The sequence below is a fragment of the Pseudomonas sp. GW823-FHT02E01 genome (genome assembly GCF_058797535.1).
The window spans coordinates 1-57,671 of record NZ_JBXAJS010000001.1 but is presented as its reverse complement, the minus strand read 5'-3'; the positions used below and the strand labels follow the sequence as shown (position 1 = coordinate 57,671).

At 60.7% G+C, this 57,671-nt stretch carries 41 protein-coding genes and 2 pseudogenes (1 of these 43 running past the window's edge); 16 read left to right on the top strand and 27 right to left on the bottom strand.

The window, feature by feature from the left end:
* On the top strand, positions 1 to 816 hold the 3' portion of the coding sequence (locus AC1RDQ_RS00215; RefSeq protein WP_492585829.1) for a 3-hydroxybutyryl-CoA dehydrogenase. Its footprint begins 183 nt before the window's first position; 816 of the gene's 999 nt are visible here — the last part of the coding sequence; its start codon lies beyond the left edge, outside the window; the stop codon is at positions 814 to 816.
* Between the two features lie 50 nt (positions 817 to 866).
* Here AC1RDQ_RS00215 and AC1RDQ_RS00210 read toward each other — a convergent pair whose 3' ends face one another.
* Positions 867 to 1,568 carry an EthD domain-containing protein gene (locus AC1RDQ_RS00210; RefSeq protein ID WP_492585827.1) on the bottom strand — a complete coding sequence of 234 codons (702 nt, stop codon included), beginning with the start codon at positions 1,566 to 1,568 and terminating at the stop codon, positions 867 to 869.
* Between the two features lie 281 nt (positions 1,569 to 1,849).
* On the opposite strand from AC1RDQ_RS00210, the gene AC1RDQ_RS00205 reads away from it, so the two are divergent.
* Both AC1RDQ_RS00205 and AC1RDQ_RS00200 read left to right on the top strand, forming a co-directional pair.
* On the top strand, positions 1,850 to 3,007 hold the full coding sequence (locus AC1RDQ_RS00205; RefSeq protein ID WP_492585825.1) for an HD-GYP domain-containing protein: 1,158 nt from the start codon (positions 1,850 to 1,852) through the stop codon (positions 3,005 to 3,007).
* A 51-nt stretch (positions 3,008 to 3,058) separates the two neighbouring features.
* Complete coding sequence (locus AC1RDQ_RS00200) at positions 3,059 to 7,468, top strand: response regulator (RefSeq protein ID WP_492585823.1); 4,410 nt, start codon at positions 3,059 to 3,061, stop codon at positions 7,466 to 7,468.
* Between the two features lie 4 nt (positions 7,469 to 7,472).
* Here the strand turns inward: AC1RDQ_RS00200 and AC1RDQ_RS00195 are convergent, their stop codons facing one another.
* On the bottom strand, positions 7,473 to 8,108 hold the full coding sequence (locus tag AC1RDQ_RS00195) for a response regulator transcription factor (protein ID WP_102672425.1): 636 nt from the start codon (positions 8,106 to 8,108) through the stop codon (positions 7,473 to 7,475).
* Between the two features lie 10 nt (positions 8,109 to 8,118).
* The gene (locus AC1RDQ_RS00190) at positions 8,119 to 10,389 is read right to left on the bottom strand and encodes a PAS domain-containing sensor histidine kinase (protein WP_492585821.1); all 2,271 of its coding nucleotides are present in this window, start codon (positions 10,387 to 10,389) and stop codon (positions 8,119 to 8,121) included.
* A 230-nt stretch (positions 10,390 to 10,619) separates the two neighbouring features.
* Here AC1RDQ_RS00190 and AC1RDQ_RS00185 point away from each other — a divergent pair, with 230 nt between their 5' ends.
* The 4 genes from AC1RDQ_RS00185 to AC1RDQ_RS00170 all read left to right on the top strand — a co-directional run bounded on the left by AC1RDQ_RS00185 (position 10,620) and on the right by AC1RDQ_RS00170 (position 16,268).
* A complete protein-coding gene (locus AC1RDQ_RS00185) occupies positions 10,620 to 12,242 on the top strand; it encodes an acyl-CoA synthetase (protein WP_154908512.1) in 1,623 nt (540 codons plus the stop codon).
* Between the two features lie 118 nt (positions 12,243 to 12,360).
* Positions 12,361 to 14,133 carry an acyl-CoA dehydrogenase C-terminal domain-containing protein gene (locus AC1RDQ_RS00180; RefSeq protein ID WP_492585819.1) on the top strand — a complete coding sequence of 591 codons (1,773 nt, stop codon included), beginning with the start codon at positions 12,361 to 12,363 and terminating at the stop codon, positions 14,131 to 14,133.
* Positions 14,134 to 14,219: 86 nt separating this feature from the next.
* Positions 14,220 to 15,176, top strand: coding sequence for a LysR family transcriptional regulator (locus AC1RDQ_RS00175; protein WP_090456048.1), 957 nt, complete (start codon positions 14,220 to 14,222; stop codon positions 15,174 to 15,176).
* A gap of 54 nt (positions 15,177 to 15,230) precedes the next feature.
* The gene (locus tag AC1RDQ_RS00170; protein WP_492585817.1) at positions 15,231 to 16,268 is read left to right on the top strand and encodes an AraC family transcriptional regulator; all 1,038 of its coding nucleotides are present in this window, start codon (positions 15,231 to 15,233) and stop codon (positions 16,266 to 16,268) included.
* 67 nt (positions 16,269 to 16,335) lie between these two features.
* Here the strand turns inward: AC1RDQ_RS00170 and AC1RDQ_RS00165 are convergent, their stop codons facing one another.
* The 12 genes from AC1RDQ_RS00165 to AC1RDQ_RS00110 form a co-directional block, all read right to left on the bottom strand.
* Positions 16,336 to 17,259: a transporter gene (locus AC1RDQ_RS00165; protein ID WP_492585815.1), complete on the bottom strand. Its 924-nt coding sequence runs from the start codon at positions 17,257 to 17,259 to the stop codon at positions 16,336 to 16,338.
* Between the two features lie 107 nt (positions 17,260 to 17,366).
* Positions 17,367 to 18,551, bottom strand: a complete 1,185-nt coding sequence (acmB, locus tag AC1RDQ_RS00160) for a methyl acetate hydrolase AcmB (protein ID WP_492585813.1) — start codon at positions 18,549 to 18,551, stop codon at positions 17,367 to 17,369.
* A gap of 178 nt (positions 18,552 to 18,729) precedes the next feature.
* A complete protein-coding gene (locus AC1RDQ_RS00155; protein ID WP_492585811.1) occupies positions 18,730 to 19,410 on the bottom strand; it encodes a TetR/AcrR family transcriptional regulator in 681 nt (226 codons plus the stop codon).
* Positions 19,407 to 21,035 (bottom strand): methyl-accepting chemotaxis protein, encoded by a 1,629-nt coding sequence (locus tag AC1RDQ_RS00150; RefSeq protein ID WP_492585809.1) that lies wholly within the window; start codon positions 21,033 to 21,035, stop codon positions 19,407 to 19,409. Before AC1RDQ_RS00150 ends, AC1RDQ_RS00155 begins: the two co-directional genes overlap by 4 nt.
* Positions 21,036 to 21,101: 66 nt before the next feature.
* Positions 21,102 to 22,253, bottom strand: a complete 1,152-nt coding sequence (locus AC1RDQ_RS00145) for an acyl-CoA dehydrogenase family protein (RefSeq protein WP_492585807.1) — start codon at positions 22,251 to 22,253, stop codon at positions 21,102 to 21,104.
* A gap of 18 nt (positions 22,254 to 22,271) precedes the next feature.
* A complete protein-coding gene (locus AC1RDQ_RS00140; RefSeq protein WP_492585805.1) occupies positions 22,272 to 23,360 on the bottom strand; it encodes an enoyl-CoA hydratase/isomerase family protein in 1,089 nt (362 codons plus the stop codon).
* A 2-nt stretch (positions 23,361 to 23,362) separates the two neighbouring features.
* The gene (gene mmsB, locus AC1RDQ_RS00135; RefSeq protein WP_090456035.1) at positions 23,363 to 24,253 is read right to left on the bottom strand and encodes a 3-hydroxyisobutyrate dehydrogenase; all 891 of its coding nucleotides are present in this window, start codon (positions 24,251 to 24,253) and stop codon (positions 23,363 to 23,365) included.
* Positions 24,254 to 24,342: 89 nt separating this feature from the next.
* Complete coding sequence (locus AC1RDQ_RS00130) at positions 24,343 to 25,851, bottom strand: CoA-acylating methylmalonate-semialdehyde dehydrogenase (RefSeq protein ID WP_102672727.1); 1,509 nt, start codon at positions 25,849 to 25,851, stop codon at positions 24,343 to 24,345.
* Positions 25,852 to 25,952: 101 nt separating this feature from the next.
* Complete coding sequence (locus AC1RDQ_RS00125) at positions 25,953 to 27,656, bottom strand: AMP-binding protein (RefSeq protein WP_492585803.1); 1,704 nt, start codon at positions 27,654 to 27,656, stop codon at positions 25,953 to 25,955.
* Positions 27,657 to 27,944: 288 nt separating this feature from the next.
* On the bottom strand, positions 27,945 to 29,195 hold the full coding sequence (locus AC1RDQ_RS00120) for an OprD family porin (protein ID WP_492585801.1): 1,251 nt from the start codon (positions 29,193 to 29,195) through the stop codon (positions 27,945 to 27,947).
* Between the two features lie 173 nt (positions 29,196 to 29,368).
* On the bottom strand, positions 29,369 to 31,018 hold the full coding sequence (locus AC1RDQ_RS00115; RefSeq protein ID WP_102672730.1) for a cation acetate symporter: 1,650 nt from the start codon (positions 31,016 to 31,018) through the stop codon (positions 29,369 to 29,371).
* Positions 31,015 to 31,344, bottom strand: coding sequence for a DUF485 domain-containing protein (locus AC1RDQ_RS00110; RefSeq protein WP_090456027.1), 330 nt, complete (start codon positions 31,342 to 31,344; stop codon positions 31,015 to 31,017). Before AC1RDQ_RS00110 ends, AC1RDQ_RS00115 begins: the two co-directional genes overlap by 4 nt.
* 394 nt (positions 31,345 to 31,738) lie before the next feature.
* Here AC1RDQ_RS00110 and AC1RDQ_RS00105 point away from each other — a divergent pair, with 394 nt between their 5' ends.
* On the top strand, positions 31,739 to 32,716 hold the full coding sequence (locus AC1RDQ_RS00105; RefSeq protein ID WP_492586388.1) for a LysR family transcriptional regulator: 978 nt from the start codon (positions 31,739 to 31,741) through the stop codon (positions 32,714 to 32,716).
* Between the two features lie 152 nt (positions 32,717 to 32,868).
* Here the strand turns inward: AC1RDQ_RS00105 and AC1RDQ_RS00100 are convergent, their stop codons facing one another.
* The 6 genes from AC1RDQ_RS00100 to AC1RDQ_RS00075 all read right to left on the bottom strand — a co-directional run bounded on the left by AC1RDQ_RS00100 (position 32,869) and on the right by AC1RDQ_RS00075 (position 37,934).
* Positions 32,869 to 33,306, bottom strand: a complete 438-nt coding sequence (locus AC1RDQ_RS00100; RefSeq protein WP_407516412.1) for a DUF6130 family protein — start codon at positions 33,304 to 33,306, stop codon at positions 32,869 to 32,871.
* Between the two features lie 124 nt (positions 33,307 to 33,430).
* Entirely contained in the window at positions 33,431 to 34,324 is an 894-nt protein-coding gene (locus AC1RDQ_RS00095) for a LysR family transcriptional regulator (RefSeq protein WP_154861915.1), read from the bottom strand.
* An 80-nt stretch (positions 34,325 to 34,404) separates the two neighbouring features.
* Positions 34,405 to 35,460 (bottom strand): alpha/beta hydrolase, encoded by a 1,056-nt coding sequence (locus tag AC1RDQ_RS00090; RefSeq protein WP_090456020.1) that lies wholly within the window; start codon positions 35,458 to 35,460, stop codon positions 34,405 to 34,407.
* Positions 35,461 to 35,510: 50 nt separating this feature from the next.
* Positions 35,511 to 36,581, bottom strand: a complete 1,071-nt coding sequence (locus AC1RDQ_RS00085) for an alpha/beta hydrolase (protein ID WP_492585798.1) — start codon at positions 36,579 to 36,581, stop codon at positions 35,511 to 35,513.
* 2 nt (positions 36,582 to 36,583) lie between these two features.
* Positions 36,584 to 37,369 (bottom strand): carboxymuconolactone decarboxylase family protein, encoded by a 786-nt coding sequence (locus AC1RDQ_RS00080; RefSeq protein ID WP_492585796.1) that lies wholly within the window; start codon positions 37,367 to 37,369, stop codon positions 36,584 to 36,586.
* 73 nt (positions 37,370 to 37,442) lie between these two features.
* Positions 37,443 to 37,934, bottom strand: coding sequence for a (R)-mandelonitrile lyase (locus AC1RDQ_RS00075; RefSeq protein ID WP_492585794.1), 492 nt, complete (start codon positions 37,932 to 37,934; stop codon positions 37,443 to 37,445).
* Positions 37,935 to 38,586: 652 nt separating this feature from the next.
* Here AC1RDQ_RS00075 and AC1RDQ_RS00070 point away from each other — a divergent pair.
* Positions 38,587 to 38,931 carry a DUF6124 family protein gene (locus tag AC1RDQ_RS00070; protein WP_492585792.1) on the top strand — a complete coding sequence of 115 codons (345 nt, stop codon included), beginning with the start codon at positions 38,587 to 38,589 and terminating at the stop codon, positions 38,929 to 38,931.
* Positions 38,932 to 39,092: 161 nt separating this feature from the next.
* Here AC1RDQ_RS00070 and AC1RDQ_RS00065 read toward each other — a convergent pair whose 3' ends face one another.
* From AC1RDQ_RS00065 to AC1RDQ_RS00050, 4 genes are all read right to left on the bottom strand, one after another.
* Positions 39,093 to 40,832: a dipeptidase gene (locus AC1RDQ_RS00065; protein WP_492585790.1), complete on the bottom strand. Its 1,740-nt coding sequence runs from the start codon at positions 40,830 to 40,832 to the stop codon at positions 39,093 to 39,095.
* A 160-nt stretch (positions 40,833 to 40,992) separates the two neighbouring features.
* Positions 40,993 to 41,292, bottom strand: coding sequence for a DUF4189 domain-containing protein (locus tag AC1RDQ_RS00060; RefSeq protein WP_150813963.1), 300 nt, complete (start codon positions 41,290 to 41,292; stop codon positions 40,993 to 40,995).
* Between the two features lie 166 nt (positions 41,293 to 41,458).
* Complete coding sequence (gltS, locus tag AC1RDQ_RS00055; protein ID WP_492585788.1) at positions 41,459 to 42,673, bottom strand: sodium/glutamate symporter; 1,215 nt, start codon at positions 42,671 to 42,673, stop codon at positions 41,459 to 41,461.
* A gap of 223 nt (positions 42,674 to 42,896) precedes the next feature.
* Complete coding sequence (locus AC1RDQ_RS00050) at positions 42,897 to 43,457, bottom strand: lipid-binding SYLF domain-containing protein (protein ID WP_492585786.1); 561 nt, start codon at positions 43,455 to 43,457, stop codon at positions 42,897 to 42,899.
* Between the two features lie 941 nt (positions 43,458 to 44,398).
* On the opposite strand from AC1RDQ_RS00050, the gene nirB reads away from it, so the two are divergent.
* The 4 genes from nirB (at position 44,399) to AC1RDQ_RS00030 (ending at position 49,602) form a co-directional block, all read left to right on the top strand.
* Positions 44,399 to 46,960, top strand: coding sequence for a nitrite reductase large subunit NirB (nirB, locus tag AC1RDQ_RS00045; RefSeq protein WP_492585785.1), 2,562 nt, complete (start codon positions 44,399 to 44,401; stop codon positions 46,958 to 46,960).
* Positions 46,960 to 47,346: a nitrite reductase small subunit NirD gene (gene nirD / locus AC1RDQ_RS00040; protein WP_090456004.1), complete on the top strand. Its 387-nt coding sequence runs from the start codon at positions 46,960 to 46,962 to the stop codon at positions 47,344 to 47,346. The genes nirB and nirD overlap by 1 nt, the downstream gene beginning before the upstream one ends.
* 101 nt (positions 47,347 to 47,447) lie before the next feature.
* On the top strand, positions 47,448 to 47,888 hold the full coding sequence (locus tag AC1RDQ_RS00035; RefSeq protein ID WP_090456003.1) for a CBS domain-containing protein: 441 nt from the start codon (positions 47,448 to 47,450) through the stop codon (positions 47,886 to 47,888).
* Between the two features lie 94 nt (positions 47,889 to 47,982).
* Positions 47,983 to 49,602 carry a methyl-accepting chemotaxis protein gene (locus AC1RDQ_RS00030; RefSeq protein WP_492585783.1) on the top strand — a complete coding sequence of 540 codons (1,620 nt, stop codon included), beginning with the start codon at positions 47,983 to 47,985 and terminating at the stop codon, positions 49,600 to 49,602.
* Between the two features lie 66 nt (positions 49,603 to 49,668).
* Here AC1RDQ_RS00030 and AC1RDQ_RS00025 read toward each other — a convergent pair.
* A pseudogene (locus AC1RDQ_RS00025) lies at positions 49,669 to 53,055 on the bottom strand (Ig-like domain-containing protein).
* A gap of 233 nt (positions 53,056 to 53,288) precedes the next feature.
* Here AC1RDQ_RS00025 and AC1RDQ_RS00020 point away from each other — a divergent pair.
* Positions 53,289 to 53,537 (top strand): annotated as a pseudogene (locus AC1RDQ_RS00020) (hypothetical protein); the annotation flags it as partial.
* On the top strand, positions 53,456 to 53,932 hold the full coding sequence (locus AC1RDQ_RS00015; RefSeq protein ID WP_492586386.1) for a histidine phosphatase family protein: 477 nt from the start codon (positions 53,456 to 53,458) through the stop codon (positions 53,930 to 53,932). The pseudogene AC1RDQ_RS00020 and the gene AC1RDQ_RS00015, both read left to right, overlap by 82 nt.
* 93 nt (positions 53,933 to 54,025) lie before the next feature.
* On the opposite strand, the gene AC1RDQ_RS00010 is transcribed toward AC1RDQ_RS00015, so the two are convergent.
* Entirely contained in the window at positions 54,026 to 54,811 is a 786-nt protein-coding gene (locus tag AC1RDQ_RS00010; RefSeq protein ID WP_057716590.1) for a hypothetical protein, read from the bottom strand.
* Between the two features lie 524 nt (positions 54,812 to 55,335).
* Between AC1RDQ_RS00010 and AC1RDQ_RS00005 the strand changes: the two genes are divergently transcribed.
* Positions 55,336 to 56,994 carry an arylsulfatase gene (locus AC1RDQ_RS00005; RefSeq protein WP_057714255.1) on the top strand — a complete coding sequence of 553 codons (1,659 nt, stop codon included), beginning with the start codon at positions 55,336 to 55,338 and terminating at the stop codon, positions 56,992 to 56,994.
* Positions 56,995 to 57,671: the final 677 nt, after the last annotated feature.

Genomic DNA, 57,671 nt, shown 5'->3' with positions numbered 1-57,671 from the left:
CTGGTACGCCTCGGCATGCTCCGGCTGGAACAGGCCGACATCGCGATAGCCCGGTTGAGACTGCAAACCAGATCCCAGGCCGTAGAGGCATTGCGCAGGTGCGACCTGGTATTCGAAGCGGTGCCGGAAGTCATCGCGGTCAAGCAGGAGACCTTCGCCTGGGTCAGCGAGCATGTGCCGGCGTCGACCATCATCGCGTCGACCACCTCGACCTTCCTGGTCACCGAACTGAGCGAAATGGTCAGTACGCCTGCGCGCTTCGTGAACGCGCACTGGCTCAATCCCGCGTACCTGATGCCGCTGGTGGAAGTCAGCCGCAGCGAAGCGACCTGCCCGCAGGTGGTCGAACGGCTGCTGCAACTGCTCAAGCGCATCGGCAAGGTGCCCGTGGTGTGCAACCCGGTGGCTGGCTACATCGTGCCGCGCATTCAGGCATTGGCGATGAACGAAGCGGCACGGATGGTGGAAGAGGGCGTGGCCAGCGCAGAAGATATCGACACGGCGGTACGCGTCGGCTTTGGTTTGCGCTTCTCGGTGCTGGGCCTGCTTGAGTTCATCGACTGGGGCGGCGGCGACATTTTGTACTACGCCTCGCGTTACCTGAGTGGAGCGCTATCACCGCGTTTCGAGTCACCACAAGTGATCGCCGACAACATGCAAAACGGCCGCAATGGCTTGCGCGATGGCCAGGGTTTCTACGACTACCGTGACATGGACGTGGACGCCTACAAGCAGCAGCGTCTGGGCGACTTTGTCCGCAAGCTGGAGTTGTCGGGGCTGACGCCTGCGTTCGATGGCGCTTTGAAGCAGGCCTGAGCATCAGGGCCCGGTTGCCGGGCCCTGACACGCTTGACGATTTTCCGGTCCTACAGGCAGTACTGGCTGGTGGGCAGCACGTCGATCTTGTCGAAATCGATGAAGCGGCTGCAACTGTCCATCATCGCCGCCAGGTTGCGCTGGAATTTCCCTTCGTCGCCCGCCGCATCGAAAAAGGCCATGGGATCGGTCATGGCCGCTGGCGGGAAACATTCTTCGACGATGGCATCGATCCGTGGAGCGCCGTGGGTCAGTGCCGAGACCACCAGGTTTTGCACGTACTGGAAGTTGGCTTGGGTGTCCACGGCCACCGCCGTGTGATGGTTGCGCCAGATGTCCAGCCAGGCCTCGGGAGTCAGGCGTGGAGGGCGGGTCAGCAGGGCCAGTTGGGCAAACCCGTGGGTACGCTCATCGGGTGTTGCAGGGAAGCGGGTATTGGCGATGGCGACCGACTCGCAGACCAGGTAGGCGGCCAGGCGCGCCGTTGCCGCGCTGATCAGGTTATCGAAAGGGCGGCGAGCCGGCCCGTTGGCACTGTCCAGCCACAGCGACAGGCTGCCATCGGGCAATGGTCGGTTGTTTTCCTGGCGCAGGCCGGCGGCTGGTTGCACATCGGCATCGGCCAGGTTCAATTGCACACCACGGGCGCCGAGTGCCTGCAATTGCCCGGCGACCTCACTGCGCAGGCGATGGGCGAAGGTTTCAGGACTGTCTTGGGTATCACGCCACAGCAGATAGATGACTTTTTCCATAGCTATCAAGCTCCTCGTTGCGGTTGATGGATGGAGCGGCGGTCGTGCTGCCTGGTCCATCCGGATGACCGAAAATCCCTGGCGTCATAGTCAATCAAGGTCAGCGTTGGGTAATACCTCAAACAGACTATTGACCCACACTATGAGGGCAACGGCTGACGCTTCTGGTTCGGGCTCGGCGCCGGGCAGGTCCGCAGAACAGCAGCTAAGCTCTCTTGCGCTGGGGCGGCGCTGGAAGTGTTGCCTCGGGATGTCCATTTCCGGCAAGGGAGCCATCCGCCATGAGTGCCGAACAGAGTCATTACAGTCCGCCGACCCTGCTGGTGGTCGATGACACGCCCGACAACCTGATGCTGATGACGGATCTGCTCAAGGATCGCTACCGGGTCAAGGCTGCCAATAGCGGTGAAAAGGCGTTGCGCATACTACAGGGCGACGCACTCCCTGACCTGATCCTGCTGGACGTGATGATGCCCGGGCTGTCCGGCCATGAAGTGGCGCAGCAGCTCAAGCGCGACCCGCGTACCCGTGACATTCCCATCATCTTTCTGACGGCCATGGCCGACACCGAAGACGAGATCCATGGCCTGGAACTGGGGGCTGTCGACTACATCACCAAACCAATCAGAGCGGCGCTGGTCCTGGCGCGGGTGGATACCCAGCTCAAGCTCAAGGCGGCTGCAGACTTCCTGCGCGATCACAACGACTATCTGGAGAAGGAAGTGGCGCGTCGGACCCGCGAGGTGATTGCGATCCAGGATGTGGCCATCCAGGCCATGGCTTCACTGGCCGAGACTCGCGATAACGAAACGGGCAACCATATCCGGCGGACCCAGCATTACATCAAGGTGCTGGCCGAGCATCTGCGTGCTCATCCGCGCTTCAGTCACTTTCTCACCGAGGACACCATCGAATTATTGTTCAAGTCGGCACCGCTGCACGACATCGGCAAGATCGGCATCCCCGACCATATTCTCCTCAAGCCGGGACGCTATACCGAGGAAGAATTCGAGATCATGAAGACTCATACAACGCTGGGACGTGACGCCATCCAGCATGCCGAGGATCAGCTTGGCATTCGCGCCGAGTTCCTCAGCCTGGCCAAGGAGATTGCCTACAGTCACCAGGAAAAATGGGACGGAAGTGGGTATCCGCAAGGGCTGGCGGGTGACGACATCCCCGTCAGCGCCCGGTTGATGGCAGTGGCGGACGTCTATGACGCATTGATCAGTCGTCGGGTCTATAAAGCGGGGATGCCCCACGCGCAGGCCGTCGAGATTATTCGTCAGGGGCGAGGCACGCACTTCGACCCCGATATCTGCGATGCCTTCCTCGATTGCCTCGAACAGTTCCAGACCATTGCCGAGCGCTTCGCCGATACCGACCAGGATATGGCCGGCAAGCGGGCTGCCCTGGAGCGTATCGGCCAGACTCCGTGAACCCGCGATTGCCCCTTCGTCAGTGTTTTCATCAGGTCCACGAGGATAGTCATGGCCGGATTGCGTACCCTGCTTGAGCGCCTCGCGCTGCTTCACAAACTGATCCTGGGGTTCTCGGCGCTGCTGCTGTTGGTGCTGGTGCTCGGTGTGCAAAGCCTGCGCACCCAGCAATCGCTGAAGCAGGACATGCAGAACCTCTATCTGCAGGAACTGGTCGGCATGGAGCACTTGCAGGAAGCCCGTGTGCAATTGCCCCATATGATGCAAGCACTGCAGCGTGCGGTGGGCACCGACAGCGCGCAGATTCGCGTCGAATCCCTGCAGCAACTGCATGATATCCGCGAAGGCCTGCAGCAGGCCGTGGCCCGCGCCAAAGTGACCTTAAGGCGCGCGGACAATCTGGCGCGCCTCGCCGAGCTCGACCTGCTGCTGCAACAGTTGCAGCGTCATAGCGACCAGGCCTTTCTATCGATCGACCAGGGCCAGCAGAACAAGGCGTTGGTACTGCTCAATAGCAGTGAATTCCAGCAACTTGCCCGGCAGGCCGACGGCCTTTTGTACGCGATCGTCCAGATCAAGGAAGCCTCGATTCGCGACACGGCCAAGGACATTGCCGAGTTTGCCGAACACAGCACCAGGTTGACCTACGTACTGTTGTTCGGTGGTTTGTCGCTGGCGTTGCTGTTGTCCTGGGTCGTCAGCCAGTCGATCCGCAATCCACTGAACCGGGTGCGGGTGGCGGTAGACCAATTGGCCGCGGGGCAGCTCGATCAACCGATTCCCCACACTGACCTTAACAACGAAACCGGCGATCTGGCGCGGGCCATCGCCAAACTGCAGACCGAATCCCAACAACTTGAGCGTCAGCGCTGGATCAAGGCCCATACCGCCCAATTGCAGGTCGATCTGCAGCAGGCAGAAACCCCGGCCGAACTGGCGCACGTGTTCCTGCAATGCATGGCCAGCCTGCACGGAATCTGCCAGGGGGTGCTGTACAGCGCGCAGGAGGATTCCGGCACGCTGCTGTTGATGGGTCGTTATGCCACCGATTCCGAGCGGCCACCCGAGGCGCAAGTCATGTTCGGCGATGGCCTGTTGGGGCAGTGCGCGGTGGATCGCGTGCCGCGTCAGTTTCAGGCGATGCCGGAGCAATACTGGCGTTTGCGCTCGCCCCTTGGCGAGGTCCCGGCCCGTTGCCTGCTGCTGCAACCCATTGTCCGTGGCGAGCGGTTGCTGGGGGTGCTCGAACTGGCCGGGCTGGAGCCCCTGGGCGAGCGTGAACTGCTGCTGTTGCAGGAAGCCACCCCACGTTTGGCCGCAGCCATGGCGATTCTGGAGCGCAATCAGGCGGTCAAGACCCTGTTGGCGGAAACCCGTCGCCAGGCCAATGAAATGGCGGAACAGGCGCTGCAACTGGAGCAGCAGGCGCAGGCACTGGAAACCCAGCAATCGGCGTTGCGTGCCACCGAGGCCTGGTATCGCGGGATTATCGAAGCGGCGCCGGACGGCATGCTGGTGGTCGATGCCCAAGGACAGATCCTGCGCACCAATCGCCAACTGGATCAGCTGTTCGGCTATAGCGCCGGTGAGCTGCTCGGCAAGTCCATCGATCGTTTGGTGCCGTTGGCCAGCAGAGGGCGCCACGAGGCGCTGCGCAAGGGCTTTATGGCCCACGGCGCCACTCGCCAGATGGGGGCCAACCTGGACGACCTGCAAGGCGTGCGCAAAGACGGAAGTCTGTTCTCGGCAGAGATCAGCCTGTCGCATCTGCCGAGCCTGGAAGGGGACGGCGTATGCGTGTGCGCGTCGGTGCGCGACGTGAGTGAACGGCGTCATCTGCAGGCGGCACTCAAGACCAGCGAGGCACAGTTGCGCGCAGTCCTCGACAGCAGCCCGGTGGCCATGGTGATCAGGGACGTCGATGGCCGTCCGACCTACTGCAATCCGCAGTTCGACAGTCTGTTCGGGACTCGTCTGGCTGAACTCGAAGGTGCGGATCCGGCGCAGTTCTGGGTCGACCCGCAGGCACACCAGCGCTTTCTCGAAGCGGCAGCGCAAGGTGCAGTGCTGAACTTCGAGACCACCCTGCAGCGCGCTGGAGGCGAGCGCTTCGACGTACTGGTTTCGGCCGTCACGATGACGCTGGGGGAGCGGGGCATGGGGGCCAACTGGTACTTTGACATCACCGACCGCAAGACCGCCGAGGCCGAGGTGCAGCGCGCACGGGAGGCCGCAGAAGAGGCGACCCGGGCCAAGAGCAACTTCCTGGCCACCATGAGCCACGAGATCCGCACACCGATGAACGCCATCATCGGCATGAGCTACCTGGCATTGCGAACCGAGCTCGACCACCGCCAGCGCAACTACATCGAAAAGGTCCACCGCTCGGCGGAATACCTGTTGGTGATCATCAACGACATCCTCGACTTCTCCAGGATCGAGGCCGGCAAGATGCACCTGGAGCACATTCCCTTCCACCTCGAGGCCGTGCTCGACGGCTTTGCCAGCATGATCGGCCTCAAAGCCGAGGACAAAGGCCTGGAATTGCTGTTCAGCACCGATGCCGAGCTGCCGACCGCCTTGATCGGCGACCCGTTGCGCCTTGGCCAGGTGCTGATCAACCTGGGCAACAATGCGACGAAGTTCACCGAGCAGGGCGAGATCGTGCTCGGTGTAGAGCACCGGGGCGCGGCAGGAGAGCAGGCGCAGCTGCATTTCTGGGTGCACGACACCGGGATCGGCATGAACGCCGAGCAATGCTCGCGCCTGTTTCAGCCCTTCAGCCAGGCCGATAGCACCACCACCCGCAAATACGGTGGCACCGGGTTGGGCCTGGCCATCTCTCGGCATCTGGTGGAATTGATGGGCGGGCGCATTTGGGTAGAGAGCGAGCCGGGCCTTGGTTCCACTTTCCATTTCGAGGTGAGCCTGGGGGTGCAGCGCGACAGCCATTTACGGCGCATGGTGACCGCCGACGAATTGCTGGGCAACCGTGTGTTGGTGGTCGATGACAACGCCAGCGCGCGCGAGATCCTGTCCAGCATGGCGCGCAGTTTTGGCGTGGAGGTGGACGTCGCGCAAAGCGGCCGGGCCGCACTGGCCATGCTGGTGGACGCCGAAGCGAAGGTGCTGCCCTATGATCTGGTGCTGATGGATTGGCGCATGCCTGGCATGGACGGCGTGGAAACGGTGCGGCAGATGCAGGCCGCCAAACTGGCGCAAACGCCGTCGGTGATCATGGTCACGGCGTTCGGTCGCGAGGAAGCCCGCGAAGAGGCCAGTCGGTACGGCATTCATTTGCCGGTGGTGCTGACCAAGCCAGTGACGCCGTCCACTTTGCTTGAGGCGCTGGGCACGGTGCTCGGCAAGATCCCCCGGGCCGATACCCGGGCCAGCTCGCGACTCGGCCAGAGTGCCAGCGCCATGGCCAGCCTGCGTGGTGCGCGACTGCTGTTGGTCGAAGACAATGAGCTGAACCGCGAGCTGGCCTGTGAACTGCTGGAGAGCGCCGGGATCGAGCTGTGCCTGGCCGTTCACGGCGCAGAAGCGCTTGACCAACTGGAGCGTGACGCAGACTTCGATGGTGTGTTGATGGACTGCCAGATGCCGGTGATGGACGGTTATACCGCGACCCGCAAGATACGTGAGCAGCCACGCTGGGCGAATCTGCCGGTGATCGCCATGACTGCCGACGCCATGGCGGGGGACCGCGAGCGGGCGTTGGCCTGCGGCATGAACGACCACATCTCCAAACCCTTGAACGTCGACGACATGTTCGCCACGTTGGCCAAGTGGATACATCCGCGAGCTGACCGTGGCGCGATGTCGGCCGACGTTTCGCCGGTCACCACGGAGTCAGCGGCGAGCCTGCCAGCCAGCCTTCCCGGCATTGATTTGAAAGCGGGCCTGGGCACCTGCATGGGCAAGGTCGAGCTCTATCTGCGACTGCTGCGCAAGTTTCGCTCCAGCCACCAGGCTTTTTGCGCCGAGTTCCTGGCTGCCCGAGGCCAGGGCGATCGTTCGACGACGGTCAGGCTGGCCCATACCCTGCGCGGAACGGCGGGCAACATTGGTGCCGTTGAAGTGGCGAATGCAGCCGCCGCACTGGAGCAGGCGTGTCTGAACGATGGGACGAGCGATGGGGTGGAGCAGGACCTGGCTGACCGGCTGGTGGAGGTCGAGCGTTGCCTGACAACGGTGCAGGAAGGCTTATCGGTGCTCGGCGAGCCGACATCATGCGCAGACTCATCAAGCGTGCCACCGGGCAGCGAATGGCACGCGCAATTGGCCCACGTCCGGTCTCTGCTGGCCGAGAGCGACACCCAGGCGCTGACGGCCTTGCTCAAACTGCAGGGGCTGGCTTCAGACCCGCGGATGACCGAGCAATTGCTTCGGGTTGTGCGGCAAGCGGAGTGCTTCGATTTTGATCAGGCGCTGGAGCTGCTTGAAAACCTGTCCTGAGGAATCAACGCAACTTCAGCGGATCGACCATCTGCGCCGCGATGGCCATGCCCACCAGGTCCGGCAGCGTGTTGGCCTGCATGCGTTTCATGACGCGCGCGCGATACAGATCAACGGTTTTTGCACTTACGCCCAGTTGCTCCGCGATTTCGCGGGTGGTGTAACCCTGCACCAGTGGCAACAGGATATCGCGCTCGCGCGGGGTCAGGGTCAACAAGCGCGCCTGCAAGGCTTCGTGGCCCTGGTTGCCCGAACGGTTGGCGGCACAGTTGCTGAGCGCCTGTTGCACGCTGTCCAGCAACAGCTGTTCGTTGTAGGGCTTCTCGATAAAGTCATGGGCACCGGCCTTGAACGCGCGCACCACGATCGGCACATCCGCATGCCCGCTGACGAAGATGATGGGCAGGTTCAGTTGGCGCACACGCATTTCTTCCTGCACGTTCAACCCGCCCATACCGGGCATGCGAACGTCCAGCAGCACACAAGCATCGAGGCTTGCATCGCAGGCATCGAGGAACGCGACGCCACTGGTAAACGGCAAGGCCTTGAGCCCGACCGACTCCAGTAACCAGACCGTCGATTCGAGCATGCCCTGGTCATCATCGACCACGTACACAACGTGCTCCGTTACACCTGCCATTACCTGATTCCTATTGTTGTTTTGTTGGGCCGGCAAGCGGCAAGCGGCAACACATCAGCAGCCCGACAGGCTGGCGCCGGGCATTCAATTCGCCACCGAAACCTTCGATGATGCTGCGGCTCATGGACAGACCGAGCCCCAGGCCATCGGCCTTGCTGGTGTAAAACGGGGTAAATATCTGTTCCAGTTCCGGCTCGCTGACGCCCGGCCCCTGGTCTCGCACACTGATTTCCACGCAGGCGCCACTGCCATGCTCCACGGCCATCACGATCACAGAGGGTTGCCCGGGATGTTGCTCACGGTTGGCATCGATGGCATTGCGCAATAAATTGAGCAGCACCTGTTCCAGCAACACGCGGTCGGCATAAACGGGTGGCAGATTATCCGGCAGTCGATCCTCGATTGTCACTTGGCAATTACTCGCCTCCCAGGCACACAAACGCACGGCTTCGCGGGCGACGTCGGTCAAGTTCAGCGCCTGCATGCGACGCTGTCCCTTGCGCAAAAAGGAGCGTAACCGTCGGATCACTTCGGAGGCGTGGGTGGCGTGATGGGTAATGCGTTCCAGGCCCTGGGTCACTCTGGCAGCGGCCTGGGGATTGGAATCCAGCGTTTGCAGGTAGCGCTGGCTTGCATTCGCATAGTTGACCACGGCAGCCAGCGGCTGGTTGATTTCGTGGGCGATCCCCGAGGCCAGTTCACCGAGAGTGACCAGCCGTGCGGTGTGTGCCAGTTCGTCCTGATGACGGCGCTGTTGCACTTCCCGCAGCTCGCGCTCGGTCATGTCGCGCGCGACCAATGAGTAATAACGCTCACCGCCGGCGGAACGGTGAGCCAGCAGTACCAGCGACACCGGCACCGATGTGCCCCCGCCCGGTGGTTGCAAACGCGCATCGGTACTCCAGACACCGTCGCGCTCGGCGCGCCTCCAGCCATCGCGTTGCAGGCGCGCAAGGTCGCCGCTTGCGAACAACGCGGCCAGGGCCGGCATGGGTTGTTGCTCATCAATCCCGAGGATGCGTCGCGCGGCTGGATTGAGGTAAGTGACCTGGCCCTCGGGAGCGATGAACAACACCGGGTCAATGTTGGCCTCGACCACTTCGGCCAGGCGTCGCTTGTTCTCCTCGGCCTGCACCCGGGCCGTGATGTCCCGGGATATGCTGACGATTTCGACCACCGCCCCGGTGTAGGTTTCGCGGATCGCCCGGCTGGCGGTTTCGAACCACAGGTAATGGCCGTCGCGATGGCGAATGCGATAGGTCATGGTGTGATAGCCATCCTGCTCCAGTGCATCGCGCGCGCGCTGCACCAGAGCGGCCAGGTCCTGGCTATGAAACAGGCCCTGGGCCATTTGCCCGCGCAACTCTTCGGGCCAGTAACCGAGCAGGGTCCAGGACGCCGGTGATGCATCGATAACGCGACCTTCGGGGGTGTGACGGGATATCAGGTCAGTCGTGTTTTCGATGATCAGCCGGTACAGCCGTCGTGCGGTGGCCGCTTCACGCTCCGCCAGCACTTGCGCCGTGGCGTCGCGGCAACGGGCGAGCACTCGGTTGTCCTGGGGATCGGGAATGAACGTCCAGATCAGGATCTGCGTTTCAAACTGAGCCTCGACACCTTCGACGGCGCGTTGCTGGTCCAGGCAGGCACGCACCAGCACCCGATGATTGACCGGTAAAAATCCCAACACATCGGTCAGTGACTTCTCGGCGAGCAGCGCCATCAGTGCCGCGTTGAACTCCAGCGGTCGACCTTGCGCATCGAGCAACAGGCTCGGTTGCGGATCGTGCCCCAACAGTGGCGAACCACGCAGCAGGCCGTTGACGCTGCTCAGCAGCGTCGTCAGCAAATCCTGCACCCAGCCCAGCCAATCGAGGCTCACGCCCTCGCGCACTTCCACCAGCAACAAGCCCGGCTGCCCCGGCTGCAAGGCCAGATCAAATACCTGGCCATGGCTGATCGCGGCCCGGCGCAACCGGCCGGACAACCAGCAATCGAGTTGACGGACTTGAGCCAGGTCCAGGCGGCCTGCCTCGACCAGATGCTCGAAGAGCAACTGGTCGCTGGCCAGCGCCGGGTCGCCAAGTCCCGGCGGTAAATGCTGGGCGGCGCCCTCATGGCTGTAGATCCGCGCATTGGGCTGCCAGCTCAGGTAAACCGCCCGCTGCACCTCAGGGCAATCCTGCAGCGCCCGACACAGCGCATCGGCCCGGGCGGCCAGAGACACACCCTCGCGCTGCAGGCGCAACCAACTGTGCAATCGAACGGGCGTCAGGGTCATTGCGGGTCCACTTTCTCAGGGAAACCAAGCATATACCAGCCTTGGAGCGTTGGCGGCATTGATTCGGACTTAACAGAAATCGATATAGTACTAATACTATACTACGTAGGTTCTACTTCCATATCAATGACGCAGTGTTATATAAAGTCATCCGGACTTTGAAGGTGACTGCGGCGACTGCGCTGCAAGGTCAACCATAGAGCTAACAATCAGCCATCGAGTACCCGCACATGTCTATCTATGACCAAGGCCTAGGCCCTTCGGCTGTCAACCACATTGCCTTGTCTCCGCTGAGTTTCATCGAGCGCACCGCCAGCACTTATCCCGATCACCTCGCCGTCATCCACGGTTCGATTCGTCGCACCTGGGCGCAGACCTACACCCGTTGCCGACGCCTGGCCTCGGCGCTGGCCGGTCGCGGTATCGGCAAGGACGACACGGTGGCGGTGATGCTGCCCAACATTCCCGAGATGCTTGAAGTGCATTTCGGTGTGCCGATGATCGGCGCCGTGCTCAACCCGCTCAACGTGCGCCTCGATGCCGAGGCGATCGCATTCATGCTGCAGCATGGCGAAGCCAAGGTGTTGATTACCGACCGCGAGTTCCATGATGTGATCCAGGCAGCGCTTGGCATGCTGGATCACCCGCCTTTGGTGATCGACGTCAATGACCCGGAATACGGTGAAGGTCAGGCCGCGAGCGACCTTGACTACGAAGCGCTGTTGGCCGAAGGCGACCCGGCATTCGACTGGCAATGGCCGGGCGACGAGTGGCAGGCCATTTCGCTGAATTACACTTCAGGCACCACCGGCAACCCCAAGGGCGTGGTCTACCACCATCGCGGCGCTTACCTGAGCGCATTGGGCAACCAGATGACCTGGGCCATAGGCAACCATCCGGTGTACCTCTGGACCCTGCCGATGTTCCATTGCAATGGCTGGTGCTATCCATGGACCATCACCGCCCTGGCGGGTGTGCACGTTTTCCTGCGCCGGGTCGATCCACAGAAAATCCTCACGCTGATCCGCGAGCATCAGGTCACTCACCTGTGCGGTGCGCCGATCGTGCTCAATGCACTGGTGAACATGCCCGAATCAGCGAAAGCGGCCATCGATCACCCGGTCAATGCCTTGGTCGCGGGCGCTGCGCCACCGGCCAAAGTCATCGGTGCTGTCGAAGAGATGGGCATCAAGGTCACCCATGTGTTTGGCCTGACCGAAACCTATGGCCCGGTGACGGTCTGCGCCTGGCACGCCGAATGGGATGAGTTTTCCCTGGAGGAGAGGGCGCAGATCAAGTCGCGACAGGGCGTGCGCTACCCGACGCTGGAAGGCTTGATGGTCGGCGATAGCACAACGCTGGAGCCAACCCCGCGTGACGGCCAGACTATCGGTGAGATCTTCATACGCGGTAACACCGTCATGAAGGGCTACCTGAAGAACCCGAGCGCCACTGCCGAAGCGTTCGAAGGCGGCTGGTTCCACACCGGTGACCTGGCCGTCTGGCATCCTGACGGTTACGTCGAAATCAAGGACCGGCTCAAGGACATCATCATCTCGGGCGGCGAGAACATTTCCACCATCGAACTTGAAGGGGTGCTCTATCGCCACCCGGGTGTGATGGAGGCAGCCGTGGTCGCCCGTCCCGATGAGAAATGGGGCGAAACGCCCTGCGCGTTCGTCACCTTGAAGGCTGATCACCAGGACGTTCGCGAGGCTGACATCATCAGTTTCTGTCGTGAGCATCTGGCCGGATTCAAAGTACCGCGCACGGTGATCTTCACGCTCTTGCCAAAGACTTCCACAGGCAAGATCCAGAAGTATGTGTTGCGCGAGCGGGCCAAGGCGCTCTGACCCGATCTGACATTGCATCCATCTGGCAGCAGGTGTTTGACCTGCTGCTGCGGGTTCGTGCAGGCCGAATTCGGCTGTGCCCTGCCCATGACACAACCGTGCCAACGAGGTTTACGTTATGCCCGAATTCAAAGTCCCGCTGCGCGACATGCGCTTTGTGCTGCACGAAGTGTTCGATGCTCCGGCCATGTGGGCGCGCCTGCCGGCCTTGACCGACAGCATCGACACCGATACGGCAGACGCCATTCTCGAGGAGGCGGCCAAAGTCACCTCGCACCTGATTGCGCCCCTCAATCGCAGTGGCGACGAAGAAGGCGCGCAGTGGCATGAGGGCCGGGTCACCACCCCCATCGGTTTCAAACAGGCTTACGCAACCTACATCGAAGGCGGTTGGGTGGGACTGTCCGGCAACCCCGGGTTTGGTGGCATGGGCATGCCGAAAATGCTGGCCGTGCAGTTCGAAGAGATGCTCTACGGCGCCAACTCAAGTTTTGCGCTGTATTCCGCATTGAGTTCCGGTGCCTGCCTGGCGCTGGACGCCCACGCCAGCGACGCCCTGAAAAACCTCTATCTGCCGCCGATGTATGAAGGCCGCTGGGCCGGCTCCATGTGCCTCACCGAGGCCCATGCCGGTACCGACCTGGGGCTGATCCGCACCCGCGCCGAACCTGAGACTGACGGCAGCTACAGGATCACCGGCAGCAAGATTTTCATCACCGGGGGCGATCAGGACCTGACTGAAAACATCGTTCATCTGGTACTGGCCAAACTGCCGGACGCGCCTGCTGGCCCGAAGGGCATTTCGCTGTTTGTCGTACCTAAAGTCCTGGTCCATGCCGACGGTTCCCTCGGCGCGGCCAACGCCGTGAGTTGCGGTTCGATCGAACACAAGATGGGCATCAAGGCCTCGGCCACCTGCGTGATGAACTTCGACGGCGCCAGTGGCTGGCTGGTCGGTGAAGAGAACAAAGGCTTGGCGGCGATGTTCACCATGATGAATTACGAACGCCTGTCGATTGGCATTCAGGGCATCGGCTGCGCCGAGGCGTCCTACCAGAGCGCCGTCACCTATGCTCGCGAACGGGTTCAAGGTCGGGCTCCCACCGGTGCCTTGGCCCCGGACAAACCGGCCGACCCGATCATCGCTCACCCGGATGTGCGGCGTATGCTGCTGGGTATGAAAGCCATGACCGAAGGCGGTCGCGCATTCGCCTGCTATGTCGGGCAACAACTGGATCTGTCGAAGTTTTCCGACGATGCCAGCGAGCGCGATTGCGCGCAGATCCTGGTTGCGCTGCTGACGCCAGTGGCCAAGGCGTTTTTTACCGACACCGGCCTGGAAAGCTGCATCAACGGCCAGCAGGTTTTCGGCGGCCATGGCTACATCCGCGAATGGGGTCAGGAACAATTGGTCCGTGATGTGCGTATTGCACAGATCTACGAAGGCACCAATGGCATCCAGGCATTGGACCTGCTCGGACGCAAAGTGCTGGCCAACGATGGCGTCGCGCTACGCCTGTTCGCTCGGGAAGTCCGCCACTTCGCGCTGCACCACGAAAGCGCGTATGGCAGCGAACTGCTGAAGGCCCTGGAGCGCCTGGAGGGCCTCAGCAACTGGCTGCTGGAGCGGGCCAAAGCCAACGCCAACGAAGTCGGCGCAGCCTCCGTGGAGTACCTGCACCTGTTCGGCTATGTCGCCTACGCCTACATGTGGTCGCGCATGGCCGCCGTGGCCCGGTCCAGGCTTGACCGGGACCCGCCGTTCTACGCTGCCAAACTGGCCACCGCCGAGTTCTACTTCGCCCGCCTGCTGCCACGGACGCTGAGCCTGGAAGCCAGCATCCGTGCCGGCAGTGCGCCACTGTACGGCCTTGCTGACGAACAGTTCTGACGATTGAGCGTTGCGCGGCGCCTTGCCACTCCCCGGGCCCGCGCTTTTTATTCACTGGCCCTCTCAAAGTACGGCAGGAAAGCCTGATGAATATGCAAACAAGTACAACGCAAGGTCACTTGAACTGGGACGACATGCGCTTCTTTCTCGAGGTCGCTCGTGCCCGCACCGCAAGCGGTGCAGCCCGCCGCCTGGGGGTGGACTACACCACGGTAGCGCGACGCATCCGCGCCCTGGAGCAGAGCCTGGGCGCCATGTTGTTCGAGAAATCGCGAACCGCAGGCTTCGTGCTGACCGTGGAGGGGCAGCGCCTGGTCTGCCACGCCGAAACCCTGGAAAGTACGCTGCTGGTAGCCTGCGAACAGGTTTTCGGCACCACCGGAGGGCTTGCCGGGCACCTGCGCATCGGCTGTACCGAAGCCTTCGGGTCCTGTTTCATCGCAGCGCAGATGAGCCACTTCCTCGAGCACTACCCGAATATCTCGGCGGATATTTTGCCGGTCCCGCACTTCGTCAACCTGTCACGGCGCGAGGCGGACATCGCCATCACCCTGGAACGGCCCGAGCGCGGTCCGTACGTGTGCTCGCGGCTGTGCGATTACCGCTTGCGTGTGTATGCGACGCCGGAGTACCTGGCCAGTCATCCGCCGATTGGCTGTCGCGAGGATCTGGCCGGTCACCCGTTCGTGACCTACGTCGATGATCTGGCCTTCAGCTTCAAGCTGCTCTACCTGAACGACCTGATGCTCGGCGCGCGCAGCCGCCTGCGCAGCACCAGCGTAGTCGCCCAGTACCATGCGGCACTGGAAGGGCGCGCGCTGGCGATCCTGCCTTGCTTCCTCGCCGGCCCCGATCCCCGTCTGTGCGAAGTGCTGCCGGATCAGGTGGAGGTCACGCGACAGTTCTGGATGTACTACTGTGAGGACCTGCGCAACCTCAAGAGGATTACCCTGGTGGCCGACTACCTGCGCACCTGCGCGAAGCTCAATCGTCCGCTGCTGATGGGCGAGTCACACCAGATGGTCTACCCGCCGTTGCTCTGAGTTGCAGGTCTGGCCATCGATTGGACCCTAAAAAAATAAAAATCAGGTGTCTCTATGCTTCTTGAACATGCGTTGTTAACCGATGCCAGCGGCAAGCCGATTCACCAGCATCACAAAAGTTTTTCAACCGAGTGGGATGAAATCAGCGACTGGTCGGATCGCATGTATATGCCCTACCGTGTGGCACCCAAAGGGCAGGCCATCAAGCCGCACGCCACCATGCATTCGTCCAGGATTGGCGAGTTGACGCTGACTCGTTTTGCCTATGGCGTGCCGGTGAGCGTCGATGAATTTTCGCCCGAAGCCGGGAATGCGCTACTGCTTACCACTATTCGCGGCAATGCCCGGCACTGGACCCGGCGTTCCGTCACTGAGGATACGGCAATGGGTGAATCATTCGTTGCCGATTGCAGTCGTGTCGATTACCGGATCGACCTCGACCCTGATCACCTGCAACTGAATCTGACCATTCCTCATGCCGTATTGGAGCGGATGGCGCAGCAGTGGTTTGGGTTCGTGCCCGATGATCAGTTCTGGAGACACAAGTGCGTCATCGGCGGAGTCGGGTCGAGCTGGCTGAGTTTGCTGGAGTACACGGTTCGTTGTATTGCCGAAGCTCCCGCACACATGGCTGAAGGGCGAATGGGTACTCACCTGGAGCAAAGTCTTTGCGTTCATATGCTGCAAGAATGGGCTGGCCGCGCCGGGCAGGCAGGGCTTGATTTGAATAGTCCACTGAACCGGATTGCACCCCGTTATGTCAGGGCTGCCGAAGAGTTCATGAGTGCCAATGCTGCGAGCCTGCCGACGATGGGTGAGATTGCCAGTGCGGTAGGGACCAGTGTGCGGACATTGAGTGGTGCCTTCGCGCGTTTTCGCGGCATGACGCCCGGTGCGTTCCTGCGTGAGCAGCGATTGCAGGGGGCGCACCGCGATCTGCTGGCGGCGGACCCGCAATCGGGAACCACCGTTTCGGCCATCGCCTTTCGCTGGGGTTATCTGAACCTGGGTGAATTTGCGGGGATCTATCGCAAGCGTTTCAGTGAATTACCCTCCCAGACCTTGCAGCGCCGGCTGCGCCGGCTGCGCTAGCGATTCGAGGCGGTACGAGGGCATCGAGAGCGGTGTCCATCCCGCTCTCGGTGCCATTCACTGTGGGTCAGAACACCCACAACAGCCTTAGGTTAACCCGCTGGTTTTCCTTGAAGCCGTTGTCGACCGAGACGTCCTGGCCGTAGTTGAGCAGGGCCTGGAAGGAGGGGGTTATCCAGTATGACGAGCCGACACGGTATTTACTGGTGTCGGGTTCATCGTTCTGATCCTGACCGTCAATGCGCGTCTCACCGCCCCAGAGTCGAGACGCACCGACATGCACCGAAAGTTTTGGTGTCACGGCGTACCTCAGGTAGGTCTGGGTTTGCCACTGCGGCTTCTGGCGCAACGTCAGGTCTTGACTCGTGAGGTCGTCATTTTTGCCAAAGAAGGTCACATCCGCGGTGAGGTCCAGGGAAAGTTTTTCAGTGAGACCGGTCACATAGCCTGTCTGCAATGTCATCTTCCAACGGTTTTCGCCAAGGTTGAGTGCATCGTTGCGGTCATAGTTTCCGATCGGCACGTACAGGTAGGGTGCAATACCCCAGTAACGATTTTTCGCCGGGTCATTCACGAGCCATAGAGTGGACGCCAGAATCAGATCGCCCATGCCACTGGTTTGTCCCAGCGAGTCGTTATCGCGTGTTCCTTCCAGGCGGCCGAAGGGCAACAGGAACTGTGTATTGATCGTGTAGTCGCCCAACTGCTGGTAATGCGCGGCGCGCAGTATGCCGATATCCGAGTCGAGCCCCGCTTTGATCGCAACCTTGTGACCATCACTGTAAAGCGAGCGCCGCTGCGCATGCTGCAGGTAAAGCAAACCGATATTGCTGCCGGCTGGAAGCGCAGCGGTGTATTCGCCGGCGTCCACATCGATGGCCTGGGCATTGCCCGCCAGAATCGCCAGCACGAGGCCGGCACCGATCGTTGAAGTGTCAAGTGCGCGCACCAGGGGCCGAACGCGCGCAGGGGTACGTGTGGAGATCTCCATGAATCACCTGTTTTGTTTTTGTTGGTTTTTGGAGAGGAATTTTTTTCGTGCAGCATCGCCTGGAGCCCCGGGGGCTCTCATGCGATCTGCATCGAATCAGTGCCGGGTCAGCGGGTCAGATAGCGGTAGGCCGCCGTTTCGAAATCCAGATAGGCATTGACCGAAACGGAATCGGCGAACGGCAATATCTGGGTGGCCCAAAAACCGCCGATGCCGTTCTTGCGGTCGATCCAATAGAAAAGATTGGCCAATCCGGCCCACGCCAAAGAACCCGCAGGGCGACCGGTGGGGGCGTCTTGATCGTTGATCATGAAACTCATCGCCCACGACTTGGGCATGCCCGGGAAGAACTCTGCGGTATTGGTGAGACTGGGGATAACGCCGGGAAGGGCTTTTACTTTCAGGTTTTCGAGACCATTTTTTTCAGCGAAACGAATCGTTTCCGGTTTGAGAATCCGTCCGTGATCCCCCTGCCCATCGTTAAGCCAGGCACGGATAAACTGACAGTAATCCTTCACGGTCGAATACAGGCCATGGCCTCCCATGTGCACTTCGGGAGCCTGTGGCAGGATGAAATCCTCGAGTGCGCAAAGCGATCCATCCTCTGCGCGTTGGTGCATGCTGGCTCGCCGCTGGAGCATCGACGGGGTCATGGTAAAGGCGGTATCGGTCATGCCCAGCGGCTCGAAAATACGCTGCTGCATGACTTCACCCAGACGCTTGCCGGTAATGGACTCGACCACCAGGCCGGCCCAATCCATGTTGGAGCCGTATTCCCACTGTTCACCCGGCTCAAACAGCAAGGGTGTTTGAAGCGCCGCCAACGACCCGCTGATGATGCTGGGTTGTCCTTGTTCCTGGGCTAGTCGGTTGTAGTTTTCGTTGAAGAACTCATAACCCAGACCTGCCGTATGAAGCAGAAGCATTCGAGTGGTGATGTGTTTTCTGGGGGCGCGAAGGCGAGGCGTTCCGTCGCTATCAAACCCCTCGAGCACCTTCAGTTCGCCGATCATCGGCACATAGTTCCTGGCAGGCGCATCGAGATCCAGTCGGCCCTCTTCGAACAACTGCAGCACCGCCGTGGCGGTTATCGCTTTGGTCGTGGAAAACATGGCGAAAACGCTGTCGGTCGTCATGGCAGGGGCTTGACCGAGCGTCCGTTGACCTGATGCACCCTCATAGACCAGACCGTCACGCCCGACTATTGCCGCGACTACGCCTGGGACGCGCTGCGATCCAGCCGTGGCAGCATCGAGCAAGTGGTTGAGTGATGATGTAAAACCTGGATTCATTATTTTTATTCTCCTTACACCCGACCCATAGCCCGCTGGGCTGGAGCTTATGGTGGGGTGTGCAGTGGCAGGACTGATTGACCCGACGTGAAGCGATGAACATCGGGGCCAGTGGAGAGTAAGAAAATAAAATCCGAGGGTTTGTCGGCTGCCGGCAGAGGGTGTCGGAATCAGGTACTTATTTAAGTGCCAGGGAGGAGGGCGATGCGTGAACGACTGCCGTCTCAGTTGCCCGCAATGCACCCTGCAGGGTACTCATCACCATTTCATGCAGCAGCTTGCGGCGTGCTCCAATGCCGGCCTTGGGCTGCCCAACCCAGGCCGGTAGTTGATTGAGCAAGGACACGATGCCGCTTACGGTCGCGCGCCGGGTGACGCTAGCCGGTTTACCGGTGAGTTGGTCTATGGTCTCCACCAGATGCTGCTCGTAGCGTCGGCGCAGGGTCAGAATCGAGGCTTGCTGTTCGCAGCTCAAACAATGGAGGTCGTACTCAGCCAGGCGGAAATGCGCGGCCATACGCTCGTGGAGCCGCAGGTGCGCCTCAAGCAGGCCGTGCAGTCGTACAGTGGGGGCGGATTTGCGACGGGTCACCAGGCTGGCGCCGTCAAGCAACGCTTCGTAGAGCTCCTCGATCAACTCAAACAGCAGTTCCTCTTTGCTATCGATGTGGTTGTAGAGGGAGCCGGCGGTGATCCCCAGGCAAGTGGCCAGGTCGCGCATGCTGACTCGGCTGAAACCATGCCTGGCGAACAGTTCGACAGCCTTGTGCCGGGTTTCCAGGTAACGCGTGTTGCGTTCTTCGTCGACAGGCACGGCAAAAAGGGTTTTGGAGGGCTGCATGTGACTCATCGACCTCATACGCGAAACTGTCCCAATAGCCGATTGAGCTGACCCGCAAGTTGGCCCAGTTCCTGGCTCGCCTCGTTGGACCGGTCTGCTGCCTGGGCACTTTCGTGGGCCAGGGAGGCTGCGCGGGTCACGTTCTGGTTGATGTCCTCGACCACGTGTGACTGCTCCAGGGTGGCGCTGGCGATCGAGGCGTTCAGTTCAGTGACATTGCGCAGTGCGCCGAGTACCTGGTGCAGGCTTTCAGCCGTTTGGTGGGCCTGTTCCACGGTTTGTCGAGCGGCTTGGCTGCTGGCATTGATGACATCTACTGCAGCTTGCGAGTTGCCGTGCAGGCGCTCGATCATGTCCTGGATTTGCGCGGTGGACTGCTGGGTGCGCTGGGCCAGCAGGCGCACTTCGTCTGCTACCACAGCGAAGCCACGACCCTGTTCGCCAGCGCGCGCCGCCTCGATGGCGGCGTTCAGCGCGAGCAGATTGGTCTGCTCGGCGATGGCGCGGATCACTTCCAGCACGCTGCCGATCTGGGTGCTTTCCCGGGCCAGGCTCTGGATCACTTCGACGGCCTGGCCGATGGTATCGGACAACTGGTCGATCTGGAGCAGGCTGATGTCGATGTTGTGCTGGCCCCGACGTGCCTGTTCTTCGGCCTGGCGAACTTCGTTGGCAGCGTGCTCGGCGTTCTTCGCCACTTCCTGCACGGCGTAGGAGACCTCGTGGATGGCGGCGGCCACCAGTTCCATCTGCTGCGATTGCTGCTGGCTGTGGTTCTGGCTATCGGCGGCGATTTCGCCGAGCGACTTCGAAGCCTGGTCCAGGCTGTCAGCGGACTGTATGGACTGACCGATCACGCCACGCAGCTTGTTGGTGAACACGTTGAAATGGCCGCTCAAGTCTGTCAGTTCATCGCGCCAGCGGTTATCCAGATTGCGGGTCAGGTCGGCTTCGCCGCTGGCGATGTTCTCCATCGCATCGACCACCCGCGCCAGTGGCGAGGCGATACTGCGAGCAATCAGCAGGATCAGCGCACTGAGCAGCAGGGTGATCGTCAGCAATATGACGCAGGCCTGAATCAGCTGGCGGCGGAACTCTACTTGCACGTCGTCTATGTAGATGCCCGAGCCGACAATCCAGCCCCAGGGCTTGAACAATTCGACGTAGGAAACCTTTTCCACCGGCGTGTCGGAACCCGGTTTGGGCCAGCGGTAGTGCACCAGGCCGGCGCCATCGCGTTTGGCCGTGGCGACCATTTCGTCGAACAGCGCCTTGCCGTCGGGATCGAGTGTACCGGCCATGCGCTTGCCCTCGAGCCCGGCGTTGGGGTGCATGATCATTCGCGTGTCGAGGTCTTCGAGCCAGAAGTAATCCTCGCGGTCGTAGCGCAAGTCGCGCATGACCGCGATGGCCTGCTGCTGCGCCTGCTCACGACTGAGGCCCTGACCTTCCAGGCTTTGGAAGTGGCGCAGGATGCCGCTGGCGGTCTCGACCACGTGGCGGGTTTTCAGCGCCTTGGCGGTATAAAGGTCGTTATAGCTCTGCTTGAGCATCAGGCCGGCGAGTATCAGCAGCATCAGGATGGATGTCAGCAAAATCAGCCACAGACGGCGGCTAATGGAAATATTGCGCAAGCCGGGCATGGGCAGCTCCACAAGGGGCAAGACAGGGAAAAGCCGGACGCGGCAGTCGCGTCCGGCTGGAGGAGCTCAGAGCGCGTAGTGGCTCAGTTCGCGGGCGATCAGCAGGCGCTGGACTTCGCTGGTGCCTTCGTAGATCTGGGTGATGCGCGCGTCGCGGTAGTAGCGCTCTACCGGGTAGTCTTCCAGGTAACCGTAGCCGCCATGGATCTGCATGGCGCTGGAGCACACGCGCTCGGCCATTTCCGAGGCGAACAGCTTGGCCTGGGAGGCTTCGGAAAGGCACGGTTGCCCGGCGCTTTTCAGGCGCGCCGCATGCAGTACCAGCAGGCGGGTGGCGTTGAGCCGGGTGTGCATGTCGGCGAGCAGGTTGGACACGCTCTGGTGCTCGATGATCGGCTTGCCGAACTGGACGCGTTCGCGGGCATAGCCCAGGGCTGCCTCGAAGGCGGCGCGGGCGATACCCAAGGCCTGGGCGGCGATGCCGATGCGGCCGCCTTCCAGGTTGGACAGGGCAATGGCCAGCCCCTTGCCGCGTTCACCCAGCAGGTTGGCCTCGGGGATGGTGCAGTTGTTCAGAGTCACCGCGCAGGTATCGGAGGCCTTGATGCCCATCTTGTGTTCGCTGCGGTCGACCACGAAGCCGGGGTTGTCGGTCGGTACCAGGAAGGCCGACAGACCCTTCTTGCCCAGTTGCGCATCGGTCACGGCGAAGACGATGGCCAGCCTGGCGCGCTTGCCGTTGCTGACGAACTGTTTGGCGCCATTGAGTACCCATTGACCGTCGCGCAGTTCGGCACGAGTGCGCAGGTTGTGCGCCTCGGAGCCAGCCTGTGGCTCGGTCAGGCAGAAGCAGCCGATCGCTTGACCACTGACCAGCAGCGGCAGCCAACTGTCCTGCTGCGCGGGGGTGCCGTATTTCAGCAGGGGGCCGCAGCCTACCGAGTTGTGGATGCTCATCAGCGCGCCGAGGGCGCCGTCGCCGGCCGAGATTTCTTCCACGGCCAGGGCGTAGGCCACATAGTCGGTGTAGCTGCCGCCCCAGGTGTCCGGCACGACCATGCCCAGCAGGCCCAACTCGCCCATCTGCGCCACCACGGCGTTATCGATCCAGCCGGCCTTCTCCCAGGCCTGGGCATGCGGCGCGACTTCGCTGCGGGCGAAGTCCCGCGCCATGTCGCGGATCATGCGTTGTTCTTCGGTCAATTCGATATCGTGCATTGCAAAGTCTCCTGCCGATCAGGCGGTGCGTACGGGCTTGCCGCAGGCGCGTTGAAACTCGTTGAAGAAGGCCTGCACCCGGGCAGGTTCCAGCTCTGCCAGGGTTGGCGGGTTCCAGCGTGGGCGCTTGTCCTTGTCGATGATCAGGGCGCGTACACCCTCCATCAGGTCGCCCTTGTCGAACCACTGGTAGTCCAGGTGCAACTCCAGAGCGAAGCACTCGGCCAGGCTCAGGTAACGACCACGGCGCAACAACTCAAGCGTCGTGGCCATCGCCAGTGGCGAGCGGCTGTCGAGCAGTTTCACCGTCTGCTCGGCCCAGTCTTGCAGCTCGGGGCGTTGTTCACGCTGCAGCGCGGTACGAATGGCCGGGACATCGGGCAAGGCGAAATACTCGTCGATCGCCTGGCGACAGGCCTTGAGCTCGGACCCGGCAAGACGCTCTGTGGCCATGTCGGCAAGCAAGTCCTGCAAGTCTTCGTCGGGCGCAGCGGTCCAGTTCAGGTGGTCGAGACAGGCATCCAGCTCGGCCAGCCGTTCGCTGGGCAGGTAGTAGTCGGCAAGGTTCGCATAGAGGGCATCGGCGGCACGCACCTGGCAGCCGGTGATGCCCAGATAGGTTCCCAGTTCCCCCGGCAGGCGCGGCAGGAAATAGCTGCCACCGACATCGGGGAAAAAGCCGATGCCGACTTCCGGCATGCCCATCCGCGTGCGCTCGGTGATCACCCGAAGCGAGGCGGCCTGGGCCAGGCCCATGCCGCCGCCGAGGACGAAACCATCGAGCAGCGCCAGCACGGGCTTGGTGTAACCATGCAGGTATTCGTCGAGGGCATACTCTTCCTCGAGGAACAGCTCGTGCTGGTTGTCGCCGGCAATGTAGCTGTCGTACAGCATGCGAATGTCGCCGCCGGCGCAGAAGGCCTTTTCACCGGCGCCGCGAATGGTCACGGCGACGATCTGCGGGTCCTGTTCCCAAGCCCACAGGTGCCGACATAGCAGGCGCACCATGGGCAGGTCCAGGGTGTTCAACGCGCTTGGCCGATTCAGTGTCAGGTGGCCGACGCGGTTGCGTACGCTGGCCAGCACCGGGGCTTGCTGCTCGCTCATGCTCAGGCTTCTCCGCGGAACAGTTGGATGATGGCGGAGAAGTCCAGGCCGCCATTACCTTGCAGGCTGAAGGTCTGGTACAGCTGCTGGGCTACAGCACCGAGCGCGACCGGTTGACGCGCGTGCCTGGCCGCTTCGGTGGCCAGGCCCAGATCCTTGAGCATCAGGTCGCTGCCAAAGCCGCCGCTGTAGCCGCGTGAGGCCGGCGCGTTTTCCAGTACACCCGGGAACGGATTGTTGACCTCCGAGCTCCAGCAGCGACCGCTGGAGGTATTGATGATCCCGGCCAGCACCTTGGCTTCCATACCCAGGGCCACACCCAGGGCCATGGCTTCGGCGACGCCAACCATGGAGATGCCGAGCAGCATGTTGTTGGCGATCTTGGCCACTTGGCCGTTGCCGGCTGCGCCGCAGTGCACGATGTTCTTGCCCATGGCCGAGAGGATCGGCAGGGCCTGGTCGAACACACTGTCCGGGCCACCGACCATAAAGGTCAGGGTGCCTGCCGCCGCGCCGCCGGTGCCGCCGGATACCGGCGCGTCGAGCATCGGGTTGCCTTGGGCAAGGGCATATTTGGCCACTTCGCGGGTGCTCAGCGGGTCGATGGTCGAACTGTCGATAAGCAACACGCCTGGGCCGATATTGGCCAGCAGGCCGTCCTTGCCGCGATAGACCTGCTTCACGTGTTCGGCGGTCGGCAGCATGGTGATGATCACCTCGACCCTGGCCTTGGCCACGGCGGCGGGCGAGTCGGCGGCGCTGGCGCCGGCCTCCACCAGGGCGGCGACCGCCTGGGGGAAGGGATCAAAGACGGTCAGGCTGTGGCCAGCCTTGAGCAGGTTACGGGCCATTGGGCCACCCATGTTGCCGAGGCCGAGAAATCCGATATGCATGTTGGCTACCTTTTACGATAGGGGGCAGTGGCGCAGGAAATCCTGCGCGCGCTTGTCGTCGGCCGACGCAAGGCGCCGGCCGGCAAAGGTCATTTCAGGGTGATGGTGGTGTTCACCGCGCCGCTGGTGTCGTCCTCGTCGAACCAGCGCTGGGTGATCGTCTTGGTCTGGGTGTAGAAGGTCACCACTTGCTTGCCGTAGGGACCCAAGTCGCCCAGCTTGGAGGCGCGCGAACCGGAGAAGGAGAACAGCGGGACCGGTACCGGGATTGGCACGTTGATGCCGACCTGGCCGACGTCGATCTCTTCCTGGAAGTGACGCGCGGCAGCGCCGGAACGGGTGAACAGGGCAGTGCCGTTGCCGTTCGGGTTGGCGTTGATGATCTCGATTGCCTCATCCAGGTTGGCGGCGTGCATGACGCACAGTACCGGGCCGAAGATCTCTTCGCGGTACACGGACATTTGCGCCGTGACGCCGGAGAAAATGGTCGGGCCGACGAAGTTGCCGTCCTGGTAGCCCGGCACGCTCGGGTTGCGCCCATCCAGTTCAAGCTTTGCACCTTCTTCGATGCCACTGGCGATCAGGCCGTTGACGCGGTCCAGGGCGGCGCAGGAAATCACCGGGCCGATGTCGGTGCCCGGCTCGGTGCCACCGTTGATCTTGAGGGTCTTGGTTCGCTCAATCAGGTCCGGTAGCCAAGCCTGCGCTTCACCGACCAGGATCACCACGGGCAGAGCCATGCAGCGCTGGCCGGCGGCGCCGAAGGAGGCGCCCAGCAGGTTGTTCAGGGTCTGCTGCCGGTTGGCATCGGGCAGGACGATGGCATGGTTTTTCGCGCCCATCATGCATTGCGCGCGCTTGCCGTTCTGGGTGGCGCGGTTGTAAACGTGGGTGCCGACCTTGGTCGAGCCGACGAAGGACACGGCCTTGATATCCGGGTGGTCGCAGATCAGGTTCACCGCGTCGACGCCGCCGTGGATGACGTTGAGTACACCCTTGGGTACACCGGCTTCCAGCGCCAGTTCCACCAGGCGCATGGTCACCAGCGGGTCCTGCTCGGACGGCTTGAGGACGAAGGTGTTGCCGGTGGCAATGGCCATCGGGAACATCCAAAGCGGGATCATCGCCGGGAAGTTGAACGGGGTGATGCCGGCGCACACGCCCAGCGGTTGCAGCAGGGTGTAGGTGTCGACGCCGTTAGCCACGTTGTTGGCCAACTCGCCCATCTGCAGGTTGCCGATGCTGGCGGCGTGCTCGACCACTTCCAGGCCGCGGAACACGTCACCTTCGGCATCCGGCAGGGTCTTGCCTTGCTCGGCGGTGAGCAGGGCGGCCAGTTCCTTGATGTTCTCGCGGATCAGTTGCTGGTACTTGAGGAAGACACGGGAACGGGTACCGATCGGGGTCTTGCGCCAGGTCTTGAAGGCTTGCTTGGCGCTGGCGACGGCGGCGTTCATTTCCTCGGCGGTGGCGAAGGGGACGCGGGCCAGGACTTCCTGGGTGGCCGGGTTGACCACGTCACGCCACTGGGTTGTGCGCGATTCGACGAATTCGCCGTTGATGAGAAGCTTGACGCTTGGAATGCTGGAAGAGGTCATTTTCAGTTCTGCCTACTTTCTTTGGGTCGAGTTAAGCCACTCGGCCTGGATGGCCGAGCGGTCGGATTTGGATTCAGAAGGGCCGGCGTACCGGCCTGGGTTCAGCCCTTGAGTTGCGGGAAGTCTTCTTCGAAGTATTCCTGCGGGCCACGTGCGTCGCCCTGGCGGCGCTGCGTTTCCATTTGCCGCAGTTCCACCCGGCGGATCTTCCCGGAGATGGTCTTGGGCAGCTCGCTGACAAATTCGATGCGCCGTACCCGCTTGTAGGGCGCCAGGTGCTCGCGGGCGAACGCGAAGATGCTGCCGGCCAGTTCGAGGCTGCCCTGGGCTTCATGGGCCAGGATCAGATAGGCCTTGGGCACTGCCAGGCGCACCGGGTCGGGGCTTGGCACCACGGCCACTTCCATCACCGCCGGGTGCTCGATCAGCGCGCTTTCCAGTTCGAAGGGGCTGATGCGGTAGTCGGAAGCCTTGAACACGTCGTCGGCGCGGCCGACGAAGGTGATGTAGCCCTCTTCGTCGATCTGCGCGGTGTCGCCGGTGCGGTAGTAGCCGTCGCGCATCACTTCGGCGGTCTTTTCCGGGCTGTCCTCGTAGCACAGCATCAGGCCGAGCGGGCGCACATCCAGCGGCAGGGCCACTTCGCCTTCGTTACCCGGCACGCCATCAGGGTCGAGCATGGTCACCCGGTAGCCCGGCAGCGGACGGCCCATGGACCCCGGCTTGAGCCGCTGGCCAGGCGTGTTGCCGACCAGGGCGGTGGTTTCCGACTGGCCGAAACCGTCGCGCAGCAACAGGCCCCAGGCGTGCTGGATCTGCTCGATGATCTCCGGGTTGAGCGGCTCACCGGCGCCCACCAGTTCACGCAGGCGCAGGCGTGTCTTGTAGCTGGGCAGGTCTTCCTGGATCAGCATGCGCCACACGGTAGGCGGCGCGCACAGGCTGGTGACGCCGTAGCGTTCCAGCACGCGGAGCAGGGCTTGCGCGCTGAAGCGTGCGGTGTTGTGGATAAAGATGCAGGCACCGGCATTCCATGGTGCGAAGAGGCAACTCCAGGCGTGCTTGGCCCAGCCCGGGGACGAAATGTTCAGGTGCAGGTCGCCCGGCTGCAGACCGATCCAGTACATGGTCGAGAGGTGGCCGACCGGGTAACTCTGGTGACTGTGCAGCACCATCTTCGGCTTGGAGGTGGTGCCGGAGGTGAAGTACAGCAGCATCGGGTCGGTGGCGAGCGTTTGGCCCTCGACTTCGAACTGTTCGGAATATTCGCTGGCAGCGCTGTGCGGGGTCCAGCCTGCGGGGGCCGGGCCAACACAGATGCGGCTGCAGCCTTCACCCAGGCCGTCGAACTTGTCGACATGAGCGGCGCCGACCACCAGATGACGCACATGACCACGCTCGATGCGATCACGCAAGTCTTCAGGGGTCAGCAGGGCGGTGGCGGGGATGACCACGGCGCCGAGCTTGAAGGCAGCCAGCATGGTTTCCCACAGGGCGATGTCGTTACCGAGCATCAGCAGGATGCGCTCTCCGCGGCGCACGCCCAGGGCACGCAGGTGATTGGCCACCTGGTTGGAGCGCGCGGCCAGCTGCTGGAAGCTGTAGCGTTGTTCGCTGCCGTCCTCTTCGACGATCCACAGGGCATTGGCCTGGTTGCCCTCGGCCATGGCGTCAAAGTAATCCAGAGCCCAGTTGAACTCGGTCAACTGTGGCCAGCGGAAATCACGCACAGCTGTGGCGTAATCGGTGCGGTGTTCCAGCAGGAAGTCTCGGGCGGCGAGGAAAGGTTGGCAGTTGTTGTTCATTGGAGTCTCCCGAGACGCGCGCGGGTACCTGAACGTGGGGAGACGACGGCAAGCAAGAATGGCTTCACGGTGGGTGCCCTGTTTATTTTTATTGGGACTGACCTGGTTCATGACCAAGCGGTTGAATCGAGTATAGGCAGGCATAAATCAAATAAGAATGCTCAAAAAGTCCCGTGCGTTGTGCAAAAAAACACAGGTTGGCGGCATCCCCGATGCGCCAGAAATGCACAAGGCGGGTGCTGCCCGCACCGTCAAGCGATGTGAGCGGCACCCGCCTTGTGCGAGGGATTACCAGAGCGCCAGGGTATAGCTGAGGATCAGGCGGTTCTCGTCGAGATCGTTACCGAAGTGGGCGGTGCGCACCGTAGCGTTGCGCCACTTCAGACCGAGGTTTTTCAGCGGGCCGCTCTGCACCACGTAGCCGATGTCGGTGTCGCGCTCCCATTCGCGACCCTCAGGCCTGCGGGCGCCCAGATCGATGCTGTCGCCGGCCAGGTAGCGGGTCATGAAGGTCAGGCCGGGAATGCCGAGCGCCGCGAAGTTGTAGTCGTAGCGCGCCTGCCAGGAACGCTCGTCCTTGTTGGCGAAGTCGTTGATCTGTACGAAGTTGACCAGGTAGGCGTCGCTGCCATTGACGTAGGCAAAGCCGGTGTCGCCACTCATGCGTTGGTAGCCCAGACCGAAGGCATGGCCACCGAGGGCATAGGTGAACATGGCGCCGAAGGCGTTGTTGTCGATGTTGCTGTTACCGTCGTCGGTGGAGCGGGCGTAGCGCAGGTCGCTCTTGAGCGTCTGGCCTGCGCCCAGCGGCAGCACGTGGACCAGACTGAACTGGTGTTGGTGGTAGAAGTCGTCCAGGCCGCCGTAGTTGTAGCCCGTGTTCAGCCGGTCGTTCCACTGGTAGGCAAGGCCGGCGAAATTGAAGGCGTCACTGCGGGCCTGGCCACTGACAATGCCCTTGGCGCCGGTGGTGGTGATCGCCATTTTCTCGTAGTCCGAGGAGTCGCGCTGGTTGACCCGATCCACGCGCCCGGCATCGACGCTCAGGCCTTTGATCTCCTGGACGTTCAACTGCCCACCGCGGAATGTTTGCGGCAACAGGCGCGAGTCATTGGCCAACAGCACCGGCAACTTCGGGGTCAGGGTGCCGAGCTTGAGCACGCTGTTGGACGCTTTGAACTTGGCCGTCAGGCCCAGTTCGCCATACTCGTCCTTGGCGCGTTTGGGCGGCTCGTTATCGCGCTTGAGCAGGCCGGAGCCGGAGCGATCGGGACTGGAATCGAGCTTGACGCCGAGCTGGCCAAGAGCGTCGATACCGACACCGATCATGCCGTCGGTATAGCCGGATTCGTAGCGCAGCAGGAAACCCTGGGCCCATTCTTCTTGCTTGGACTGGGTGGCATTGGCCTGGCGGAAATCGCGGTTGAAATAGAAGTTGCGCGTTTCCAGCCTGGCCGTGCTGTCTGCGAAGAAATCGGCGTGAGCCTGTGCGGCGAGGCCGGTGCCGGCCAGGAACAGGGTGAGGGTGGTGGGTTTCATTGGTTGCCTTTTGTTGTTTTTGTTGTCGACGAGCCGCTCCCGCGCCGCTTGGCGTTGGCGAGGGAGGGGCGCTTTTGGGGTGTCCTGCGCCGAGCGGCGCAGGTCGGGCGTAAAAAAGCGCGAAGCAAAGGAGCGGACTCGCGCTCGGGGCGTCAGCCCCGGAAAAAGCAGCGTCAGTGACTGCTGGCCATGGCAGCTCCAAGGCCGGTCTGGGCACGGACGAACTGGTCGGCATAGGCGGCGCGTTCGCGGTCGGCGCGTTCGCTGCGGTCAAGCCTGGAAGCGACCACTATGACCAGGAAGGCCAGTGGCATGGAGAACAGCGCCGGCTGGTCGTAAGGGAAGAGCGCCTGGGCATGCCCCAGTACGCCGACCCACACCGACGGCGAGCCGATCACCAGGGCCAGTGCGCTGACCAGGCCGGTCAGGCCGCCATAGAGGGCGCCGCGGGTGGTCAGGCCGCCCCAGTACATGGCCATGATCAGTACCGGGAAATTCGCCGAGGCGGCGATGCCGAACGTCAGGCCGACCAGGAAGGCGATGTTCTGGCCTTCGAACAGAATGCCGAGGGCGATCGCAACGATGCCCAGGCAGATGGTGGCGATGCGCGACACGCGCATTTCCTGTTTCTCGTCGGCGCAGCCCTTCTTCAATACCGAAGCGTAAAGGTCATGGGAGATGGCCGAGGCACCGGCCAGGGCCAGGCCAGCCACCACTGCGAGAATGGTGGCGAAAGCCACGGCAGAGAGGAAACCGAGAAACAGGTTGCCACCCACCGCCTTCGCCAGGTGCATGGCCACCATATTGCTGCCGCCAATCATGGCCCCGCCGAGCTTGCCATCGACGTAGTACTGAGGATCGGTGCCGACGATGACGATGGCGGTATAGCCCAGGACGCAGACCACCAGGAAGAAGAAACCGATGAACACCGTGGCGAACAGTACGGATTTACGCGCTTCCTTGGCATTGGGCACCGTGAAGAAGCGCATCAGGATGTGCGGCAGGCCGGCAATGCCGAAGACCAGTCCAAGGGATAGGGACACCGCGTTGATCGGGTCGGCCAGCAAGGTGCCCGGGCCCATGATCTGCACGCCGCTGGCATGCACGGCCACAGCTTGGGCGGCCAGCGTCTCGAAGCTGAAATCGAAGCGACTCAGGGCCATCAGCACCAGGGTCGTGCCGCCCGCCAGGAGCAGGACCGCCTTGGTGATCTGTACCCATGTGGTGGCGAGCATGCCGCCGAAGATGACATAGACCAGCATCAGCAGTCCGACTACCACCACCGCCGTGCGGTAGTCGAGACCGAACAGCAGTTTGATCAGTTGACCGGCACCGACCATCTGCACCACCAGATAGCAGCACACCACGGTCAGCGATCCGAGGGCGGCGAAGCTGCGCACGCGGGTTTGATCGAGGCGGTAGGAGACGATGTCGGCGAAGGTGTAGCGCCCCAGGTTGCGCAAGCGCTCGGCCATCAGGAAGGTGACGATGGGCCAGCCGACGAAGAAGCCAATGATGTAGACGAAGCCGTCGTAGCCCTTGGCGAAGACCAGGCTCGACAGGCCCAGCAGAGTTGCCGCCGACATGTAGTCACCGGCGATTGCTAGGCCATTCTGGAAGCCGGTGATGCCGCCACCGGCGCTGTAGAAGTCGGCGGCGGAGCGGGTGCGTCGTGCCGCCCACCAGGTGATCAGCAGGGTGGCGAGGACGAAGACGAAAAACATGCCGATGGCGTGCAGGTTGAGCGGTTGCTTCTGCGCAATGATGGGCTCGGCATGGGCCAGCACAGGGCTGAGGGCGAGAAGGGCGGACAGGCGTTTCATGCGCGGGACTCCTGCAGGATCTGCGAGCTGAGTACGTCGAAGCGGGTGTTGGCGCTGTGCACGTACCAGGCGGTGAGTAGCCAGGACAACAGGATGATCGTCACGCCGATTGGCATGCCGAGGCTGAGGTGGCTGCCGTCGTAGAGCGGCAGGTGCAGCCAGGCAGGGGCGAAAGCCACCACCATGATGAAGCTGTAATAGATAGCCAGGACCGCGCCGCTCAGCGTCCAGGCCAGCAGTGCACGCTGGCGCGCGAGGCGGTGGAACTTGGGGTTGGCCCTGACCAGTGCACAGGTCTGGACGTGGTTCGGATGGTCGGTCGTCATGGTGCAGCTCCGCATTTCTAGTTGTTTTTGTTGTTCGGCCTTTTGAGGGGCGTACGGGTACCCGGGCAGCGACCCGATGCGGGACGCCACCTGAATGCTGATGTGCTGGAGTTATTGCCGCCCGGATGACCTTGCGGTGGAGAGAGGGCGGTGCAGGAGGGCGAGCCCGATCCGCTGCGCGGCGAGCAGCGGATCGGGCCAACGGCAGACGAGAACCGTGGCCGCGATTGCGCTGTTGCGCAGCTGTTTGAGTCCGGCGTGCAAGCCGGTGTTTATCCATGCGCTCATGCTGTCAGCCCTCGGTATTTATTATTGGGGTGGGGGGCTTTCCTGGCCTGAAAACGACGCTGGCCAAGTTGGGTGAGATGCGAGTATATAAGTGCATATTTCCCATATGTATTGGCAGAAAAGCCCGATGGATATGCAAAAAAGCACAACGCAGAACCCACTGAACTGGGACGACATGCGTTTCTTCCTCGAGGTCGCCCGTGCCCGCACCGCCAGCGGTGCAGCTCGCCGCCTGGGGGTGGACTACACCACGGTGTCGCGGCGCATCCGCGCCCTGGAGCAGTGTCTGGGTGCTCTGTTGTTCGAGAAGTCGCGAACCGCAGGTTTTGTCCTGACCGTGGAGGGGCAGCGTCTGGTCAGCCACGCCGAATCCCTGGAAAGTACGCTGCTGGTAGCCTGCGAGCAGGTTTTCGGCACCACCGGGGGGCTCGCCGGGCACCTGCGCATCGGCTGTACCGAAGCCTTCGGGACCTGTTTCATCACTGCGCAGATGAGCCACTTCCTCGAGCACTACCCGCATATCTCGGCGGACATTTTGCCGGTCCCGCATTTCATCAACCTGTCACGGCGCGAGGCGGACATTGCCATCACCCTGGAACGACCCGAGCGCGGTCCGTACGTGTGCTCGCGGCTGTGCGATTACCGCCTGCGTCTGTATGCGACGCCGGAGTACCTGGCCAGTCATCCGACGATCGGCTGTCGCGAGGACCTGGCCGTTCACCCGTTCGTGACCTACGTCGAGGATCTGGCCTTCAGCTTCAAGCTGCTCTACCTGAACGACCTGATGCCCGGCGCCAACAGTCGCCTGCGCAGCACCAGCGTGGTGGCTCATTACCACGCAGCCTTGGAGGGGCGGGCGCTGGCGATCCTGCCTTGCTTCCTCGCCGGCCCCGATCCCCGCCTGTGCGAAGTGCTGCCCGGTGAAGTGGAGATCACGCGGCAGTTCTGGATGTATTACAGCGAGGACCTGCGCAAGCTGAAGCGGGTCACCCTGGTGGCCGAGTACTTGCGTGCTTGTGCGGAACTGAATCGCCCGCTGCTGATGGGCGAGTCACATGTGATGGGCTATCTACCGTCACCCTGAGGGGGGAGTTGTGCAGCCAGAAGTAAAGCGAAGTAGTCAGTCAGAGGTGTTTTCGAAATCAGAGGCTACTCACACCACCGCAGTCAGCTATGAACACTCAATCGTCATGGTTTGACTGCGTGATCATTGTCAATGTGGGGAGCGTCCGCCGGTTACTTCTGCGGAACGATAAAACTCACTGTCGTACTGGCGAGGATTTTGTGAGTCGGATCGGCCACTTCAAGAAGGACCTTGTGAGTGCCGGGCGTCAGTCCAACCAGGATGATCGGGTCTTCGCTGGTGTGCGCCCATGTGCCTTTCCAGTCGTCGACGGTCACGTGGAGGTGACCGAGACGTGGTGATACTTCAACAGCTGCCTTGCCAAATACCGGCATGATCCTGGCGTGTTCTGTTCGATACTGGATAATGACAACACCGCGGGCAAGGGGCTCGGCAAGCGGCGGGTAGGCAATGAGTTTTGGCGCAGTCTCGGATGCCAATGGAAGTATTGCCGGTGGGGAATCGGTGTCTGCTACCCCTTGTCCGTACACGGCTGTGCAAAAGAAGACACCCAAAGCCAGGGCCAATAGATTTCCGGGGGCGAGGGACATGGTTTTTTTCCCGCGTGATTTCATTCAAGCCTAGATCAACCCGAGTATCTCCCAGTGTTTATTTGAAACTGGAATCACTCACGTATTTCATCCGTGCCATCCAGGCAGGTTGACCATGGACGAATCAGCGCTTGTAACGCAGCGCGTCCACCACTACGCCGAACGCTGAAGAATGCTCACGGCGATTGGGGTAGTAAAGGTGGTAACCGGCAAAAGGCTGGCACCAGTCTTCGAGTACCCGCACAAGGCTTCCGTCGGCAAGCTCCCTGGCTACCATATCTTCTGGCAGGAACCCCAGCCCGCATCCGGCGACAGCAGCGCGCAGAATCGGCACGCTGCTGTTGAACGTCCATTGTCCTTCGACACGCGCCTTGAGTTCGTGACCGTCCTTCTCAAAATCCCATTGCATCAGGTTCCCGTGGGTGGGCAGGCGCAAATTGATGCAATTATGTGCGGCCAAATCCCTTGGCTCTTTCGGATACGGCCGCTGTTTGAAGTATTCGGCAGACCCCACTACGGCGATGCGCAACGGGGGGCCGATCGGGACGGCGATCATGTCCTTGGCCACCTGATCGCCCAGGCGCACGCCCGCGTCGTAGCGCTGCGCGACGATGTCGCAGAGGGCGTAGTCGACGGTGATTTCGACCTTGATGTCCGGGTAGTCGGGAAGCACCTTCGACAGCTTGGGCCAAAGGATGTTGTTCGCCGCATGTTCGGAGGCTGAAATCCGCACGTTGCCTGCCGGGGTATCGCGAAACTCGCTGACCGCAGCCAGTTCAAGTTCAATTTCGTCGAAGCGCGGCGCCATGGACTGATACAGCCGCTGGCCAGCCTCTGTGGGGGATACGCTGCGCGTGGTTCGGGTCAACAGGCGAACGCCGAGCCTGGTTTCGAGAGCGCGCATGGTGTGGCTCAGCGCGGACTGCGAGACGCCCAGCTGTGCGGCGGCGCGAGTGAAGCTGCCTTCGCGGGTAATGACCACGAAGGCTTGCAGATCGTTGAGATTGGCGCGGGACATTGATGAGAGCCTCTCATGCGGAGCGCGGGATTATTCCATGTAATCAGGTTACGCATGGATGCGCGACCCCAACGAACCAATCACAAGGTTCTTGCGTAGAACGGCGTCAACTTGCCGAGTGCTGCGTCCACATACTTGGGAACCCAGTAGGTTTCGATGTGCGTTGCGCCGTCGATGATGAACAACTCTTTGTCCTTGGTACCGGTGGCCTTGGGGAACGCATCCTGGGTCATGTACAGGCTGTCGGCCTTGCTGCCGGCGATCATCAGCAATGGCTGATTGATCAGTTCGATCTGGTTGGTGGCGTCGAAGCGCATCAGGTCCAGCAGGCTGCTCGTGGTGTATTTGAAGGTTGAATTAGGGTGGGCATGGGTCTTCCAGTAGTACTCATAACCCTGGCGATACAGCTCGAACGGCAGTTTGGCGATCTGCTCATCGGTGAGGTTGGCATCGCCCGAATAGAGCACTTCACCTCCGGCCGCTTCCTGGGCGCGGGCAGCGGAAGCCTGTTGCAGGCGTTGCTCGATGGTGTCCAGTTGCGAGTCGTTGTAGCCATTGCGACGCACCCGGCCAGAGTTGAACATGCTCACGGTCGCCACTGACTTGAATCGCTTGTCGGTTTGCGCGGCGGCCAACGAGTAGCCACCGCCACCGCAGATGCCGAGCAGGCCCAGACGCTTGCCGTCGACGCCAGCATACTGGGTGATGAAGTCCGCCATGCCGTGGATATCCTCGATGCGGTACGCGGGCTTGTCGATGCTGCGCGGTTGTCCGCCACTTGCGCCCTGATACGCGGCATCGGCGGTAATCGTGATGTAGCCTTGTTCAGCCAGTCGCTGGGCATACAATCCGGCGACTTGCTCTTTCACGCCGCCATTGGGGTGCGCCACCACCACCGTCGGGTAGGCCTTCTTCGCATCGTAGTTGGCAGGGGTGTAGACGTTGGCAGCGATGTCCAGGCCATTGAGCTTGTAGGTGACCGGATGGATGTTGACCTTGCCGGGTTCATTCTTGGTAATTGCACCGTCGTAAGCCAGGGTGAATGGGTTCTTTTTGTAGTCGGCGGCGCCGGCTTCGCCAGCAGAAATACCGACCATGGCGGCCATCAGCGAGGCTTTCAAAATTGTGTTTCTCATAAGTGTCTCCGGAGCATTAAAAGGCGCGTTAAAAAAATGTGCTGAAGCCGTCAATCCAGATGCTTTTCTGTCAGAAACCCGGACACCAGGTCCGCGATCTGCACGTTGTTCAGATCCGACATGGGGAAGTGGGTATTGCCCTTGATGCCAATCTCCGGCAAGTGGATCAGCCTCACGTCACCGCCGTGTTTGTTGACGGCATCGCGCCAAAGCCGGGCCATGGTGAGTCGGGCGCGCCAGCTGTCCTGAGCGGGCAGGTCGACGGCTTGCTCCGGGATGTTGTCGCCGTAGAGGATCAGGACCGGAATGCGCGTGAGCGCCATGAACTGATCCATCGGCACCGCTGCGCCTTGTACCGTGTCGAACGCGCTGGGAATCGGCGCGGGTACTTCACCCTGCGGGAAGACGAAGCTGCTGCCCGGCTCGAAAGCCACGATGGCCTTGACCTTGTTGTTCTTGATCGCCGTCAACCAACCAGGCCCGCCACCCTGAGAGTGCGTGAACAGGATGCCGGGACCGATTTTGTCGAAGACCGCCGACACGCCATCGGAGACCACGCCCATGTCGAACGGACCGGTGTTTGGCGTCATCGCGCGGAAGAACTGGTCGCGGGTTTGCGCATCCCGGGCAACCTGCACACCTTCGAAATAGTTGGGCCACAGGCCGATGCGGAACTGGTTGAACCAGAGCTGCTCGTCCGGGACAGGCTTGACCGTTGCTTCGACCATGCTGCGGCCGGCATCGCCACGACGCGGCTGGTCGATCAGATACACGCCGAACTGGCGCCGCAGAAAAATATTCTGGAAGCCTTCGCGGCCATCCGCGGTGGTTTCCCAGGTCTTGGAAAACTGGCCTGCGCCGTGCCACATGACGATGGGCAGTTTTCGCGCATCGACCGGGATTTGGTAGAAGGTGTAGGCATGGTCGCCGTGGTAAGTCTGGCCGTCTGGCGTCATGGGTTTGCGCGGGTTGAACGAGCCCGGTGCGGTGATCATCGTCCCGCCGGCGGCGAAGCTGCCTTGCTCCTGAATCATCAAGGGGGCGGCGGCATTGGCATGGCTTGCACAAGCGGCAAGCACGCTCAGCAGGGTGATGTTCAGCAGGTTTTTTCCAGTCTTCATGTTCAACCTCCCGAGGCAGCAAGTGCCTGTGTCAGGGCAGTGCTTGCACGTTTGGCGGATTGTTCATCGCCGTGCTCGGCCAGTACCTCGATGACTTGGCGCAATTGCTCCACGCTCAACCCCACCCGCAGGCTCGCCCGCATGTGCGAGCGCAACTGCGACTCCACACCCGGCGTTGCGGCCAGAGCGCCGACGGTCGCCAGTTCGCGGCTTTGCCAGTCGAGGTTGTCGCGCTCGAAGATGTCGCCGAACAGGTGGGTTTGCAGAAACCGGTTGATGACCGGGGCGAAATCGAACACCGGCCCCTTGACCGGGCCACCGGAAATTCGGGTTTGATTGGCCGTTCCTGCCGCGAGCAATGCCTCACCGGTTGCAATGGCGCGGCTGGGTTCGCGTCCAGGCGCATCCTGGATGCCGCGTTGTTGGCGCGCTTGCACCACCGTCATCAGTTCATTCAACGCATTGAGGCTGCGGGGGAAGCCGACATAGGCGTAGAGCTGCACCAGGATTTCCTTGGTCTCGCTGACCGTCAGGCCGGCATCCAGGCCTTGGTTCAAGGCAGCGTTGAGCCTGGGCATGTCACTGGTCGCCATGAACGCTGCGATCAGTGGAATGGCCTGTTGCCTGGCCGACAGCGTTTGTGCCGCAGGTTGTGTGCTGGTCATGGGTTGCGATGCCTCGGCGTTCTGAGTGGCCACACCCGACATCAAGCCAAGGCCCAGACACAGGGCTATCAGCGCGGGGAGGGGACCGGTCTTGCGATGTGCAATCGGTGTGTCAGTGGTCATCGTGAAAGCTCCATCCATTGCTCATCACTGCCTGGCAGGCGGTGCTCGAGTGAGGTTGATTTACAACAAACAGCTACAAGCCCTGCGCGGGCGATTGACCTTCGTACTGCGCATCCGAGACTTTTTCCGCCCAAGTGACAGCCTTGCCGTCCTCGGCTTCGGCGATGGCGATGTGAGTCATTCCGTGGGTGGCCGTCGCGCCATGCCAGTGACGTGTTTGCGGCGGGATCCAGACAATGTCGCCCGGACGGATTTCCTGACGTGGGCCGCCCTCTTGCTGCACGTAGCCGACTCCGGCGGTGACGATCAGCGTTTGCCCCAGCGGATGGGTATGCCAGGCCGTGCGGGCGGCGGGTTCGAAGGTCACCGTGCCACCGCCGATGCGGGCAGGGGAGTCCCCCTTGAACAGGCCATCAACCCGAACCGTGCCGGTGAAGTTTTCCGCAGCGCCCTTGATGGAGGGCTGGGAGCCGGCGTGGGTAATGCGGATCTCGTTGGAGGACTGGGCGCAGGCTTCCCCGGCCATGAGCGATAAGGCCACCAATGGGGCGATCAAGGGATTCATCAATGTTGCTCCTAAAGGCGGGTCAGCCAACTGCGAGGCAGCCGCCGTGGGTGTTGAAGGGGAGATGGTTTTCCCTCTCAGGTCGTGGGCCGTAAGGAACGAGCACACAACGGGCGGGATGGTTTCACCCCAAATTCCCGCTTTTGATGGTCAGGCTGCACGTCAGTGGTATCGGCTGGGTGCAGGACCGCTGGGGAAACAGTAAGCGAGCTAACGGATGAGCACTAGACGGGTAAATCGGCAAGGGCTCATGAGGTTTATTCATCAATCCGGGCAAGTGCGCCATGTCACTCAACATCACCGGAGAGTGTTTGTTTAAAGGTGTTTAAGGTTACTTCATGCAAGCTACAAGACCTTGCGCCGTTGCCTACGGTTACGCCAGAATCCGCCGGCTTGTGCGCCTTGGGGGCCACCGGTAACTTGATTCGCGTCACTGCCCATCAGTGATCGGGTTTAGTCGCCTGGTGGTTTCACGAAGCGTATTTCCATTCAGACAGTCAGGCATTGCATGCCTGCACTTCATGGTAGCTGTGCGCAGGGCGCCTTCGGGCGCGCCGGTTTCGTGTCTCCCCGGTCGACTAACCTGCGTACAGCTGCCACCCCCTTGTTTAGTCGCAAGTCGGTGATGGCTCCATTTTTTGGAGACAGAAATATGTTCAAGGTAACGCCAAACCCACCGGAGGCCGACCCGGTCTCCCCACGTGAACCCGACTCAAGCAGGCTCAACGAAGCCGCCCCCGATTTTCACATCCCCTCGATAGCCGATATCAAAGCCACACCGCGTGCCCCCTGTACCCTGTTCACCGTGGACCTGCAGGCGAGTCCCGAAACCTTGATGGTTTACCTGGTCGAAACCCTCGCGTCGGTCGATGTGATGGTCCACCAGTTGGTGGATCACCTGGACGGTGGGTCGCGCAATGCGCTGCTGGGGATTTCCAACAGTGTGATGCTGGCGGAGATCACGGCGAACCGGGTGCTGGATCAAATCGACCCGTAGGAGCGAGCCTGCTCGCGATGGGGGGTAACGATGACGCGGGAAACCAGACGGACCGTGGCGCCCTTGGGTTTTTCGCGAGCAGGCTCGCTCCTACAGGGGGCGGCATGTGATTTGGAAGTGAAAGCAATGGACCCGCCAGGGTGGCGGGTCCGAAGGGGGGATCAAAGCTTCGGCAATTGCCCGATGCGGCCCATCATTTCGGTCACGATCTGCAAGTCCAGCAGGAACTGCTCGGTGGTCTTGAACTCGTTGTCGTTGTGACCGGTGTATTTGACGTCCGGCATGGCCAGGCCGAATTGCACACCGTTGGGCAGCTCATGCACGGAGGTGGCGCCGGCGGAGGTGCCGAACTTGTGTTCCATGCCGAGGTTTTCGCTGGTCACAGCGAGCAAGGCCTTGACCCATTCACCCTCGGGGTTGCGGTACATCGGTTCGGCGATCGACAGGTCGAAGGTTGGTGCGATGCTGGTCTTCTTGCTCCAGGCGTCCAGCTTTGCGGCGATTTCGGACTTGAGCACATCCGGCGTCTTGCCCTTCGGCACGCGCAGGTTGACCGCGAGTTTGAAGGCTTTGTCATCCATCCCGACATAGGTCAGAGACGTGGTCAGCGGGCCCATGAATTCATCGGAAAAACCGACTCCCAACTTGCCACCCAGGTAGTCCAGCCCCCAGTTATCGGCAGCGTAGCGCGCGGCGTCGGTGATCTGGTTGTGCTTGAGCGCGACCTTGCCGTCGAGGCCATTGATGAAGTCGAGCATCCTGGCCACCGGGTTGACGCCGGACTCGGGCTCGGAGGAGTGGGCGGACACACCAGTGACCGTCAGTTTGACGTCCTTGCCGTCGACCTTGGCAGCGACCTCGAAGTTGCCGCCGTTACGCTTGGCATATTCGGTGCCGGCCTTTTGCAGGCTGGCGGCCAGTTCGGCGGGCTTGTCGGTCACCAGGGTCGCAACCGATGTCGATGGAATCTGGTTGGTGGCCAGGCCGCCGGTCATCGAGGTGATCTCTGCGCCCTTGCCTTGCGCGGTGCGCTTGGCGAAGCTGGCCATGACCGTGCCGTAGCCTTTCTCGGCGATCACCACCGGGTAGCCGCCATCCAGCGCCAGGTTGTAGTTGGGTGTGGGGTTGCGTTCGAAGTAGTAGGGGATGGCGTCGCCCGTGGTCTCTTCGGTGGTGTCGACCAGCAGCTTGAAGTTGCGGGCCAGCGGCAGCTTCTCCTCCTTGATGATCTTCATGGCGTAGAGCGCCACCACGATGCCGTTCTTGTCATCCTCGGTGCCGCGGCCATACATGCGATCGCCGATCAGGGTGACCTTGAACGGGTCGAGGCGGGTGCCATCCTGCAGCACCCAGTTTTCCGGCGTCACCGGCACCACATCGGCATGGGCGTGAATGCCCACGACTTCATCGCCAGTGCCTTCCAGGGAGATCTCGTAGACGCGGTTGTCGATGTTGCGAAAGTTCAGGTTGAACGCCTGGGCCAGGCCCTTGATCTTCTCGGCAATCTTGAGGAATTCGGGGTTGTCGTGCTGGTCGACACCGTCCACGCGCACGGTCGGAATGGCCACCAGCTCCTTCAGGGTTTCGGTGGCCGCGCTGCCGTATTTCACCCGGGCATAGAGGCCGAGCAAACGATGGATTTCGTTTTGCTGCCCGGCGGTAAGCGTCTTGTTGTCGAGGAAGGCACGGATGGCCGGGCCGAGGTCGTCGGTCTTGGCGATATCGCTCTTGGCCAGGCTTCCCAGGAACTGCCTGAAATCCTTGACCGATGCATCACTGAAGGTCTTGAGGATGATCGCGTTCTGTTGCGGGGTGATGTTGGCGTGGGCAGCGGTGGTGAACGACGAAAGGCTGGCGAGCATGAGGGTGGTCGCAGCCAGGTGCTTGAGGGAGAAATCCATTGCTGGGGGCATTCCTTTGCAGGCGGTTCGTAGGAAATATCTGATCGACTGATCAGAAACATCTCAAAGCTAACACCGCGAGCGTGTGAAACGGGAGACCCTGAAGTGGGATCTGTCGCACAGAAACGCAAAAGCGGCGCAGAAATGAAAAACCGCTCTATCAATGCTTACATTCTGCCATCACCACTTTGCAGGTACTTGGCGTGCCGCCGGACCGGCCGGAATAGCGTATGCAATTACTCAGGGATTTCTGGCGAGCCATGTCCAGGGTGTCGCCCCAGGCGAGGCCTCCTTCGCCGACAGTGGGGAGGGCTTTTGCATAGCAGGTCGAGCCGACGCTGGGGGCAGAATGCTGAGCCGTGCTGGCTTTGCCTGAACAGCCGGCTATCAGCGCCAGATCGACGGCGAGCAGGGATAGCAGGATCCACGACGAGCATTGGCGCACAGTGTGTCCCGTCATCCCGGTTCCCCTGTAGCAAGAGGCGCATTTGAGATCGTACCTGGCCGGATCAGGGCTGGGGCACTCTCTTACTTGAGCCTATCCTTGCGGCATCGATCCTGCTGCTCCTTTCGTCCGCTTTCCCAGGTTCGGTGTGTCCGGCCGTCCGAGAGCCAGGCCGAGGTCGCTACAGACCACTGAACATGCTGATGATCACGGCATTGACCAGGTCAATGAAAAAGCCACACACCAGCGGCACGATCAGGAAGGCCTGGTGCGCCGCGCCGTACTTTTGCGTCACGGTCGACATGTTGACGATGGCCGTTGCCGTGGAACCGAGGGCAATCCCGCCGAATCCGGAAGCGATCACGCTGGCTTCGTAATTGCGCCCCATAAAACGGAAGACCACAAAATACGTATAGGCGACCGTCAGCAGGATTTGCAGGGTCAATGCGCAAAGAATGAACATCAACGCGCCGCTGAGTTGCCAGAGCTGAAGACCCATCAGGGCCATGGTCAAAAACATGCCCAGACAGATATCGGAGATCAGCGACAGGCCCAGGCTGGCACCGCTCCAGGTTTTCAGTCGCAGGTCACCGACAAAGGCCAGAACGAGGTGGTGAATGACAATGCCGGCGAACAGGCAGCTGACAAACTTGGGCAGGGTGATGCCGGCATCGACCAGCAGCAGGTTGAGTCCATAGCCGAGCATCAGGGTCAGGTTGAGCCACATCCAGGCCCAGAGCACGTCGTAGTAGTCCAGCGCCTTGCTCGGTTGTTGCTCGAGAATGCCGACTTCCAGCTCCGCATCCCTGGACGGCGTCAGTTGATAACGGCGTATCAGCTGGTTGGCGATAGGGCCGCCGATGACGCAAGCAGCAATCAGGCCGACAGTGTTGCTGGCGATGCCCAGTTCGTGGGCGTTGCTGATGCCCAGCTTTTCGACGAAGAGCGGTGCCCAGGCCAGGGTCGTGCCCACCCCACCCGTGAGGGAAATGGAGCCCACCATCAAGCCCGCCTTGGGATCAAGCCCAAAAGCCTCGGCCACGCCCATGCCCAGCGAGTTCTGCAGCAGAATGAACACAGCGGCGAGTAACAGCAGGATCAGCAGCGGGCGCCCGCCCTTGAGCAGTTGGCGCATGTCCGACTTCAAGCCGATGCCGGCAAAGAAATAGAGCAGCAGGGTGTCGCGAACTTGCAGATCGAATTCGATCTGGATATTCAGGCCAAAGTAAAGCAAGGACGTAACCGCCGCACAGACGAAGCCGCCGACGACCGATTCGGGGATACAGTATTGACGGAGAAAGGCGTTGTGCTGGACGAGGGTTTTGCCAAGGAAAAGCAGGAGGATGGCAAGGGTAAAACTCACGAGGCCGTGAACCTGGAAGAGCTGTGAAGTCATTTAAGGCCTACCTAAAACTGAAAAGTCATTATCAGGATTCGGTCATTTAATGTTTAGACCTGGATCAATGAACGGTCGAAACAGCCTTGCTCGTCCAGATGGCTTCCCAATCATCAGGTGCGTCTGTACGCCAGGAGTGAGGACAGCCTAGCCTAAAGGGGAACCCCCATCCGGGTTGGCATAGGCCGCCATCACGCTCCCGATGGCCAGTCAGACGGTGACTTCAGCGCTTGATCAGAGAAATCTTCGTTCCCTCGATACTGACCCCCGCCATTAACCCTTGCTGGTCGAAGATAAACGCGTAGGCGTCGTCTTTGAGCGTCGAGCTGGACAGGTTCTTCGCAACCCCTTCATCCACAAACACAACTGTTGGCCCTACACCGATTTCCCAACCCTTGGTTTTGGCTACATAGTCCACGGCTTTATCGGTCATCAGGAAAACCACATAGCCGTACGACTGGGCGCCGGCCTGCAGCCCCCATGAGCCGCTGACGGAGTTGTAGTAGTTCTCGACTTTCGTGCCCTTCATTAAAACGCCTTCGCCATAACTGCCGCCGAATACAAGTCCTGCCTTGATGATGTTCGGGAAGACCAGCACAGCCTTGGCTTGGTGCGAGATGGTTTCGGAGAATGGATTGGTCTTGTAGAGCGCCTGCAACGCTTGCCGAGCGTCGGCATTCAGATCCTCGGCGGTGGCCGCTGCGGCATTGTTCAGGAAACCGGCCGATGCCAATGTTGCAATCGCGAGGAAGAACGACAGGAGGAACCGCATTGATTGAGTCATTTGCGTACTCCGCTGAGGGAGCAGGGGGATGAGAGCAGCGGCAAGTGCCTGCGTCATGCAGGAACCGAATCCACTGAGGTTATCCGGCGCGCCCTGAAATGTGTGAATTGCAGGCCTCGCTCGTGAATGAAGCCGGCCCGGGGGCCACTGATCATTTGCGCTGCCATCAGCTGTTATGACCGTTGAGTATCGGCCGGGTTCGCTGTCAGTTCTGCTTCTGGCTGCCAGTTTCACTTTATGAAGCGGTCGAATCCCGGTTGAAATCGATTCATCACGCGCTCAATGCAGGCAGCAAAAGGCCCGCGCAATGGCGGGCCTTCTGTTTGGGGTCAAATCCTTTTGTGCTTCCAATCTGCGCTCCATTCTGTGAGCGTTTCGTGAAAAGCATGTCGTCGTAGCAATGAAAAAGCCCGGCGTCGGCCAAGCTCTCTGTAGATGGGCCAAATCCATTTGGCTGATCCCATTGTGATTGGTGGATGTGACGGCGACATGACAGGGCTGACAGGAAAAGCAGATCGAGGCTTCAGTGCTGACAAGCTGTGGAATCGAACGGTCCATGCACTTTTATAAAGCGCCATGCCTAACAACGTGCACCAGTCGGAAGCGCCGCAAAGCGCTATCGCCTGCGGTAGCTCCAGCGTCGTGACAATCCCCTCAGGCTCAAAAGTCAGTGTTTCCAGATAGTTGAAGTCTCTGTGTCGCTGGCTGGCACAAAGGCTGCAAGGCTGACTTCAGGTCCACCTGGAACGCATTCGTGTGGACAGCCCCCTCGGTCAACGACGATCGATTGGCCGAACAGGTCGTGGGCAGCATCGGTGGATCAGGCATAGATGCCTGGTTTGAACACCGCAAAAGAACAGGCAAAGACGCCTGGAACCGAAAGGTTTCAGGCGTTTTTTTTTGCTTTTAAAACCGTGATTGGCTCGGGCTGGGTGCTTTCTATGAATTCCAATGTTGCCACGTTGAACAAGATGCAAACGCTGATCGTGATCGGTAATGGCATGGTCGGACATCATTGTGTCGAACAGCTGATCGAGCGTGGAGCGCTTGACCATTACCGGCTGCACGTCTTCAGTGAGGAGCCGATGCGCGCCTATGACCGTGTGCATCTTTCCGAGTACTTCTCCGGTCGTGATGCCGAGTCGCTGGCGCTGTCCGATGCGTCGCTTTACCAGACGCCCGGCGTTACGCTGCACTTGGGTGTGCCGGTATTGGAAATCGACCGCGCCCGTCGCCAGGTGGTCACCTCGCAAGGTTGCGTCTCGTATGACAAATTGGTTCTGGCCACCGGTTCTTATCCGTTCGTTCCGCCAATCGAAGGCGCCGAAGGTGAATCGCGCCTGGTCTATCGCACCCTGGAAGACCTCGATGCCATTCGGGCTGCGGCGGCCAATGCCCGGCGCGGCGTGGTGGTCGGCGGTGGCTTGCTGGGGCTGGAAGCCGCGAACGCGTTGAAGAGCCTGGGCCTTGAAGCCCACGTGGTGGAGTTCGCGCCGCGCCTGATGCCGGTACAGCTGGATGACCTCGGTGGCCAGGCGCTCAAGGCGCAGATCGAACGATTGGGCGTCGGTGTACACCTGTCCCGCGCCACGCAATCGATCAGTGCGGGCGAGCAGTACCGCTATCGCATGAATTTCGCCAATGACGAATTCCTCGAAACCGACCTGATCGTGTTTTCCGCCGGTATCCGCGCTCAAGACGCGCTGGCTCGTCGATGCGCGCTGGAGATCGGTCCGCGCGGTGGCGTGGTGATCGACGACACGTGCCTAAGTTGCGACCCGAACATCTACGCCATCGGTGAATGCGCTTCATGGAACGGCAGCCTGTTCGGCCTGGTCGCACCGGGCTACCAGATGGCGCGCAGCGTCGCGGCCCGTCTGTGCAACGAAGTCGCCGAGCCGTTCACCGGTGCCGACATGTCGACCAAGCTCAAGCTGCTGGGGGTGGATGTCGGCTCCATCGGCGACGCCCACGGCAACACCCCGGGCGCGCGCAGCTATCAATTCATCGACGAAACCAGCGCCAGTTATCGCCGCCTGGTGGTGGATGCGAGTGGCAAACACGTCCTCGGTGCAGTGCTGGTCGGTGACAACAGCTATTACGACACCCTGCTGCAATACATGCAGAACGCCATTGCCTTGCCGTCGGAACCGGCCAGCCTGATTCTGCCGTCCTCCGAAGGCGCGCCGACCCTGGGCCCGGGTGCGCTGCCCGAGTCGGCCACGGTGTGCTCATGTCATAACGTCACCAAGGGCTCCATTTGTTCGGCCATCGACGGCGGCTGTACGGACCTGGGCCAGCTCAAGTCGCAGACCAAGGCTTGCACCGGCTGCGGCGGTTGCGCCGGCCTGCTCAAGCAAGTGTTCGAGCATGAGCTGATTGCCCGCGGCGTCAGTGTCGACAAGAGCCTGTGCGAACACTTCGCCTATACCCGTCAGGAGCTTTATGCGCTGGTACGGGTAGAGGGAGTGATCACCTTCGAAGAACTGTTGGCCAAACATGGCCGTGGCCACACCGGTTGCGACGTCTGCAAACCGGCGGTGGGCTCGATCCTCGCCTCGTGCTGGAACCAGCCGATCATGGACACGTCGCTGGTGCCGTTGCAGGACACCAACGACACCTTCATGGCCAACATGCAGAAAAACGGTACGTACTCGGTGGTGCCGCGTATTCCCGGCGGCGAGATCACCGCCGACAAGCTGATCGCGATTGGCGTGGTGGCGAAGAAATACGACCTCTACACCAAAATCACCGGCGGGCAGCGCATCGACCTGTTCGGCGCTCAGTTGCATCAGTTGCCGGACATCTGGGCCGAGCTGATTGAAGCGGGTTTTGAGACCGGGCACGCCTATGGCAAATCGACCCGGACGGTGAAGTCCTGTGTCGGCAGTACCTGGTGCCGTTATGGCGTACAGGACAGCGTACAAATGGCCCTGACCATCGAAGACCGCTACAAGGGCCTGCGCTCGCCGCACAAGCTCAAGTTCGCCGTCTCCGGATGCACCCGTGAATGCGCCGAGGCGCAGAGCAAGGACGTGGGCGTAATCGCCACCGAGAAAGGCTGGAACCTCTACGTGGCCGGTAACGGCGGCATGCGTCCGCGCCACGCCGAGCTGTTTGCCACCGACCTCGATGACGCGACCCTGATTCGTTACATCGACCGCTTCCTGATGTTCTACATCCGCACCGCCGACAAGTTGCAGCGTACCTCGGTCTGGCGCGAGAGCCTGGAAGGCGGCCTCGACTACCTCAAGGACGTGATCATCAACGACAGCCTCGGGCTGGGTGAGGAGCTCGAGTCGCAGATGCAGCTGGTGGTCAACCGCTACGAGTGCGAATGGGCCAATGCCCTTAAAGACCCGGAAAAGCTCAAGCGCTTCCGCACCTTCGTCAACGATCAACGCCCGGACCCGGACATCCATTTTGTCCAGGAACGCGGTCAGCGCCGGCCGATCATGGCCGCAGAACTCCACCTTATCCCTGTCATTGAGGAGATTGTCTGATGAGCCAGTCCGATACCCAGCGAGCCTATTCCAGTTCCTCCCTGGTCCATCCCGATGCCTGGCAAGCGGTGTGCAGCCAGGATGATCTGGTGAGTAACTCCGGCGTCGTCGTCTGGCTGGACGGTGCCCAAGTGGCGCTGTTCTACCTGCCGGCTGCCGAAGGCAAGACCCTCTATGCCATCGATAATCATGACCCGCAATCCGGGGCGAATGTCATCGGTCGCGGGCTGATCGGCAGCATCAAGGGCGATCTGGTGATTGCCTCGCCACTCTACAAACAGCATTTCCGCCTTGAGGACGGCAGTTGTCTGGAGTATCCGCAGCAGCGCCTGCGGGTCTGGCCTGTGCGCCTCAACGGAGGCCAGGTGGAGGTCGCGGTGGCCTGACCACATGGATTTCGACGCGGTCTGAACGCTCACTCAATTAATGATTCATGCCTGGCTCCGGCGGAGTCGATGATCAATGACAAACAGTATCGGAGGCTCGTATGAAAACAGCCGCACAACTGCTCAAGCTCAAGGCCGTGCAGAACCGACGGGTGCATAGCATCGCGCCAGACCAGACGGTGCTTGAAGCTTTGAAGATGATGGCCGAAAAAAATGTCGGTGCGTTACCTGTCATGGAGGAGGGGCAGGTGGTCGGCGTTATCAGCGAACGCGACTATGCGCGCAAGGTCGTTCTGCAGGGGCGCTCTTCGGTCGGTACGCCGGTCCGGGCCATCATGAGCGCACCCGTCGTGACAGCAGACAGTCAGCAGAGTATTGAGCGTTGCATGGCGGTCATGACCGACAGTCACCTGCGCCATCTACCGGTGGTGGAGGGCGACCAACTGATTGGCCTGTTGTCGATTGGTGATCTGGTTAAAGAAGCCATCGTCGAGCAGGCCGAACTGATCCGGCAACTGGAACACTATATTCGCGGACATTAAAGCGACCGGGGCAGGGTGGATCGAAGGCCTGTGAGTACATGCAGTTTTCAGATGTGCCGGGGGTCGGGCGGGAATTAATCAGGGAGCATATGACATGGCCAGGTTGAGCACGGCACAACGTATCGTCATCGGCTTTGCAATTGCGCCCTTGGTACTGACAGGTTTGGTGTTGTATGCGTTGCACGATCTGGCAACGCTAAAGGAACAGGCCATGCTGATCGTCAAACGGGACTGGCCGAAAATCGATCCGATCATGGTCATTGCCACAGGTGTACGGGACAACGCCAGGAACACCCGGGACTTGCTGATCGACAAAGACAATCAGCAAGTGCAAGAGGCCATCGATGCCACCAAAAAGCGTATCAGCCTGGCACTGAAAACCCTCGAGCCGCTGTTCGATCTGCCGGAAGGCAAGACCGCCTATGCTGCCCTGAAAAAGAATCGCGAGGCTTACGTCGACGCATTCACCCAGATGCAGGTGTTGATCCGGCAAGGCGCTTTTGATGCCGCGATGGCGCAGTTGAAACAGCACGTCGTCCCTGCCGAACAGCAGGTTTATAAAAGTCTGGACGCCTTGATGGCGCTGCAAGGGCAGATCTTCGCCGACCGTGAAAGATCGGCGCAGGCGCTGTACGAAGAAGCGTATCTGAACATGTTGGGGCTGCTTGCATTCTGCCTGGCCTCGGTCATCGCCGCGGCGGTCATCGTGACGCGCAGTGTCACCCGGCCCTTGGGTGGCGAGCCCGATGATGCCGCGCGGGTCTTGAGTCAAATCGCGCAGGGCGACCTGACGATTCAAGTGCCAGTGAATGCAAATGCCGACGGTAGTGTGATGATGAACATGCACCGGATGCAGCAAAGCTTGAACGCGATGGTCAAGCACATCGCCGTGTCGGTCGATCAGGTGGCCAGTTCGTCGGAAGAGCTGAGCACGGTCAGCAGTCAGACCAGCAGCAGTTTGCAACTTCAGGGCCTGGAGATCGAACAGGCTGCGGCGGCGGTCAATCAGATGACGGCGGCCGTCGACGAGGTCGCACGCAATGCCGTCAGCACCAGCGAGGCGTCCCGGGTTTGCGAGCAAACGGCACAACGCGGCCGCGAGCAAGTTCAGGAAACGGTGGCCTCGATAGGTGCGCTGGCGGACGGCATGATGGATACCTCCGAACGTGTTCAGCAATTGGCCGGACGTGTGCAAGACATTAGTGCGGTGCTGGACGTGATTCGCAGCATTGCCGAGCAAACCAATTTGCTGGCCCTCAATGCAGCGATTGAAGCGGCTCGTGCCGGTGATGCCGGGCGTGGTTTTGCGGTAGTCGCCGATGAGGTGCGGGCGCTGGCTCATCGCACTCATGTGTCGACCCAGGAAGTCGAGCAGATGATTGGCAATATTCGGCTCGATACCGGGCACGCGGTGACCGCAATGCAAAGCAGCGGTCACCTGGTGCAGACGACCCTGGAAGTCGCGCAACGCTCCGGCGAGGCACTGGAGGAGATCACCCGGTCGATCTCGCAGATCAATGAACGCAACCTGCTGATCGCCAGTGCCACGGAGGAGCAGGCCCTGGTGGCGCGTGAGGTGGACCGCAACCTGGTGGGCATTCGTGACTTGTCCGAGCAGATCGTATTGGGTGCCCGACATACCCACGCAGCCGGTCAGGAGCTGGCGCAGATGGCTGGAGCGCTGCACCAGACGGTGGCGCGCTTTAAAACCTAGGCAGATTCGTTTTGCTTGTAGCAAGAGGGCCTCAAGGAGGCCCTCATCGCTAAAGCCAGGTTGTACTCAGTTCGCTTTTATCGGCACCGTCACGGTTTTGCCGAAGGCCGATTTGATGGTCGCCGTCGGGCTAGGCGACGGGCCGCTGCCGGCGGTTGTCACCGCTATGTTCCAGCGCGCGCCTGTCGGTGTCTGCGTCAGGATGGCGGCGCCAAGGTTCACCGTACCGGTTGTGGTGGTGGCCGTTGCCGTGATGGTATTGCCCGTGCCACGGGAGGTGGTGCCGGACAGGACCCAATACCAGCGGCTGTTGCTGCGGGCGGTGACGGTGGCGCTGGTGACGATCAGGTTCTCGTTGATCGCTGCCGAGACCGCCACGGACACCATCGCCGGTTCCGACTCCGCGTTCCTGGCATCGCTGGCGCTATAGGAAAAGGTCGCGGTGAACGGCGCGGGGACCGTGGCCGGTGGTGTATAGGTCACACGCAGGCCATCGGTGCTGACCACGCCCTTGCCGGAGTCCGGTTGCTCCAACCCCACCACTTTGAGTGGCACGTTACCGTCAGGGTCGCTGTCGTTGGCCAGCACGTTGATGATCACCGGTTGGCCGGTGTTACTGATGGCGCTGTCGGGGTTGGCAATCGGTTTTTGGTTATCGCCGTCCTCTTCACGTCTATCGCCAGTGCGGAAGGTCGGCAGCGCGGCGGAATTGACGTAGGTGACGCCGTCCCAGCCGGGCAGGGGGGGTGGCATCAACTGGAACTGGCCGGGGTGCTCGACATCCCAGCGCAGCAGCATGGAGGTGTCCTCGTGCTGAGTGTTGTGGCAATGCTCCAGGTAGGTCCCGGCAAACTCACGGAAGCGGATCGCAATGTCCACGTCCTGCGAGCTGTCGATGCCTTCGCCGATGTTATAGACGTCTTTGCGTGCCCATTTTTCCCATTCCGGCGGCGCCTTGCCGTCACGGTTGAGGACGATGCCTTCTTCGAAGTGCACGTGCACCGGGTGGCTCCAGCCGTTGCCGCCGTTCCTGATTTTCCACACTTCAAGGGTGCCGTCGCCGGAGAAGCCGGCAGGGGTCGGGCCGGTGGCCAGTTGCGGAGCGGCGCTGATGATTCGAGGGTCCATCTGGAAGCCGAAACCACCGTCGGTCTTGATCGTCCAGGGTTCTTCGTCGGTACCGTCGGAGCGGCCGAAGGTGAACTCGCGATGCCGCGCGGCGTTGAGCTTGGCCTGCACCGCCGGGTCGTCACGGTTAAGGGTCAGCGGGATCATGCTTTTACCCACCGGCTTGCCCGGTTTGGCGGGTTCGAAGTCGGCGGGGTTCATGCTCACGTCCTGGCCGGCATAAGGCTGGACCACCATCTGCATGAACTTGCCCACCACCGGATCGCCGGCGTCCCACTCCAGCCCTTTGCTGCCCAGCTTGAGCACCGCCTTGTACCTGCCGGACAGGACATCGGCCAGACTCAGCGGTAATGCCTCCGGCCCCTTGCCGTCGTGGTGCTCCATCAGGTTGACGAAGTACAGCTTGTCGCCGGTCCTGATCCCGTGTTTCGAGAAATTGATGATGATGTCGAAACGCTCGGCGATGCCCATGCTGGGCAGGATGGCGTTGTGGTCCTGCACATCGCCGTCGGCGTCCAGGTCCATGCTGCCGTCGAATGGCACGGCGTGTTCCATTATGTTGCCGTCGTTGGCGATCAAGTGGAACGGCACGCGGGTGTAGGACAGGCCGGAGCCTGTCGGGCCGGGGAACTCGCCACCGGTGCCGATGATTTCACGCACCAGCGCGATCCTGAAGAAGCGCGACACCGAGCCGTTGAGGATGCGGAAACGATAGCTGCGCGCCCGCACGTTCAGGCGCGGCTGGTACTGCCAGTTGACGAGGATCTGGTCGCCGAGAAAACCATCGGTGTTGAACGGGTTGAACCACAGCTGGCCATTGGTATCCCAGGCCTTGTCGGCCACCGTCAGGTTCACATCGTAGTCGCGGTTGCCCCAGGGCAATGCCGAACCGCTGGGCAGGCGCAGGTTGACGCCGTCTACAAACGCTTCGTTACCGCGATCCAGGGCGCTGTAGTAGTTCATCATCGTCGCGTTGCCCTTGTAGACGTTCTGCGCGGTGAAATCGAGCATGTGGTCATGGAACCAGTGGGTGCTCATGGTTTCGCGCCAGTCGCCACGGATCTTGATGCTGCCGTTGTCGCAGGTCTTGAAGCCCGGCGTGGCATCGTTGACGAACAGGGTTTCACCCGGCGCGCAGGGGAACGCCGCGCGCGGATCCTGAGCGCTGGTGTTGATGCTGTCGTAACCGGCCAACTGGATCGGCCAGCGATAGTCGTAGTACTGCCCCGGAAAGAAAAACGCATTGGCAAAGCCGTCGCTTTCGGCCGGGGAGTGGCCGTTGTGTTCATGGGTGCTGAGGGTGTGCAGGCCGAACCCCATGTTGGCCGACGGATCGATCGGCAGGGCGTTGTAGTGGCGCATCAGCACCGGTTGGCCGTACCGCACCATCAGCAGTTTTGGCGGAAAGGTGCCGTCGAAAGTCCAGAGCGCCTTGTGGTTCTGAATCGGCATGTTGGGGTGAAAGCGGGTGTCGATGCCTTTGGTGGTGCCCGTTATGATCGGGTTGTCCGAGGTCTAGTTGTAGAGCCCGCCAGGCCCGAACTCACCGACGGCGTAGTTGTGCAACTGGCGGCGGTCGCGCATGCCGCCGTTGAGCTTGGCGCCAGCTTGAGCGGTCTTGAAGGCGACCTGAGGGTAGAACTCGTTCCAGCGCTGGTGCGACCAGCCTTTTCCTGGCGGACGACCTTCGGCCGGCGAGCCGACCGGATGGCGGTTGAGGAAGGCTTCGATCTGCGCTTTCCACGGGTTGCGGTCCAGCACGTTGGAAAACTGCGACGGAAACGGGTACAGCCCCGGCTGGCGCATGAAGGCTTCCAGCGCGGCGGCCGAAGGGCCGCTGCGGGCGATGTTGTTCGGGTCCTGCGTGGGCGCCGGGCCGACGATCGGAACCGGGAAGGTCAGGGGCGGTGCCGGCAGTGTCGGGTCGAGTTTTTCCGTGCCGAATTCTTCGAACAGCAGCAGTTGCTGAGTGTACGGCTGGGCCCCGAACAACGGGCTGGGCTTGCCGTTGGTGGGGATTTTGAAGGAAGTTTGCAAGTTTGGCGGCAGCACGTTGTCGACCGTTGGCGTGGTGCGGGTGCCGAACACACCGTTGGGCAGGGCGTAGGCGCCCGTGTTGGCGGGTGGCATGGCCTCTATGGCATCCAGCGCAGCCTTGGGGTCGGCCGGCGGATTGGTAAACGCCGAGGGGTCCGTCGGTGGTGGCGGGCCGAAATCATCCAGCGGCGCGGCTTCTGCCGTGGCCAAGGTAAGGAACATCGCACAATGCAGGCTTGATTTGCGCAGCAAGCCGAAAGAGTCGCAAGATGGAGTAGTGCGTTTCATTTTTCACCCCACGCGTGATGCCCCGTCGTCTCCAAATCCGGGGCGACAGCTGTTACGGGTACCAGGGGGTGTGCAACTAATGAGCCATTACTGTAGGGCGAAGAAAAAATTCAATCTAATTAACAATCTGTTTCTAAAGTGTTTTAAGCCAGAGAAGCGGGAGTGGGGAATATTCCTCAAGTTTGGTGGTAAACGCCTGTTTGGGTGGGTGTAATGCCCCATTTATGGCGATAGTCGCGGAGAAGGACCGCACCTTCTTCCACCACAGCAAAACTGAACAAGAGCTTGGCCTGAGATTCCGGGCGCTAGAGCTGACAATCACCGACACGGTGGCGTGGTACCGCGATCCCGATTGGTTCGAGAGTCAAACCTTAAGTTCCCGGAACCGCACTTCTTCCAGATCGAGCAATACAACCAGTCCGAAATTACCAACCAACCCGTCCCGGATGCCAGCATGCAGCTCGCCGCAACCGCCACGGTGATTGTCTCAAGCAGCGCGCCTCGTGCGCTGACCTCCGTCCAGGCTCTTGGCCTGAAGCCCGCCCTTGTCGACGCGCTTTTCTGTGAAGCGCAACTGCCTTACGGTCACTGGAAACTGCCACGGCTATCGCCGTTTACATGGGCATTTATCCTTCGAGTCTTATGGTTATGCGGCTACTCACGCAGAGTCGAATCCGCCGGCACTGCGAGGATGCGCGCCAGCACGGCAGCTCGACGACTTCAGTCCCTTGCCAGCGAAGGACCGGTTCTGCTGCTCGGTCATGGCTTTATGAATCGAATGATCGCCAAACAACTGGTGGCAGATGGATGGATTCGCCAAAAACGTAACGGCAGCCAGTATTGGAGTGCGACGGTGTATCAATATGGCGGTGTTTAAAAGGTGCCTGGACAGATACCTGTTGCTGCTGGTGGCGACAGGCAGAAACCGGCCAAAAGCAGACGCTTAACATGCTCCATTGAGCTTTGGCACTCACTTGGGAAACAACAGTGTAAACGCCACCCGGAATCCCCAACCCTCGGCACCATCTTTCGGACTGTCTGCCCAATAGCGTGGTCCTGCTTGCAGGGTCATGGGTTGATGCCCCACTTTGAACAACTGGGTGACGAACAGGTTGATTGGCACTGACCATTCGCGGGTCTGCCAGTCATAGGTGGATTCGGTGTTGATGCCGAAGGTGGTGTAGGTGTGAGTGGTGTAGCTGAAGAAAGGTTGCAGGAAAGTCGCGTTGACCTTGTCCTTGTCATCCGGCGGGCTGTTTTCCAGCGACCAGATGTGATTGGCCAGAATGCCGCGGGTCCAACCATTGCTCTGTTTGAGGGCCACCACTGTGGGCCCCAACCCCCATTGTTCACTGCTCAAAAGCTCATCGCTGCCGGTCGGAACCAGAATGGCCGGTCCTGCCCCCCAAATCCAGCCACTGGAAGTCGGCTGCTTGGGTGAAAAAAAGAAGCTCTGGGTCACATCTCCCATACCGGATTTGTCCGCCTGCCCGCCAGGTACCAGACCATGCTGATCAATGATCGGCAGGATGGTCCGGGAGATCAGGTTCCACTCGTCATTAATACTGAATGGCAGCACTGGCTGGATGTTGGTGACACTTTGGTAGCCCTCACCGCTCGGGCCGAGTTTTTGGTTCCAGTTGTACTGAATAGGTACGCTGTAGAGTGCGGCGACGGGATTCAGCGTTTGCTTGGCCAGCTCGGCCTGACTATCGGCAGCGAGGCTAATTTCGGGCCATGCCACCGCAAAGGTAATGAAAGGAACAAGTCGAACGCCATTGTTCACTACCAACTCCTTTCTCGAAATTGAGAGCTTGGGTTGTTGTGTCGCGGTTACAAGGCTGAGGATGACCCTGCCGCCAATGAGCTTAGATCAGGTATCTGAACTATGTTCGACGGGGAAAAATACTGTCTCCGGCCAGTCGGATTAACTCGTATCAACTAATGTTCCCTTGAGCCATCGATCAGTCGTCCCCCTCTACAACGGGGCGAAACATTCTCCATTGAAAGGAGTGTCCCTAAACTTTATTAGACCGAAACAGAAGAAGGTTTCTTCAGAAAACTTCTATTGATACAGCCAGAGCACTCACCACGTACATCTGAAAAACCGCACTAAACTCTATCCTGCGCCTTAACTTGTGCATGGTCATGTAGCAAGGGGGAAATGATTCTGTACTCAATACCTAGGCTAATTACTCGGTGGTCAACGCACCAAGTGTCAATGTAGTTGTGCACTCATCACCAGGTTGCCAACACAATGAAACAACGAGGATTGCTGGTATGGACAAGCTATCGGATCGTTTCAAGCTGTCTGTCGTGTTTGCTGCACTATTGTCATTGAACGGGCTTGCTCACGCCGCTCAAACGGAAAAAACCAATATCCTGTTTATCGTCTCCGACGACACCGGCTATGGCGACTTGGGTCCCTACGGCGGTGGGGTTGGTCGCGGCATGCCTACGCCCAGTATTGATGAGCTGGCGGCAGAAGGTGTTACTTTTTACTCTTTTTATGCGCAACCAAGCTGCACGCCTGGTCGGGCGGCCATGCAAACCGGGCGCATCCCCAATCGTAGCGGCATGACCACCGTGGCCTTCCAGGGCCAGGGCGGTGGCTTGCCCGCCGCCGAATGGACGCTGGCATCGGTGCTGAAAACCGGTGGCTACGACACTTATTTCACTGGCAAATGGCATTTGGGTGAAGCCGACTATGCCCTTCCCAATGCTCAAGGTTATGACGTGATGAAATACGTCGGCCTGTATCACCTCAATGCCTACACCTACGCAGACCCGACATGGTTCCCCGACATGGATCCGGAAACCCGTGCGATGTTTGAAAAGGTCACCAAAGGCGCGTTGTCCGGCAAGGCAGGTGAAAAGCCGGTCGAAGAGTTCAAGGTCAATGGTCAGTACGTGGACACACCTGTGGTGGACGGCAAACCTGGCGTGGTCGGCATACCGTTCTTTGACAACTATGTCGAAAAAGCTGCGTTGGAGTTTCTAGACACCGCGGCCAAATCGGACAAGCCGTTTTTCATCAACGTCAACTTCATGAAAGTGCACCAGCCGAACATGCCAGCACCGGAGTTCATTCATAAGTCCATGTCCAAGTCCAAGTACGCCGACTCTGTCGTCGAACTCGATACTCACATCGGCCGCATCATGGACAAGCTCAAGGCACTCGGCCTGGATAAAAACACGCTGGTGGTTTACACCACTGACAACGGGGCCTGGCAGGATGTTTATCCGGATGCCGGCTACACCCCATTTCGCGGGACCAAGGGTACAGTGCGTGAGGGGGGTAATCGGGTACCAGCCATTGCCGTCTGGCCAGACAAGATCAAGCCGGACACGAAAAACCACGAGATTCTCGGTGGCCTGGATTTGATGGCGACGTTCGCCTCTGTGGCTGGCGTGAAGTTGCCCGAGAAAGATCGCGAGGGTCAGCCAATCCTCTTCGACAGCTATGATATGACGCCAGTACTCACTGGCAACGGCCCTTCACCGCGCAAGGAGTGGTTCTATTTCACTGAGAACGAATTGTCCCCGGGTGCGGCCCGTGTCGGAAACTATAAGGCCGTATTCAACCTGCGCGGCGATGATGGCGCGGCAACCGGTGGTCTGGCCGTGGACACTAATCTAGGATGGAAAGGCGCAATAAAATACGTGGCCACCGTGCCGCAAGTCTTTGATTTGTGGCAAGACCCGCAAGAGCGCTATGACCTCTTCATGAACAACTTTACTGAGCGTACCTGGACTATGGTGCCGATCTCGGCGGCGATCATGAAGCTAATGAAAACCTACGTCGATTACCCGCCACGCAAATTGCAAAGCATGGGTTATGACGGGCCGATCGAGCTGTCGCAGTACCAGAAATTCCAAACCGTGCGTGATGCCCTGAAAAAAGAAGGCATCAACTTGTCGATGCCAAACGGCAACTGATTAAATCAGCTGAAAAATGGCGGCCTCATCAGAGGTCGCCATTTGACGTTAGTGAGTAGTCGTGAGTTCCTAACGGAAATCGACGCAAAATCAGTGGTCTTCGAAATCGACGATGATGCGCTAATCCACTTGCTTACCCGGCAATCGGGCAGGTAAGGCTTGCCGGCTTATCTGCAAGGCTGAACGGTCATCCTGATGGCCGAACTTCAACCACTTTTGAAAGGCAGCTATGGGTTGTGGATTCAACCGGTCGCAGATCACTTTTATAGCGCATGACGCTTGTGTCAGCCCAAAATCGGGGCACTGGTCATTATTGTTTTCAAAAACCGACATGTGAGTGTCGGTGACAAATAAGTCGTCGTTTATAGGCATCTCTCGCGTATGTGCTACGAATGTCCACAAGCTTGATAAGCACAGGCTCAAAATCAAGCGTTTTCCTTATGGCTCCCACCCTGCAAACCCTCAGCGTAGAGACATTGGGTGATGTCGTTTTTGGATCCGTTCAAACATATGTAATTGGGTATGACCTTTGCAGGTTGAATAGGAACAAACCCACCCACTTTTGGATGGGCGTATAAAAAGAGCCTTTGCCTGAGGCCAATCACCCGCTTTGTGTGAGGAGATACCGCGATGACGACGTTCAACTCCGGGGCCCAACCCCAGAACCGTGCGCCTCA

Coding starts and splice junctions, on each gene's coding strand:
- AC1RDQ_RS00170 (WP_492585817.1), top strand. CDS start 15,231: ATGCTTCTTGAACATGCGTTGTTAACCGATGCCAGCGGCAAGCCGATT.
- gltS (WP_492585788.1), bottom strand. CDS start 42,673: ATGACTTCACAGCTCTTCCAGGTTCACGGCCTCGTGAGTTTTACCCTT.
- AC1RDQ_RS00005 (WP_057714255.1), top strand. CDS start 55,336: ATGGACAAGCTATCGGATCGTTTCAAGCTGTCTGTCGTGTTTGCTGCA.
- mmsB (WP_090456035.1), bottom strand. CDS start 24,253: ATGCATATCGGATTTCTCGGCCTCGGCAACATGGGTGGCCCAATGGCC.
- AC1RDQ_RS00100 (WP_407516412.1), bottom strand. CDS start 33,306: ATGTCCCTCGCCCCCGGAAATCTATTGGCCCTGGCTTTGGGTGTCTTC.
- acmB (WP_492585813.1), bottom strand. CDS start 18,551: ATGAATCCAGGTTTTACATCATCACTCAACCACTTGCTCGATGCTGCC.
- AC1RDQ_RS00115 (WP_102672730.1), bottom strand. CDS start 31,018: ATGAAACGCCTGTCCGCCCTTCTCGCCCTCAGCCCTGTGCTGGCCCAT.
- AC1RDQ_RS00180 (WP_492585819.1), top strand. CDS start 12,361: ATGCCCGAATTCAAAGTCCCGCTGCGCGACATGCGCTTTGTGCTGCAC.
- AC1RDQ_RS00145 (WP_492585807.1), bottom strand. CDS start 22,253: ATGCACGATATCGAATTGACCGAAGAACAACGCATGATCCGCGACATG.
- AC1RDQ_RS00085 (WP_492585798.1), bottom strand. CDS start 36,581: ATGAAGACTGGAAAAAACCTGCTGAACATCACCCTGCTGAGCGTGCTT.
- AC1RDQ_RS00205 (WP_492585825.1), top strand. CDS start 1,850: ATGAGTGCCGAACAGAGTCATTACAGTCCGCCGACCCTGCTGGTGGTC.
- AC1RDQ_RS00190 (WP_492585821.1), bottom strand. CDS start 10,389: ATGACCCTGACGCCCGTTCGATTGCACAGTTGGTTGCGCCTGCAGCGC.
- AC1RDQ_RS00090 (WP_090456020.1), bottom strand. CDS start 35,460: ATGAGAAACACAATTTTGAAAGCCTCGCTGATGGCCGCCATGGTCGGT.
- AC1RDQ_RS00070 (WP_492585792.1), top strand. CDS start 38,587: ATGTTCAAGGTAACGCCAAACCCACCGGAGGCCGACCCGGTCTCCCCA.
- nirB (WP_492585785.1), top strand. CDS start 44,399: ATGAATTCCAATGTTGCCACGTTGAACAAGATGCAAACGCTGATCGTG.
- AC1RDQ_RS00030 (WP_492585783.1), top strand. CDS start 47,983: ATGGCCAGGTTGAGCACGGCACAACGTATCGTCATCGGCTTTGCAATT.
- AC1RDQ_RS00130 (WP_102672727.1), bottom strand. CDS start 25,851: ATGACCTCTTCCAGCATTCCAAGCGTCAAGCTTCTCATCAACGGCGAA.
- AC1RDQ_RS00165 (WP_492585815.1), bottom strand. CDS start 17,259: ATGGAGATCTCCACACGTACCCCTGCGCGCGTTCGGCCCCTGGTGCGC.
- AC1RDQ_RS00195 (WP_102672425.1), bottom strand. CDS start 8,108: ATGGCAGGTGTAACGGAGCACGTTGTGTACGTGGTCGATGATGACCAG.
- AC1RDQ_RS00050 (WP_492585786.1), bottom strand. CDS start 43,457: ATGACTCAATCAATGCGGTTCCTCCTGTCGTTCTTCCTCGCGATTGCA.
- AC1RDQ_RS00080 (WP_492585796.1), bottom strand. CDS start 37,369: ATGACCACTGACACACCGATTGCACATCGCAAGACCGGTCCCCTCCCC.
- AC1RDQ_RS00155 (WP_492585811.1), bottom strand. CDS start 19,410: ATGAGGTCGATGAGTCACATGCAGCCCTCCAAAACCCTTTTTGCCGTG.
- AC1RDQ_RS00210 (WP_492585827.1), bottom strand. CDS start 1,568: ATGGAAAAAGTCATCTATCTGCTGTGGCGTGATACCCAAGACAGTCCT.
- AC1RDQ_RS00175 (WP_090456048.1), top strand. CDS start 14,220: ATGAATATGCAAACAAGTACAACGCAAGGTCACTTGAACTGGGACGAC.
- AC1RDQ_RS00120 (WP_492585801.1), bottom strand. CDS start 29,195: ATGAAACCCACCACCCTCACCCTGTTCCTGGCCGGCACCGGCCTCGCC.
- AC1RDQ_RS00110 (WP_090456027.1), bottom strand. CDS start 31,344: ATGACGACCGACCATCCGAACCACGTCCAGACCTGTGCACTGGTCAGG.
- AC1RDQ_RS00125 (WP_492585803.1), bottom strand. CDS start 27,656: ATGAACAACAACTGCCAACCTTTCCTCGCCGCCCGAGACTTCCTGCTG.
- AC1RDQ_RS00095 (WP_154861915.1), bottom strand. CDS start 34,324: ATGTCCCGCGCCAATCTCAACGATCTGCAAGCCTTCGTGGTCATTACC.
- AC1RDQ_RS00200 (WP_492585823.1), top strand. CDS start 3,059: ATGGCCGGATTGCGTACCCTGCTTGAGCGCCTCGCGCTGCTTCACAAA.
- AC1RDQ_RS00075 (WP_492585794.1), bottom strand. CDS start 37,934: ATGAATCCCTTGATCGCCCCATTGGTGGCCTTATCGCTCATGGCCGGG.
- AC1RDQ_RS00185 (WP_154908512.1), top strand. CDS start 10,620: ATGTCTATCTATGACCAAGGCCTAGGCCCTTCGGCTGTCAACCACATT.
- AC1RDQ_RS00140 (WP_492585805.1), bottom strand. CDS start 23,360: ATGAGCGAGCAGCAAGCCCCGGTGCTGGCCAGCGTACGCAACCGCGTC.
- AC1RDQ_RS00035 (WP_090456003.1), top strand. CDS start 47,448: ATGAAAACAGCCGCACAACTGCTCAAGCTCAAGGCCGTGCAGAACCGA.
- nirD (WP_090456004.1), top strand. CDS start 46,960: ATGAGCCAGTCCGATACCCAGCGAGCCTATTCCAGTTCCTCCCTGGTC.
- AC1RDQ_RS00105 (WP_492586388.1), top strand. CDS start 31,739: ATGTATTGGCAGAAAAGCCCGATGGATATGCAAAAAAGCACAACGCAG.
- AC1RDQ_RS00060 (WP_150813963.1), bottom strand. CDS start 41,292: ATGACGGGACACACTGTGCGCCAATGCTCGTCGTGGATCCTGCTATCC.
- AC1RDQ_RS00065 (WP_492585790.1), bottom strand. CDS start 40,832: ATGGATTTCTCCCTCAAGCACCTGGCTGCGACCACCCTCATGCTCGCC.
- AC1RDQ_RS00150 (WP_492585809.1), bottom strand. CDS start 21,035: ATGCCCGGCTTGCGCAATATTTCCATTAGCCGCCGTCTGTGGCTGATT.